Annotated in this window: 52 protein-coding genes and 3 pseudogenes (1 of these 55 running past the window's edge); 26 read left to right on the forward strand and 29 right to left on the reverse strand. The window is 58.8% G+C overall.

The annotated features are described in order from the left end of the window. The first annotated feature begins 499 nt into the window (after window positions 1-499). Window positions 500-1528 (forward strand): AbrB family transcriptional regulator, encoded by a 1029-nt coding sequence (locus H7698_RS28510; RefSeq protein ID WP_194693638.1) that lies wholly within the window; start codon window positions 500-502, stop codon window positions 1526-1528. Window positions 1529-1698: 170 nt separating this feature from the next. Beyond that, on the forward strand, window positions 1699-2166 hold the full coding sequence (locus H7698_RS28515; protein WP_162441179.1) for a cupin domain-containing protein: 468 nt from the start codon (window positions 1699-1701) through the stop codon (window positions 2164-2166). A gap of 81 nt (window positions 2167-2247) precedes the next feature. Here the strand turns inward: H7698_RS28515 and H7698_RS28520 are convergent, their stop codons facing one another. Next, complete coding sequence (locus H7698_RS28520; protein WP_194693639.1) at window positions 2248-3030, reverse strand: alpha/beta hydrolase; 783 nt, start codon at window positions 3028-3030, stop codon at window positions 2248-2250. 104 nt (window positions 3031-3134) lie between these two features. On the opposite strand from H7698_RS28520, the gene H7698_RS28525 reads away from it, so the two are divergent. From H7698_RS28525 to H7698_RS28545, 5 genes and pseudogenes are all read left to right on the forward strand, one after another. After that, a complete protein-coding gene (locus H7698_RS28525; protein ID WP_194693640.1) occupies window positions 3135-4421 on the forward strand; it encodes an NTP/NDP exchange transporter in 1287 nt (428 codons plus the stop codon). Beyond that, window positions 4408-5352, forward strand: coding sequence for an aldo/keto reductase (locus H7698_RS28530; RefSeq protein WP_194693641.1), 945 nt, complete (start codon window positions 4408-4410; stop codon window positions 5350-5352). Before H7698_RS28525 ends, H7698_RS28530 begins: the two co-directional genes overlap by 14 nt. Window positions 5353-5641: 289 nt before the next feature. Then, window positions 5642-5848, forward strand: a pseudogene (locus H7698_RS31980) (ABC transporter substrate-binding protein); the annotation flags it as partial. Window positions 5849-5989: 141 nt separating this feature from the next. Then, window positions 5990-6889: a polysaccharide deacetylase family protein gene (locus H7698_RS28540; RefSeq protein ID WP_194693642.1), complete on the forward strand. Its 900-nt coding sequence runs from the start codon at window positions 5990-5992 to the stop codon at window positions 6887-6889. A gap of 110 nt (window positions 6890-6999) precedes the next feature. Continuing rightward, the gene (locus H7698_RS28545; RefSeq protein WP_162440551.1) at window positions 7000-7239 is read left to right on the forward strand and encodes a DUF1652 domain-containing protein; all 240 of its coding nucleotides are present in this window, start codon (window positions 7000-7002) and stop codon (window positions 7237-7239) included. A gap of 28 nt (window positions 7240-7267) precedes the next feature. On the opposite strand, the gene H7698_RS28550 is transcribed toward H7698_RS28545, so the two are convergent. Beyond that, window positions 7268-8155 (reverse strand): LysR family transcriptional regulator, encoded by an 888-nt coding sequence (locus H7698_RS28550; protein ID WP_194693643.1) that lies wholly within the window; start codon window positions 8153-8155, stop codon window positions 7268-7270. Between the two features lie 127 nt (window positions 8156-8282). Here H7698_RS28550 and H7698_RS28555 point away from each other — a divergent pair, with 127 nt between their 5' ends. The 8 genes from H7698_RS28555 to H7698_RS28590 all read left to right on the forward strand — a co-directional run bounded on the left by H7698_RS28555 (window position 8283) and on the right by H7698_RS28590 (window position 16464). Next, complete coding sequence (locus tag H7698_RS28555) at window positions 8283-9431, forward strand: muconate cycloisomerase family protein (protein WP_194693644.1); 1149 nt, start codon at window positions 8283-8285, stop codon at window positions 9429-9431. Window positions 9432-9441: 10 nt separating this feature from the next. After that, entirely contained in the window at window positions 9442-9732 is a 291-nt protein-coding gene (catC, locus tag H7698_RS28560; protein WP_162440554.1) for a muconolactone Delta-isomerase, read from the forward strand. Between the two features lie 51 nt (window positions 9733-9783). Beyond that, window positions 9784-10713, forward strand: coding sequence for a catechol 1,2-dioxygenase (gene catA, locus H7698_RS28565; protein WP_162440555.1), 930 nt, complete (start codon window positions 9784-9786; stop codon window positions 10711-10713). A 186-nt stretch (window positions 10714-10899) separates the two neighbouring features. Beyond that, window positions 10900-11859, forward strand: a complete 960-nt coding sequence (locus H7698_RS28570; protein ID WP_328803780.1) for an AraC family transcriptional regulator — start codon at window positions 10900-10902, stop codon at window positions 11857-11859. A gap of 351 nt (window positions 11860-12210) precedes the next feature. Continuing rightward, a complete protein-coding gene (gene benA, locus H7698_RS28575) occupies window positions 12211-13572 on the forward strand; it encodes a benzoate 1,2-dioxygenase large subunit (RefSeq protein WP_194693645.1) in 1362 nt (453 codons plus the stop codon). Then, complete coding sequence (gene benB, locus H7698_RS28580) at window positions 13572-14060, forward strand: benzoate 1,2-dioxygenase small subunit (RefSeq protein ID WP_194693646.1); 489 nt, start codon at window positions 13572-13574, stop codon at window positions 14058-14060. Before benA ends, benB begins: the two co-directional genes overlap by 1 nt. A gap of 10 nt (window positions 14061-14070) precedes the next feature. Continuing rightward, entirely contained in the window at window positions 14071-15084 is a 1014-nt protein-coding gene (benC, locus tag H7698_RS28585) for a benzoate 1,2-dioxygenase electron transfer component BenC (protein WP_194693647.1), read from the forward strand. A 612-nt stretch (window positions 15085-15696) separates the two neighbouring features. Beyond that, window positions 15697-16464: a 1,6-dihydroxycyclohexa-2,4-diene-1-carboxylate dehydrogenase gene (locus H7698_RS28590; RefSeq protein ID WP_194693648.1), complete on the forward strand. Its 768-nt coding sequence runs from the start codon at window positions 15697-15699 to the stop codon at window positions 16462-16464. Between the two features lie 18 nt (window positions 16465-16482). On the opposite strand, the gene H7698_RS28595 is transcribed toward H7698_RS28590, so the two are convergent. Continuing rightward, complete coding sequence (locus tag H7698_RS28595) at window positions 16483-16845, reverse strand: NUDIX hydrolase (protein WP_162440561.1); 363 nt, start codon at window positions 16843-16845, stop codon at window positions 16483-16485. Between the two features lie 208 nt (window positions 16846-17053). On the opposite strand from H7698_RS28595, the gene H7698_RS28600 reads away from it, so the two are divergent. Beyond that, window positions 17054-17245, forward strand: a complete 192-nt coding sequence (locus H7698_RS28600; protein WP_194693649.1) for a DUF2188 domain-containing protein — start codon at window positions 17054-17056, stop codon at window positions 17243-17245. Window positions 17246-17351: 106 nt separating this feature from the next. Here H7698_RS28600 and H7698_RS28605 read toward each other — a convergent pair whose 3' ends face one another. Next, window positions 17352-17591 (reverse strand): hypothetical protein, encoded by a 240-nt coding sequence (locus tag H7698_RS28605; protein WP_162440563.1) that lies wholly within the window; start codon window positions 17589-17591, stop codon window positions 17352-17354. Between the two features lie 174 nt (window positions 17592-17765). Between H7698_RS28605 and H7698_RS28610 the strand changes: the two genes are divergently transcribed. Together H7698_RS28610 and H7698_RS28615 are read left to right on the forward strand one after the other, a co-directional pair. Continuing rightward, the gene (locus H7698_RS28610) at window positions 17766-17993 is read left to right on the forward strand and encodes a hypothetical protein (protein WP_162440577.1); all 228 of its coding nucleotides are present in this window, start codon (window positions 17766-17768) and stop codon (window positions 17991-17993) included. 69 nt (window positions 17994-18062) lie between these two features. Then, complete coding sequence (locus H7698_RS28615) at window positions 18063-18398, forward strand: hypothetical protein (RefSeq protein ID WP_162440564.1); 336 nt, start codon at window positions 18063-18065, stop codon at window positions 18396-18398. A 3-nt stretch (window positions 18399-18401) separates the two neighbouring features. Here H7698_RS28615 and H7698_RS28620 read toward each other — a convergent pair. Continuing rightward, window positions 18402-18662 (reverse strand): annotated as a pseudogene (locus H7698_RS28620) (RrF2 family transcriptional regulator); the annotation flags it as partial. On the opposite strand from H7698_RS28620, the pseudogene H7698_RS28625 reads away from it, so the two are divergent. The 4 genes and pseudogenes from H7698_RS28625 to H7698_RS28640 all read left to right on the forward strand — a co-directional run. After that, window positions 18659-19751 (forward strand): annotated as a pseudogene (locus H7698_RS28625) (NAD(P)/FAD-dependent oxidoreductase); the annotation flags it as partial. The pseudogenes H7698_RS28620 and H7698_RS28625 overlap by 4 nt on opposite strands. A 332-nt stretch (window positions 19752-20083) precedes the next feature. Beyond that, window positions 20084-21373 (forward strand): NAD(P)/FAD-dependent oxidoreductase, encoded by a 1290-nt coding sequence (locus H7698_RS28630; RefSeq protein ID WP_194693651.1) that lies wholly within the window; start codon window positions 20084-20086, stop codon window positions 21371-21373. A gap of 27 nt (window positions 21374-21400) precedes the next feature. Next, the gene (locus H7698_RS28635) at window positions 21401-21955 is read left to right on the forward strand and encodes a helix-turn-helix domain-containing protein (RefSeq protein WP_162440568.1); all 555 of its coding nucleotides are present in this window, start codon (window positions 21401-21403) and stop codon (window positions 21953-21955) included. 20 nt (window positions 21956-21975) lie between these two features. Then, a complete protein-coding gene (locus H7698_RS28640) occupies window positions 21976-23322 on the forward strand; it encodes a glutamine synthetase family protein (RefSeq protein WP_194693652.1) in 1347 nt (448 codons plus the stop codon). Between the two features lie 126 nt (window positions 23323-23448). Here the strand turns inward: H7698_RS28640 and H7698_RS28645 are convergent, their stop codons facing one another. From H7698_RS28645 to H7698_RS28760, 24 genes are all read right to left on the reverse strand, one after another. After that, on the reverse strand, window positions 23449-23586 hold the full coding sequence (locus H7698_RS28645) for a hypothetical protein (RefSeq protein WP_194693653.1): 138 nt from the start codon (window positions 23584-23586) through the stop codon (window positions 23449-23451). Further along, window positions 23583-23810: a DUF6555 family protein gene (locus H7698_RS28650; RefSeq protein WP_162440571.1), complete on the reverse strand. Its 228-nt coding sequence runs from the start codon at window positions 23808-23810 to the stop codon at window positions 23583-23585. Before H7698_RS28650 ends, H7698_RS28645 begins: the two co-directional genes overlap by 4 nt. Window positions 23811-23914: 104 nt before the next feature. Further along, window positions 23915-25012: a type VI secretion system protein TssA gene (gene tssA / locus H7698_RS28655; protein ID WP_194693654.1), complete on the reverse strand. Its 1098-nt coding sequence runs from the start codon at window positions 25010-25012 to the stop codon at window positions 23915-23917. Between the two features lie 93 nt (window positions 25013-25105). Beyond that, complete coding sequence (locus H7698_RS28660; RefSeq protein WP_162439829.1) at window positions 25106-25624, reverse strand: Hcp family type VI secretion system effector; 519 nt, start codon at window positions 25622-25624, stop codon at window positions 25106-25108. Window positions 25625-25787: 163 nt separating this feature from the next. Beyond that, window positions 25788-28283: a type VI secretion system membrane subunit TssM gene (gene tssM, locus H7698_RS28665; RefSeq protein ID WP_194693655.1), complete on the reverse strand. Its 2496-nt coding sequence runs from the start codon at window positions 28281-28283 to the stop codon at window positions 25788-25790. After that, entirely contained in the window at window positions 28280-29206 is a 927-nt protein-coding gene (gene tagF / locus H7698_RS28670; protein WP_194693656.1) for a type VI secretion system-associated protein TagF, read from the reverse strand. The genes tssM and tagF overlap by 4 nt, the downstream gene beginning before the upstream one ends. 31 nt (window positions 29207-29237) lie before the next feature. Then, window positions 29238-33116, reverse strand: coding sequence for a type VI secretion protein IcmF/TssM N-terminal domain-containing protein (locus tag H7698_RS28675; protein ID WP_194693657.1), 3879 nt, complete (start codon window positions 33114-33116; stop codon window positions 29238-29240). A 30-nt stretch (window positions 33117-33146) separates the two neighbouring features. Continuing rightward, window positions 33147-33860, reverse strand: a complete 714-nt coding sequence (gene icmH, locus H7698_RS28680) for a type IVB secretion system protein IcmH/DotU (RefSeq protein ID WP_194693658.1) — start codon at window positions 33858-33860, stop codon at window positions 33147-33149. Continuing rightward, window positions 33857-35200, reverse strand: a complete 1344-nt coding sequence (gene tssK / locus H7698_RS28685; RefSeq protein WP_194693659.1) for a type VI secretion system baseplate subunit TssK — start codon at window positions 35198-35200, stop codon at window positions 33857-33859. Before tssK ends, icmH begins: the two co-directional genes overlap by 4 nt. Continuing rightward, window positions 35193-35942 (reverse strand): type VI secretion system lipoprotein TssJ, encoded by a 750-nt coding sequence (gene tssJ / locus H7698_RS28690; protein ID WP_194693660.1) that lies wholly within the window; start codon window positions 35940-35942, stop codon window positions 35193-35195. The genes tssK and tssJ overlap by 8 nt, the downstream gene beginning before the upstream one ends. Before the next feature lie 23 nt (window positions 35943-35965). Beyond that, the gene (gene tssH, locus H7698_RS28695) at window positions 35966-38569 is read right to left on the reverse strand and encodes a type VI secretion system ATPase TssH (protein WP_194693661.1); all 2604 of its coding nucleotides are present in this window, start codon (window positions 38567-38569) and stop codon (window positions 35966-35968) included. Next, the gene (gene tssG, locus H7698_RS28700; RefSeq protein WP_162439821.1) at window positions 38566-39636 is read right to left on the reverse strand and encodes a type VI secretion system baseplate subunit TssG; all 1071 of its coding nucleotides are present in this window, start codon (window positions 39634-39636) and stop codon (window positions 38566-38568) included. The genes tssH and tssG overlap by 4 nt, the downstream gene beginning before the upstream one ends. Further along, the gene (gene tssF, locus H7698_RS28705; RefSeq protein WP_194693662.1) at window positions 39600-41432 is read right to left on the reverse strand and encodes a type VI secretion system baseplate subunit TssF; all 1833 of its coding nucleotides are present in this window, start codon (window positions 41430-41432) and stop codon (window positions 39600-39602) included. Before tssF ends, tssG begins: the two co-directional genes overlap by 37 nt. Further along, a complete protein-coding gene (gene tssE / locus H7698_RS28710; RefSeq protein WP_162439819.1) occupies window positions 41432-41914 on the reverse strand; it encodes a type VI secretion system baseplate subunit TssE in 483 nt (160 codons plus the stop codon). The genes tssF and tssE overlap by 1 nt, the downstream gene beginning before the upstream one ends. A gap of 25 nt (window positions 41915-41939) precedes the next feature. Next, entirely contained in the window at window positions 41940-43442 is a 1503-nt protein-coding gene (gene tssC / locus H7698_RS28715; RefSeq protein WP_162439818.1) for a type VI secretion system contractile sheath large subunit, read from the reverse strand. Window positions 43443-43452: 10 nt separating this feature from the next. After that, a complete protein-coding gene (gene tssB, locus H7698_RS28720; protein WP_194693663.1) occupies window positions 43453-43986 on the reverse strand; it encodes a type VI secretion system contractile sheath small subunit in 534 nt (177 codons plus the stop codon). Window positions 43987-44056: 70 nt separating this feature from the next. Beyond that, window positions 44057-44806, reverse strand: coding sequence for a hypothetical protein (locus tag H7698_RS28725; RefSeq protein WP_194693664.1), 750 nt, complete (start codon window positions 44804-44806; stop codon window positions 44057-44059). Between the two features lie 559 nt (window positions 44807-45365). Beyond that, window positions 45366-45716, reverse strand: a complete 351-nt coding sequence (locus H7698_RS28730) for a hypothetical protein (protein ID WP_235992977.1) — start codon at window positions 45714-45716, stop codon at window positions 45366-45368. A 38-nt stretch (window positions 45717-45754) separates the two neighbouring features. After that, window positions 45755-46657: an immunity protein Tsi6 family protein gene (locus H7698_RS31515; protein ID WP_235992978.1), complete on the reverse strand. Its 903-nt coding sequence runs from the start codon at window positions 46655-46657 to the stop codon at window positions 45755-45757. Window positions 46658-46716: 59 nt separating this feature from the next. Further along, window positions 46717-46980, reverse strand: coding sequence for a hypothetical protein (locus H7698_RS28740; protein ID WP_194693665.1), 264 nt, complete (start codon window positions 46978-46980; stop codon window positions 46717-46719). Then, window positions 46977-48098 carry an ADP-ribosylarginine hydrolase Tri1 gene (tri1, locus tag H7698_RS28745; protein ID WP_194693666.1) on the reverse strand — a complete coding sequence of 374 codons (1122 nt, stop codon included), beginning with the start codon at window positions 48096-48098 and terminating at the stop codon, window positions 46977-46979. The genes H7698_RS28740 and tri1 overlap by 4 nt, the downstream gene beginning before the upstream one ends. Window positions 48099-48286: 188 nt before the next feature. Next, complete coding sequence (locus H7698_RS28750) at window positions 48287-48691, reverse strand: hypothetical protein (protein WP_235992979.1); 405 nt, start codon at window positions 48689-48691, stop codon at window positions 48287-48289. Between the two features lie 90 nt (window positions 48692-48781). Continuing rightward, window positions 48782-49111 (reverse strand): hypothetical protein, encoded by a 330-nt coding sequence (locus tag H7698_RS28755; protein WP_194693667.1) that lies wholly within the window; start codon window positions 49109-49111, stop codon window positions 48782-48784. Window positions 49112-49119: 8 nt separating this feature from the next. Next, window positions 49120-50580, reverse strand: coding sequence for a DUF6861 domain-containing protein (locus tag H7698_RS28760; protein ID WP_194693668.1), 1461 nt, complete (start codon window positions 50578-50580; stop codon window positions 49120-49122). Between the two features lie 694 nt (window positions 50581-51274). Between H7698_RS28760 and H7698_RS28765 the strand changes: the two genes are divergently transcribed. The 4 genes in view from H7698_RS28765 to H7698_RS28780 are tightly spaced (at most 35 nt apart) and all read left to right on the forward strand, a layout consistent with a single transcriptional unit that may run on beyond the window. Continuing rightward, window positions 51275-53128, forward strand: coding sequence for a type VI secretion system Vgr family protein (locus H7698_RS28765; RefSeq protein ID WP_194693669.1), 1854 nt, complete (start codon window positions 51275-51277; stop codon window positions 53126-53128). Window positions 53129-53140: 12 nt separating this feature from the next. Further along, complete coding sequence (locus H7698_RS28770; RefSeq protein ID WP_162439810.1) at window positions 53141-53722, forward strand: hypothetical protein; 582 nt, start codon at window positions 53141-53143, stop codon at window positions 53720-53722. A 35-nt stretch (window positions 53723-53757) separates the two neighbouring features. Further along, the gene (locus tag H7698_RS28775; protein ID WP_194693670.1) at window positions 53758-54225 is read left to right on the forward strand and encodes a DcrB-related protein; all 468 of its coding nucleotides are present in this window, start codon (window positions 53758-53760) and stop codon (window positions 54223-54225) included. A gap of 5 nt (window positions 54226-54230) precedes the next feature. Next, window positions 54231-57671, forward strand: partial view of an RHS repeat-associated core domain-containing protein gene (locus H7698_RS28780; protein ID WP_194693671.1) — the 5' portion only. It continues 807 nt past the right edge of the window; only the first 3441 of its 4248 coding nucleotides appear in the window; the start codon lies at window positions 54231-54233; its stop codon lies off the right edge, out of view.

Consider the following 57671-nt stretch of genomic DNA (forward strand, 5'->3'; position numbering starts at 1 on the left):
GGCTCTCTGCCGTAGATTTATAGAGAGCGATAGTCTAGTAGGCATTACTTCCTGACATCATCGCTAGATTAGGTGTCACCCGATTCTGAATCCCGTTAATTCCCCTGTAGCAGCTGCCGAGGCACGAGGCTGCGTTGCGTGTCCGCAGGACCGCCCTCGGGGGCCGCTGCGCAGCCCGACGCAGCCTCGTGCCTCGGCAGCTGCTACAAAGAGCGCGATTACGTCGTCTGCAAAATGTGGGCTCATGACGGCGATTGAAGGTGTCACCCGATTCTGAATCCTGTTAATTCCCCTGTAGCAGCTGCCGAGGCACGAGGCTGCGTTGCGTGTCCGCAGGACCGCCCTTGGGGGCCGCTGCGCAGCCCGACGCAGCCTCGTGCCTCGGCAGCTGCTACATGTGTTTTTGCTTGACGCTGCCAGTTGTTCAGTGGGAAAAAGTGCGGGCAGGACTATCGATTGGATCCAAATTGCAGGCCAACGCTGGAATTAAGGACGATTCATGAAAACGCTTTTGTGTTTGCTGTTGGCCATCGCGGTCGGCACCGCGCTGCAGTCTGTGGGTGTGCCCCATGGGCTCTTGCTGGGCTCGATACTCTCAACCGCGATCATCGTCAGCCAGTCGGGTTTTTCTCCCACGCTGCGCTTCAGCCTTGGCTTCGTGCAAATCGTCCTGGGGATTGCGACCGGGTTGATGTTTCAGGCGTGGGACAACCAGGCCGCCGCGTCGCTGTTGCCCAGCCTTGGCCTGTTACTCCTGTGCCTGGCCGTTCAGGTCGGCATCGCCGGGTTGTGGTTGTACAAAGTCACTGGCTGGAACGTCAAAGACTCGCTGCTGGCGGTCTATCCGGGGGCGCTGGCTGCGGTGTTTGATTTGCTGGAGTCCGAGCGGGCGTCCAGCAAGGTAATCGTGGTGCATCTGGTCCGGCTGTTGTCCATCACGGTGCTGGTGAGCTTCTGCATTCCCGGCACACCTGGCCTGGCCGCTGCCGAAAGCAGCCCTTGGGTCTTGAGCACCGTACTGACACTGGTGTCACTGATCGTGCTGTGCCTTTTGTTGGGTCGCCTGTTGTTGCGATTTGGCGTCCCGGCACCGTTCATGCTGACGGCCATCGTCCTCACCGGTGTGTTCATCAAGGTGGGTTATCTGCAGACGTTCCACATGCCGCAATGGAGTGTCGATTTCGCGTCGGTCCTGCTCGGCGTGTTGATCGGCTCGAAGTTCCAGGACATCAGCTTCAAGGATCTCGTGCGGCACGGCAGGGCTGGACTGATCGGCGTGGTCTTGATGTTGCTGGTGGCTGCGGCATTCGCCGCTTTGGCCGGGAAAATCCTCGGCAGCGACCCGCTTACGGCATGGCTGGCGTACATGCCAGGCGCCATCGAGACCATCACCATCGTCGCGTTCAGTGGCGGGCTGAATGTGGTGTTCATTCTCTCTCATCACCTGGTGCGCATGGTGTTGCTGCATTTTGCGCCGGCCTTGCTTATCCAGGCGCGACGCTGGCGGGAAATGTCCGAGCGATCCTGATTCGCCATGGCTGCGTGTATCAGCACGTATCAATCCCCCATGCAGCCAACTTCGTATACAACTCCGTAGCGCTCCTGACACGTGCGCGATACATGCCGGCCTTTGAATGAGGTCACCGCAACCGCGGCATTTATCGTGCACTGACTGGCTGCACTGACTGGAGAACCGCAATGTTCCGTTTCGACTTCCCTAAAACCGCTGGCTCGCTTGGCCTGGCCGTTGCCGCTGCAACATTTGTCGCTTTCACCGGTTTTGCCCAGGCTCAAGAAGCTCCAATCGGCGTTGACCAGAGCGTGCCGGCGGCGAAAAGCTGGCAGACCGGCCTGCACCGCACGGACCTGCTGCACCGTGACCTCGACGTTCCAGAACGTGAAGTGATTCAGGTACGGGTGGATTTTGAACCGGGCGTGGTATCGCCCAAACACGCCCATCCGGGTGTTGAAGTGGCCTACGTTCTGGACGGTACTTTCGAGTATCAACTGGAAGGGCAGCCACCGGTGACGCTAAAGACCGGTGATTCGCTGTACATCCCGGCAGGGGTCGCGCATGTGGCGAAGAATGTGGGGGCGAATACGGGATCGGAACTGGCGACTTACATCGTCAAGAAAGGCCCGGCGCTGGTAGAGATCGTGAAGTAAGACGGCTACATCCGGATCAATTTCGGTGAGGGGCGGGGGCGCGTCGAGCCAGGCAAAGGCCGTCGAATCAGGCCATTGGCTTTACAGCCCCTCGCCCAGCAACCTGAGGTACCCAGGGCTGTCGGAAATCGAATTGTGTCCCACCTCCGGAATCACCTCCAACACTGCCACACCCTTGGCGAAATGCTCGTATAAACGCTGCGTGCTCGAACCCGGTATGACCTCGTCCTGCCCGGCTGCGATCAACAACGTCGGTATGTTGATGCGCGCGGCGTAGCGCCAGGATTCAAACCGGTCCCGCAACAGCCACTTCACCGGGAATATCGGAAACTGGCGCGCGGCAATTTCTTCCAGACTGTTATAGGGCGTAATCAGCACCAGGCGTGCCGCCGGGCGCTGGCTCGCAAGGCGTATGGCCACGCCCGAACCCAGGCTGCGGCCCACCAGCGCAATGTGCGGGTGCTCGGCGTACACCTTGTCGAACAAGGCCTCGGCATCACGCGCAATGGCGTCTTCCGACGGCGAACCGGCGCTGCCGCCGTAGCCTCTGTAATTGAGAAAATAAAGGGCGTGATCAGGAAAGGCCTGGGCAAACGAGGGCATGTTGCGAGACACGTCCTCGGCATTTCCGCCGAAATAGATCAATGCATTGGGCCCGTCGTGCTCTCGCAGGGAAACCAGCACCTGCATGCCCGCGTCCGAGAGCGTTAACAGCGGCGTCTCGACGGACCGAGGTTGCGGAAAGTAGATCAGCGCGCGCTGAAATACCCACAACCCGACACACAGCGCCAGGTACAACGCGACAACGATAACGGCAATGAACATCAGGACTCGCGGCATTCGGCTAACGTTAGGTGGCGGCATTGAGGGCTCTGGGATTAAGGGTGGCGATCGCATGATCGCCGTCAGAGTGTAGTTGACCGGTTGTGAGGCGCGCCGATCCTGGCAGTGCAAAGAGGAGGGGATCGATGCCCGTCACCCTTAAATGGCTCACTGTTCAGCCCGCTGAAAAAACCGCGCTAATGTTGGGTTTTGCCTTTCACTTTTGCGTGCTCGCCAGTTATTACCTGGTACGGCCGCTGCGCGATGCGTTGGGGCTGGAGGGGGGCGCCGACCAGTTGCAGTGGCTGTTCACCGCTACTTTTGTGGTCATGTTGCTGATGGTTCCGCTCTACGGCGCACTGGTTTCGCGGCTGCCGGCCACACGATTCGTGCCGCTGATCTACCGGCTGATTGCGCTGTCGATGCTGGTGTTCGGTGTGCTGATCGCCAATCGCGTCGCGCCGGTGACCGTCGGACGTGTGTTCTTCGTGTGGATCAGTATCTACAACCTGTTCATCGTGACGATTTTCTGGAGTGTGTTGGTCGACCGCTTCTCCAACGAACAAGGGCGCAGGCTGTTCGGTTTCATTGCCGCCGGTGGCACGCTCGGAACCTTCATCGGGCCGTTGCTGGCCGCGACCATGGCCACCCGTCTCGGACCGGTGGCCCTCACGCTCGCGGCGGCCTTGCTGCTGGAAATCGCGGTGCGTTGCTACCGGGCTTTGCTGGCCCGCACCGCTTCACAGTCAGGCAAACAGTCGCTGGATGATCGGCGCCTGGGCGGTGGCATGCTGGCGGGCGTCACCCTGATCCTGCGTTCGCGATACCTGATGGGGCTGGTGCTGTTCATGTTGCTGCACACCAGTGCGGCGACGTTGTTGTATTTCGAACAGGGCCGGATCGTCGCAGGCAGCTACGCTGATGTAGCGAGCCGGACGCAATTTTTCGCTATCGTTGATCTGATCGTCTCGGCATTGACCTTGCTGTTCCAGCTCGTGTTGACGGCGCCCCTGATACGGTTGATCGGCGTGGGCGGCGCACTGGCGGCACTGCCGCTGGCCACGATTGTGGCGTTCGCCGCCATGGCCCTGGCGCCGGTGCCCGCGACTGTTGCACTGGCTCAAGGGCTGCGTCGGGCGGTGGAATTTGCCGTGGTGCGGCCGGCGCGAGAAGTGTTGTGGACGGTGGTCAGCCGCGAAGAAAAGTACAAGGCCAAGAATGTGATCGAAACCCTGGTCTATCGCGGCGGTGATGCTGCCAGCGGCTGGCTGTCCGCCGGGTTGAGCGCATTGGGCGCCGGATTTGGTCTGGTGGCGGTGGTGATCGTGCCGTTTGCCGGATTGTGGGGCGGTTTATGTTTCTGGCTGGCCAGGCGGCAGGAGCAGCGGGCGGCTGGCACACAGGTGGAAGGGCATTACGATGAACCACACTGATGGCATTACGCGTCGCCGATTACTCACGCTGGCTGCCGGTGTCTCGGCGGTCCTCACGTTCGATCACGCCACGGCGCAACCCTCGCCGCCGACCGCAACAGGAGGCAAGAACATGCAGACCCGAGCCATTCCTTCCAGCGCCGAGCCGCTGCCCATTGTCGGGCTGGGCACTTATCGCGGTTTCGATGTTGCCCCTGCAGACCCCGCCTACAAACAGTTGCCCGCCGTGCTCAATGCATTGTTCGAAAAGGGCGGAACGCTGATCGACAGCTCACCGATGTATGGCCGTGCCGAGCAGACCACCGGCGAATTGCTGTCGATCCATGAACCGCGCTCGCCGGCATTTCTGGCCACCAAAGTCTGGACGCGCGGGCGTGAAGAAGGCATCGCGCAGATGGAGCAGTCGTTCCGGTTGCTGCAAACCGACCGGATCGATTTGATGCAGATTCATAATCTGCTGGACTGGAAAACCCACCTGACGACGTTGCGGCAATGGAAGGAAGAAGGGCGCATTCGCTACATCGGTATCACCCATTACACGGCGTCGGCGTATGACGAAGTGGAGGCGGTGCTCAAGGCTGAAGCGCTGGATTTCCTGCAAATCAATTACGCGCTGGATGATCGCGGGGTCGAGAAGCGCATTCTGCCGCTGTGCCGCGAACGGGGTGTGGCGGTGATGTGCAATCGACCGTTTGGCGGCGGAGGCTTGATCGCGCGACTCAAAGGAAAACCGCTGCCGGGGTGGGCAGCACAGGTGCAGGTAAATAGCTGGCCGCAGCTGGCGCTCAAGTTCTTGCTCTCGCACTCGGCGGTGACCTGCGTCATACCGGGCACCGGGAACCCGCGTTACATGGCCGATAATGCCGGGGCGGGATTCGGGCCGATGCTGACGGGGGCGCAGCGTGAGCAGTTGATTGATCTGGTGGGGTAGGGGGAGAAGGTTGAAGATCAAAAGATCGCAGCCTCGTTTCACTCGACAGCTCACACTCCGATTAACCTGTCCCGTTTCGTGCGCTGCCTGCTGGCCAGCGCATTGTTTGCCGCACCGATCGCCTACGCGGCTGAGCCCGTCGTCCTGCACGTCGGTGATCAGAATTACTACAACGTCCGCGCCTCGGTCGAAGCCTCAGGCGTTCCATGCCGATTTTCTGGTGGGCCTGAACAAGGTCGGTGCCTGGGTCTGATGCTGTTCACTTAGCGATCGTCAGACGAGCAGGATCCTGTGGGCAAAGAAGGCCAACCTGGACCAGAACGTTTCGCGTCATTGGTTGCGTCAGGCACACATGACCGTCGGCCCGGTGGATACGCAGGCGGCTGCGGATTTGCAGAGCACGGCGGACTTTCTGTTCAAGGTCAAGGCACTGCCGACAGCCTTGGCCACCGCGCCGATTATCGACCGTTCGTTTGATCGATCCTTTGCCCAATAACTGACGGCCAGGCAGCGCTGGAACCAAACACTGTGTACCTTATCCAACCTCGGCCAGCAGCGAACTGCGGGCCGATAATGGATAAACGGGCGAAGGGTTTTTGCCATCAAACGTGACCGCAAGGGTCTGCCAAGGCAAAACATGAAACAGCTGTTCAAGGTTCTCGCTGCAATCGCCATCGTCACCGGACTGGCCGGTTGCATCGCCGCTCCGATCGAAATGACTCCGCAGACCGAACAACGTCTGCCCGGGCAAGCACCGATTCGTTTTCTGCTGACCTTTGACGACGGGCCCAGTGCCTCGAGTTTCTGGAACCCGAGCATGACCGTGCTTGATAGCCTCGCTAGCAATCCGGTGCAGCCGAACATCAAAGCAGTGTTTTTCGTCCAGACTCGGGCCTCTCGGGCGGGCGGCAGTGAGATCGGGCATCAGGTCATGCGCCGCGAGCAGGCCGAAGGTCATATCCTGGGATTCCATACGGCCACGCCTGGGCATAGCAATCATCGCTCGCTCGATGACGTCGAGTTGGAGCAATCGCTCAGCAACGGCACCGCCGACATCGCGGCGATCACCGGCACGCCACCGACGCTGGTGCGCCCGCCGTTCTGGAATTACGACAAGCGCACGTTCGCGGCCTATCAACGCCATGGCTTGCAGGTGCTGCTGACGGACCTGAGTGCCAATGACGGCAAAATCTGGGGCTTCAACGCCAGTCCACGGCGGCGGGCCAACATGCTTCGGCAGCTGTCAGTCGTGCGCGAACGCATCGCACTCGGCGAACTGCCGACGGTGGATGGGGTGATTCCGGTCGTCGTGACCTTCCACGACCTGAACCGCTACACCGCCCGGCACGCCCGCGAGTACCTGCAAATCCTCATCGACAGCGCCAACACCACCGGGCTGAAACTGGCGCAGAAACCCTTTTACGACGATAAGGACGAGCTGCAACGGGCGGCGATGGCGCGCACCGTGACCGACAGCTCCCAGGCGGTGCAGCTACCGGGGCTCTGGAACTGGATATGGGACGGGGATCGCCACTGATCAATGCCTGGAAATGAGAGGCAGGTATCACTTTTTACTGGCGCAGGATTGGCCAAGGGCATCTATTCTCATTAAGTTCATCCGTCCCACTGCCGCCCGAGACGCCAGCCATGGTTCCCATTTCAGTTCTTTGCAACATTGTGGAGTGTGGTTTTACCCCGTTGTCCTGCGAATGCACGGAGAGCGGCGGATTGCTGCGTATTGAAGTGTTTGAACCCGACACCGGGCAGGTTGAACTGTTGATTTGCGGTGTGTCGACAGAGCAACTGACCAGCGTTCGCGCAATCTCCGAGCTGGTGGGCGAGTTACGCTCGGAGATGAACGCCGGACGCCGGGCGTTTGCCGGGTGACCCGATTGGGTCTGTAGGCCTGCAGGTCCTACAGTTCAGCAGGCGACAACTCCTCAATCATCCGTAAGCAATGCCTCAACCCCGGTGATACATCCCCGACCCGTTGGCTGAGGATGATCGGCGACGTCGCGTTGTCCTCCAGCAGCGGGGTGAAGCCGATGTCATCGCGGTGCAGCAATTGCACCGACGCCGGCACCAGCGTCACGCCAATTCCAGCCCCCACCAGACCAATCGCCGTTTGCAGCTCGTTGGTCCATTGCGCCACATGAATGCTCACCCCATAGGATTCGAACAGGGCGATGACATGGTCGGCGTAACTGGGCCGTGGGTTGACCGGGTACAGCACGAAGGGTTCTTTGGCCAGTTCGCGAAGGCTGATCGGCGCGCCCAGTAAAGGATGGCCGGCGGGCAGGGCGGCGACGAGGCGGTCTTCGGTCAGCACGGTCTGGAGGATGGCCGGATCATCAATGCGGATGCGTCCGAAGCCGATGTCGATCCGTCCGGCCTTGAGCGCTTGCACCTGTTGCAGCGTGGTCATTTCCGACAACCCCAGTTCCAGCTCCAGCGGCTCGCCACTGCGCAAGCGGCGAATCAGATCCGGCAGCACGCCATACAGGGTCGAAGGCGCGAAACCGATACCCAGCCAGGTCTTTTCGCCCAGGCCGATCCGCCGGGTGTTGTCGCACACGTTGCCCAGTTGCTCGAGCAGGGCGCTGGAATGTTCATGGAAAAACCGCCCGGCATCGGTCAGTTTCAGCGGTCGGCCACGCTCCAGCAACAGCACACCGAGTTCGTCTTCCAGCTGCTGGATCTGCCGGCTCAGGGGCGGTTGCGCGATGTGCAGCAGTTCTGCAGCACGGGTGAAATTAAGGGTGTGAGCCAGCACCTGAAAATAGCGCAGGTGACGCAGTTCCATGGGGCCTCCATAAGTCTGTCGTTTGCATACCTTAAAGGTATCAAGTCAGACCAATTCTATATTGGCTTCCCGAAAAAAGCCGTACGAGAATCGGTTCCAGAACTTTAAGAACCTGACGGGTATTGAAATGCTTGCGACAGCCATTGAATCGATCGAGACGATCATCGTCGATCTGCCGACCATCCGCCCGCACAAGCTGGCGATGCACACCATGCAGAACCAGACGCTGGTGATCATTCGTGTTCGCTGTGCCGATGGCATCGAAGGCATCGGTGAATCCACCACCATCGGTGGGCTGGCCTACGGCAATGAAAGCCCCGACAGCATCAAGACCAACATCGATCGCCACTTCGCGCCGCTGTTGCTCGGCCAGGACAGCGCCAACGTGAACGCCGCGATGTTGCGGCTGGAGCGCAGCATTCGTGGCAACACCTTCGCCAAGTCAGGCATCGAAACCGCCTTGCTCGACGCCCAGGGCAAACGCCTCGGCCTGCCGGTGAGCGAGCTGTTGGGCGGTCGTGTGCGGGATGCGCTGCCAGTGGCCTGGACCCTGGCCAGCGGTGATACCGACAAGGACATCGCCGAAGCGGAAAAGATGCTCGACCTGCGCCGCCATCGGATCTTCAAGCTGAAAATCGGTGCCGGCGAAGTCAATCGCGACCTCGCTCACGTCATCGCCATCAAGAAAGCCCTGGGTGACCGCGCAAGCGTCAGGGTCGATGTCAATCAGGCCTGGGACGAAGCTGTTGCTGTGCGCGCCTGCCGGATTCTGGGCACGAATGGTATCGATCTGATCGAGCAACCGATCTCGCGCAATAACCGCTCCGGCATGGTGCGGCTGAATGCCATGAGCCCGGCGCCGATCATGGCCGATGAGTCCATCGAATGCGTGGAGGATGCTTTCAATCTGGCCCGCGAAGGCGCGGCGTCGATTTTCGCCTTGAAGATCGCAAAGAACGGCGGCCCTCGCGCGGTGCTGAAGACCGCCGCCATCGCCGAAGCGGCGGGTATCGGCCTGTACGGCGGGACCATGCTCGAAGGTGGTGTCGGCACTATGGCGTCTGCCCATGCCTTCATCACGTTGAACAAGCTGGCCTGGGACACCGAGTTGTTCGGGCCGTTGCTGCTGACCGAGGACATCCTCAGCGAGCCGCTGGTCTACCGCGATTTCGAGCTGCACGTGCCTAAAACACCGGGCCTGGGCCTGAGTCTGGATGAAGAGCGCCTGGCGTTTTACCGTCGCGACAAGTCATCCACCGTTCTTCATCACGTCTGAGGAGTGCATCATGCTGTTCCACGTAAAAATGACCGTGAACCTGCCGGTCGACATGAACCCTGAAGTGGCCGCCCGGCTGAAGGCTGACGAAAAGGCTTTCTCCCAGCGCCTGCAAGAGCAGGGCAAGTGGCGTCACCTGTGGCGCATTGCCGGGCTCTATGCCAATTACAGCGTGTTCGACGTCGACAGCGTTCAGGAGCTGCATGACCTGCTGATGCAATTGCCGCTTTACCCGTACATGGCGATCGAAGTCACCGCGATGTGCCGGCATCCTTCGTCGATTCGCGAGGATGACCGCTGAGCCCAGCCTGCTCAGTTCGCTACGCTAATAATTACAAGATGAGGAACCACCATGAACGTCAAGATTTCCCACACTGCCGCTGCCCAGAAATTTCTCGAAGAAGCCAGTGGCCTGCAAAACGACGCCGGCAGCCCGCGTGTCAAAGCCCTGGTTTATCGCATCCTGCGTGACTCGGTGAACATCATCGAAGACCTGGCCGTGACGCCGGAAGAGTTCTGGAAAGCCGTCAACTACCTCAACGTGTTGGGCGCGCGCCAAGAGGCCGGACTGGTAGTGGCAGGGCTTGGGCTGGAGCATTACCTCGACCTGCTGATGGACGCCGAAGACGAGGCGGCCGGCAAGGCTGGCGGCACGCCACGGACCATCGAAGGGCCGTTGTATGTGGCCGGTGCACCGCTCTCGGACTTCGAAGCGCGACTGGATGATGGCGTGGATCCGGGTGTGACGCTGTTCATGCAGGGCCAGGTGCTCAACACCGCGGGCGAACCGCTGGCCGGTGCGGTCGTGGACGTCTGGCACGCCAATACCGGCGGCACCTACTCTTACTTCGATACCACCCAATCGGAATTCAACCTGCGCCGGCGCATCGTCACTGACGCCGAGGGTCGTTATCGCTTTCGCAGCATCGTGCCGTCGGGCTATGGCTGCCCGCCGGATGGTCCGACCCAACAACTGCTCGATCAGCTGGGGCGTCATGGTCAGCGGCCGGCGCACATTCACTTCTTCATTTCCGCGCCGGATCATCGCCACCTGACCACCCAGATCAACCTGGATGGCGATGAGTACCTGCACGACGATTTCGCCTATGCCACCCGTGATGAGCTGATCGCAAAAATCACCTTCAGTGAAGATCAGGCCCGTGCAGCGGCGCATGGCGTGAGCGGTCGGTTTGCCGAAATCGAATTCGACTTCACCCTGCAGTCGTCCGCCCAACCGGACGAGCAACAGCGCCCTGAGCGGGTCCGCGCACTGGAGGATTGAATCGCGATTTGAACCGACCTGCAGGAGCTGAGCTTGCTCGCGATGGCGGTGTGTCAGTTGAAGAGATTCAAACTGATACAGCGCCATCGCGAGCAAGCTCGGCTCCTACAGGGGAGGCGGTGACCTGTCGTGGACACTGTTCTAGAATGACCCGACGCAACCTAAAACAACAACGAGAGTGCCCCGATGATGCACGCGCAGCTGTTGAGTCAGCGCAGCAGAGTATTCGACCACGCCGATCCTTATGCGGTGTCGGGTTACGTCAATCAGCATGTCGGTAATCACCACATTCTGATGCCTCGCGCGGGGCGTCCGCTGGCCAGTCTCGATCATCGTAAATTCGCCAGCCTCGACCTCTGCCGCATCAGCTATGGCGCCCCTGTGCGGGTGACGTCGGGTGCGCTGGACAGCATCTATCACTTGCAGGTGTTACTCGGTGGTCATTGCCTCTGGCGGGGACATGGCGAGGAGCATTATTTCGCGCCGGGTGAACTGTTGTTGATCAACCCCGACGATCCGGTGGACCTGACCTATTCCGACGATTGCGAAAAATTCATTCTCAAAGTTCCGGCATTGCTGCTCGAATCCGTGTGCAACGAACAGCGTTGGCATTACCCGGACCAGGGCGTGCGGTTTCTGGAGAATCGCTATCAGCTCAACGAGCTGGAAGGTTTTGTGGGGCTGCTGGCGATGATTTGCCAGGAGGCCGAGGCCACTGAGCAAATCCCCAAGGTGCAGGAGCATTACGCGCAGATCATAGTCAGCAAGATGCTGAGTTTGATGAAAACCAATGTCAGCCGCGTCAACCCGGGTTCGCCGTCGGCAACGTTCGAGGCGATTGCCGACTACATTGCGCGCAATCTCAAGCACGACATCGACAGCGAAGAACTGGCACGCCAGGCGCACATCAGCCTGCGTTCGTTGTACGGATTGTTCGAGCGCAACGCCGGCACCACGCCGAAAAGCTACATCCGCCAGAAACGTCTGGAACGTATCAACGCCTGCCTGAGCGACCCCACCTGCAACGTGCGCAACGTCACGGAAGTGGCGATGGATTACGGTTTCCTGCACTTGGGCAGGTTCTCCAGCAGTTACCGCCAACAGTTCGGCGAACTGCCTTCCGATACCCTCAAGCGTCGGCATTGATGTAACTACACAACAAAACCTGTAGCAGCTGCCGAGCCTGCGAGGCTGCGTTCGAGTGCGCAGCGCTCGCAAGATGGCAGGCGAATGCTGCGCATCCGAACGCAGCTACAACGCAAAACCTGTAGCAGCTGCCGAGCCTGCGAGGCTGCGTTCGAGTGCGCAGCGCTCGCAAAATGGCATGCGAATGCTGCGCATCCGAACGCAGCCTCGCGGGCTCGGCAGCTGCTACAGGGGGCGGCGCCGGTTTCTGTATTGCACAAAACGGATACAGGTCTGCACCCTTCGGATAGTCCGCCTCAACCCCCCGACCTAGCATGGCCCTGCCTGATAAAAACAATGGAGGCGGCGGCCATGACCCTGCGACCCGAATACCTTCACTCCTTGCTTGAAGACAATCCAGAGCAAGGCATCTATCGCTGCAAGCGCGAGATGTTTACCGACCCGCGCTTGTTCGACCTGGAGATGGAACACATCTTCGAAGGCAACTGGCTGTACCTCGCCCACGAAAGCCAGATCCCCAACAAGAACGATTTCTACACCACCACCATGGGGCGCCAGTCGATCTTTATCGCGCGCAACAAGGACGGTGAACTCAACGCGTTCATCAATGCCTGCAGCCACCGTGGTGCGACGCTTTGCCGGCACAAGTCCGGCAACAAGAGCTCCTACACCTGCCCGTTCCACGGCTGGACCTTCAACACCTCCGGCAAGCTGCTCAAGGTCAAAGACCCGGCAGCGGCAGGCTACCCGGCGAGTTTCAACTGCGAAGGCTCCCACGACCTGACCAAAGTCGCCCGTTTCGAGTCCTATCGCGGCTTCCTGTTCGGCAGCCTCAAGGCAGACGTGGTGCCGCTGGTGGAGCACCTGGGCGAGTCAGCGAAAATCATCGACATGATCGTCGACCAGTCCGCCGACGGCCTTGAAGTGCTGCGCGGTTCCTCCAGCTACATCTACGAAGGCAACTGGAAACTCACCGCCGAAAACGGCGCCGATGGCTATCACGTCAGCTCCGTGCACTGGAACTACGCGGCCACGCAGAACCAGCGCAAGCAGCGCGAGGCCGGTGACAGCAACCCGACCATGAGCGCCGGCACCTGGGCCAAACAGGGCGGCGGTTTCTATTCGTTCGACAAGGGGCACATGCTGCTCTGGACCCGCTGGTCCAATCCCGAGGACCGCCCGCTGTACGAGCGCCGCGACGAGTTGGCCAATGATTTTGGTAAAGCCCGTGCCGACTGGATGATCGAGAACTCGCGCAACCTGTGCCTGTACCCGAACGTGTACCTGATGGACCAGTTCAGCTCGCAGATTCGCATCGCCCGGCCGATTTCGGTCAACCGCACGGAAATCACCATCTATTGCATCGCCCCCAAAGGCGAAAGCGATCACGCGCGGTCGAGCCGAATTCGTCAGTACGAAGATTTCTTCAACGTCAGTGGCATGGCCACGCCGGACGATCTGGAAGAGTTCCGGTCCTGCCAGACCAGCTACCAAGGCAGCGTCACCACCTGGAACGACATGTCCCGGGGGGCTGAGCACTGGATTGAAGGGGCCGACGAGGCCGCGAAGGAAATCGACCTGCATCCGCTGCTCAGCGGCGTGCGCACCGAAGACGAAGGGCTGTTCGTGCTGCAGCACAAATACTGGCAGCAGACCATGCTCAAGGCCCTGGCCGTCGAGCAGTCCGCGCTGATTGCCGTGGAGGAAGTGTGATGATCGCCACCTACGACGCCGTGCGGGATTTTCTCTACCGCGAAGCGCGCTACCTCGACGACCGCCAGTGGGATCAATGGCTGGAGCTGTACGCACCGGACGCGACATTCTGGATGCCTTCGTGGGACGACAACGATGAGCTGACCGAAGACCCGCAGCGGGAAATCTCACTGATCTGGTACGGCAACCGCACCGGGCTTGAAGACCGTGTATTCCGCATCAAGACCGAGCGTTCCAGTGCGAGCATTCCGGACACTCGCACTTCCCACAACATCAGCAACATCGAGCTGCTTGAACAGGCTGACGGGGTCTGCAAGGTGCGCTTCAACTGGCACACCCTGAGTTTTCGCTACAAGACCGTCGACAGCTATTTCGGCAGCAGTTTCTACACCCTCGACGTGCGCGGTGAAAACCCGCTGATCAAGGCCAAGAAAGTGATCCTGAAGAACGACTACGTTCGCCAGGTCATCGATGTTTACCACCTGTGAGGCAGCCGTCATGACGCATTCCATTGCATTGAATTTCGAAGACGGCGTCACTCGTTTCATCGACGCCAGTCCCCATGAAACCGTGGCGGATGCAGCCTACCGCCAAGGCATCAACATTCCGCTGGACTGCCGCGACGGCGCTTGCGGCACCTGCAAGTGTTTTGCCGAAGCCGGGCGCTATGACCTCGGCGAGGAATACATCGAAGACGCCCTCAGTGCCGATGAGGCCGAGCAAGGGTTTGTGCTGACCTGCCAGATGCGTGCGCAGAGCGATTGCGTGGTACGCGTGCCAACGTCTTCGGATGTCTGCCGTACGCGCCAGGCCCGTTACGACGGCACCATCAGCGCGGTGCGCCAGTTGTCCGACAGCACCATCGCGCTGTCGATCAAGGGCGAGGCGCTGAGCAAGCTGGCGTTCCTGCCAGGGCAGTATGTGAACCTCGCGATTCCCGGCAGCGAGCAGACGCGGGCCTATTCCTTCAGCTCGTTGCAGCGCGACGGTGAAGTCAGTTTCCTGATTCGCAACGTGCCTGGCGGCTTGATGAGCAGCTTCCTCACCGGCATGGCCAAGGCCGGCGACAGCATGAGCCTGGCCGGGCCGTTGGGCAGTTTTTACCTGCGCGAAATCCGCCATCCGTTGTTACTGTTGGCCGGTGGCACCGGCTTGGCGCCCTTTACCGCCATGCTGGAAAAAATTGCCGAGCAGGGCAGTGAGCATCCGCTGCACCTGATCTATGGGGTGACGCATGATTTCGATCTGGTGGAACTCGATCGCCTGGAAGCCTTCGCCGCACGCATCCCGAATTTCAGCTTCAGTGCCTGCGTCGCCAGCCCTGACAGTCAGCACCCGTTGAAGGGTTACGTGACCCAGCACATCGAACCGCGGCATTTGAACGACGGTGACGTGGACGTCTACCTGTGCGGCCCGCCGCCGATGGTCGAAGCGGTCAGCCAGTTCATCCGCGATCAAGGCATTGCCCCGGCGAATTTCTACTACGAGAAATTCGCCGCCAGCGCGGCCTGAACATTGACGTAACCGAACACGCACCACCTGTAGCAGCTGGCGAAGCCTGTGGTGAGGGAGTTCCTGTGGAGAGGGGATTCCTGTGGTGAATGGATTCCTGTGGTGAGGGAGTTCCTGTGGAGAGGGGATTCCTGTGGTGAATGGATTCCTGTGGTGAGGGAGTTCCTGTGGAGAGGGGATTCCTGTGGTGAGGGAGTTCCTGTGGTGAATGGATTCCTGTGGTGGGGGAGTTCCTGTGGTGAGGGAGTTCCTGTGGTGAGGGAGTTCCTGTGGTGAGGGAGTTCCTGTGGCGAGGGGATTTATCCCCGTTCGGCTGCGAAGCAGTCGTAGAACCTGAATGCAAGGTTTCCCTGATACACCGCGTTGGCTGATTTCACGACTGCTTCGCAGCCGGACGGGGATAAATCCCCTCACCACAAAGATCCCCTCACCACAGGAACTCCCTCACCACAGGAACTCCCTCACCACAGGAACTCCCTCACCACAGGAATCCATTCACCACAGGAATCACCTCACCACAAGAATCACCTCACCACAGAAATCCCCTCACCGCAGGCTTCGCCAGCTGCTACATGGCGTGTGCTCCTGATAGCGATTTGCAAAGAGGTAGGTATGAACAGATTTCACGAAAAAGTCGCGCTGATCACCGGTGCGGCCCAAGGCATCGGCCGACGCGTCGCTGAGCGCATGGCGGAGCAAGGGGCACGCTTGATCCTGGTTGACCGCTCCGAATTGGTGTTCGAGTTGCAACAGCAATTAGGCCAGGACAGCCTCGCGCTGACCGCCGACCTCGAGCAATACACCGAATGCAGCCGTGTCATCCAGGCGGCGGTCGAGCGGTTTGGTCGACTCGACATCCTCATCAACAACGTCGGCGGCACGATATGGGCCAAGCCTTTCGAGCACTACGAGCCGTCGCAGATCGAGGCCGAAGTCCGCCGCTCGCTGTTTCCGACGCTGTGGTGCTGCCATGCCGCGCTGCCGTTCATGCTGGAGCAAGGCAGTGGTGCGATCGTCAACGTATCCTCCATCGCTACGCGCAGCGTCAACCGTGTGCCCTACGGCGCGGCGAAGGGCGGGGTGAATGCACTGACTGCCTGTCTGGCGTTTGAAACGGCTGGCCGCGGTGTGCGAGTCAACGCCACGGCTCCCGGTGGCACCGAAGCGCCGCCACGGGTAATACCGCGCAATAGCGCTGAACAAAGCGCAGAAGAGAAGGTGTGGTATCAGCAGATTGTCGATCAAACCCTCGACAGCAGCCTGATGAAGCGCTACGGAACACTGGATGAGCAGGCCAGCGCCATTCTGTTTCTGGCCAGCGACGAAGCGTCTTACATCACCGGCATGGTCATGCCAGTGGGCGGCGGCGATCAAGGCTGATCCGGATCGAATCGGTGCCTACAAGCGGCGCCTGAACGCGTTGACGATTCGTAGCGTGGCGTCGTTTGTATTGAGGTTGTTGACCGCGTCCAGCGGATGCCAGACGCAGTCGACGATCTCATTCAAAGGGCGTGCGGCGTCGTAATTCACCACCGATGCTTCGTAGACGTGGTGAAGGGTGTCGCCGGATTCCAGTTCCATCAGGTAGAGCATGTCGTCCACCCCAAGCCCGGTTTCCTCCTGAAGCTCGCGAACGGCGGCGGCCGCAACGGTTTCGTTGCGCTCGACTTTTCCGCCGGGCAAGGTCCAGCGACATCGGGATTTACGCACCAGCAGGACGTGCCGGTCCTGCTCGCAGATGACCGTCGCGCGTACTTTCATGTGTAGTTTCCATAGGCCGGCAGTCACAAGACAGTCATAAAACTGCAACAAACGCGCCTGATCTAAACCGGCGGTCTGATCTTTGGAGTGGGCGATTGTGCCGAAAGTGCAATCTTATTTGCCGCGACGTCTGGTCGGCACCTTGGCGGCAGTCAGGTGTAAGGTAGGCACGTCAACCCTGGATATTCCTGTCTGAATGGAGGTGTACATGAGCGTTCCGATGTTGAACAAAATGCACATGAATGGTTACGACGTACTCAGCGTTAACAACGGCCCGTGGCGCGTATGCACCAAAAGTGACCGGCTTGGCGCGTTTCCCAGCCGAGAAGAAGCGTTGGCGTTTGCGGCAGCGTTGCCTGCGTATCGCGCGCGATCGTCGCGGACCGCAAACAATCAGTAGATAAGAGAAGCAAACGCGCGTTTGGATGTGGTGAGGGCGTAACTGTGGCGAGGGAGCAAACTCCCTCGCCACAAAAGCTTTTCTTTACATAAAGCCTGTTCGGCGTCTAAGCAGCCTTGTTGCGAGTGATGGTTTTGGCCTTCACCTCTTCGGCATACCCCGCCAGTCGTGCTTCGTCCCCCTGAAACAACTCGCACAGTCGCTTGGCCGCCTCCGCGTCCACGTCATTGCCGGCCATGCGCAGTTGTTCTGCAATACGCAGCAACTCGACCGCCGACCATCGCAGATCCGAAGCGACGCCCTGCAGATCCCGCCGAAGTTGCTGTTCCGATTCGTTGAGCCACATGCTGACCTCCTGCAATAAATTCTCCGTTACGAAAGACTAGACCCAAATCAGAGGTGGGGCAGGGCGATGCCGTTATCCCTTGAGGCGCTGCCGTTGGTCGGGAACATTAATGCGAACGAAAAGGCTGGATGTCGTATTGGAATAGCGACTATTCGCAAGGGCGAGGCCACTTCAATGACGACCACCGATGATTTCAGGTTCCACGCCCATGAGCTGATCGTCGAGCTGGACGCGGCCACTACGGAAATGATGATGCTGATTTCGGCTCATCAGCTCAACGGCCCGGAATGGGAAAGGGTCACGCAGCGGCAACATGACGCCTATGAGCGTTGGATGAAGTACCTCAACGAGAGGTCCTATCCGAATGCCACGGAACCTTCCGATAACAAACCAGCTGATTAAGATTGTCTGAGCGAATGGATGTCTGCACCACGACACGCTACATTTTCCTTTTCAGGAAAAGGAAGTGTCATGCGGATGCTTATTGCGGGAGTCATGCTGGTGTCGCTGGCGGGTTGCTCGTTGCCTGCTTCCGTGGTGCCAGGGGAGCCGAATGTCAGCAAGTACAGTGAGAAGCCGCCCAAGGAATACGCGGCGTGCGTGCTGCCGTTGTGGCAGAAAGAAGTCTCGAACACCAAACAGACTTCGATTTCCAATGGCTACAGAATCAATGCGCCGGGTATCATTACGGCTGACGAGATTCTGGACATCGTGAAGTCGAAGGACGGCAGCCGGGTTTCGTTGTACCAGGGGCCACCGTGGGCGAAATCGGGAGCACTGCGCCAGGCGGTGCGCGATTGTCTCTGAGGCTTAGTCAGTGATGTCGTTCACCGGGATGGCTTGCGGGTTCACGTTGCTTTTTTTCTCGCGACGTTCATTCATCCAGTGGTCCACCTGCTCACCAAATTCCGCTGGAGCCTTACGTCCGACCTTTCTGGCGAGATCAAGAATGGTCTGCTGAGACAACGCCTCTTCCATGCGTTTTTGCGCATTCATCATCGCGCCGTGAACCGAGCAGGGACCATCAAGGGCCCACTCGGGCGCAGTCCCTTCGAACAGGGCACAACGTCCTGGCCCCGCAGGCCGAGCTGCGTGCGTCCGCGATTCTATGAACCGAATGCACATCAACTGGCCGCGCCGCTTGGCGAGCTGTTCGATGCGGTTGGCGTGAAGTTCATCAAGGGCGCTGCCGAGACAATCGATGTGCAAGGCAAACAGGTGGGTTACCGCGATGATTCAGGCGCCCAGCAGGTATGCAGCTACGACAAACTCGTTCTGGCCACTGGCAGCCGTCTCGCTGTGCCAAACACGGCGGGTGCGATCGAGCATGCGTTTGATGTCGACCAGATCGAAGAAGCCGTCCGCCTCGAAAACCATCTCAAATCCTTGAAGCACCTGCCGCAGAGCAAAGCTCGCAATACCGTCGTGGTCGCCGGTGGTGGTTTTACCGGTATTGAAACCGCAACCGAAATGCCCGCTCGACTGCGTGCCATCCTCGGCGACGCTGCGGACATCGACGTGATCATCGTTGATCGTGGTGAAAAAATCGGCGCGTCGATGGGGGCCGAAATCAGTGTTTCGATCGCCGAGGCCAGCGCTGAAGTGGGCGTTGAATGGCGCTTGAAGTCGTCGGTGGTGTCTGTCGATGAAAACGGCGTGACCTTGGCCGACGGCCAGCGAATCGACGCTAAAACCGTGATCTGGACCACCGGCGTGCGCGCCAGCTCACTGACCGAACAAGTGCCCGGTGAGCGCGACGCGCTGGGTCGTCTGCATGTGGACAGCCATTTGAAAGTCATTGGCCAGGACGACATCTTCGCCACCGGTGACGTGGCCTATGCCGCCTCCGATGACATCGGCAACCATGCGATGATGACCTGCCAGCACGCGATCGTGTTGGGCCGTCATGCCGGTAACAACGTGGCCGCGCAGATCCTCGGCGTTGATCCGACCCCTTACCGCCAACCCAAGTACGTGACCTGCCTGGACCTGGGGGCCTGGGGCGCGGTGTACACCGAAGGCTGGGATCGCCAGGTGAAGTTGGTCAGGCAGGAAGGCAAGGCGCTGAAAACCCAGATCAACACCCAGTGGATCTACCCGCCGGCGGCAAATCGTGAAAGCGCTTGGGCGGCGGCGGATCCGTTGATTCCGATTGCTTGAGTTTTTGTCTGAGAGATGTAGGAACTCTGCTCAGTTAAGAGCTATGCGCACATCTGTGGCGAGGGGATTTATCCCCGTTCGGCTGCGCAGCAGTCGTAAACCCAACACACGCGGTGCACTTGATACACCTCGGTTGCAGGTTTTAGGTCTGCTTCGCAGCCCAACGGGGATAAATCCCCTCGCCACAGAGTATGCATGTCGCCTGAATGAGCATAATTACCTCTCTTCAAAGGGGCATCCAGAGTTAGAAATAATCAACATCGCCTTGCCGTTATGAAATATCCCGTGTATTTTTTCATGAAATTTAAATAATAAAATTTCATGAGGCCCGCATGTTTCAGCAATCCGATCAGCACGTCGACAGCTATTACGCCCACACCTGCGCTGATCGTGTGATTGATCGCACCCCTCTGGAAGGCGAGCACGACACCGAAGTATTGATCATCGGCGCTGGCTTCAGCGGTCTGCACACGGCGCTGCGCCTGGCGTTGGCCGGGAAGCGGGTGACGGTGCTGGAAGCCAGCCGGGTCGCCTGGGCGGCGTCTGGACGCAATGGCGGGCAGGCGATTCTCGGGTGGTCCTGTGACATGCCGCCGCTGGAAGCCGCGCTGGGTCTCGAACGCGCCCGGCGCTTGTGGGACGGTATGCGCTGGGCCGCCAGGGAATTGCGTGACTTGCCCGGTCGCCATTATTTCGATTGCGATTATCGCCCTGGCCACCTCTGGACATCAGTGATGCCGCGACGAGTCAGTCTGCTGACGGAGTGGCAACACGAGGCCAGCCACAAGTGGGGCCACGATGGATTGCAGTTCATTGCCAAGGAGCAGTTGCCGCAATGGGTGGCCAGTGATCGCTATCAGGCCGGGCTGTTCGATCCAGAAGGCGGGCACCTCAATCCGCTGAAACTCGCCCTCGGCCTGGCGGCTGCCATTGAACGTGCCGGTGGACGCATTCACGAACTGAGTAAAGCGACGAGCTATCGTGAAGAAAACGGACGCTATTCCGTCGACACCGAGCGCGGGTGCATTCGCGCGGATGTGCTGGTGCTGGCGTGCAATGCCTACCTCGATCAACTGGATCCCCAGCTGTCGAGTTGTGTGCTGCCAGTCGGTACGTATCAGGTGGCCACTGAACCGCTCTCGGAAGAGCTGGCCATCACGCTGCTACCGCGCAATGTGTGCGTAACCGACAACCAGTTCGTGCTCGATTATTTCCGCCGTACGCCGGATAACCGGCTGCTGTTCGGCGGTGGCTGCACCTACCTTGGCGGTATGCCCAAGGACATCGCCGCTGCGACCCGGCCGTATCTGGAACGCGTGTTTCCTCAACTTCAGGGTGTCGGTCTGGAATTCGCCTGGGGCGGGCACATCGACCTCACCCTCAAGCGCACGCCGGACATCGGTCGACGCGGCGATCTGTACTGGATGCAAGGTTACTCCGGGCACGGCGTACTCCCGACCCTGGCCGGGGCTCGCGCGGTGTCTGATGCGATCCTCGGTCAACCTGATGAACTCGCGTTGTATCAGGGGCTGGTCAACGACCGCTTCCCCGGCGGCAAGTACATGGCCGCTCCTCTGGAAGCCATTGGCAAAGCCTGGTATCGCCTGCGCGACAGCCTCTGAACCGCACTATTTCTGGAAGCTATCTAGATGGACATGCAAGAAGAAATATCGGCGCTGGCGATCCTGATCCAGGACCTGCGCAAACACAAAAAGTACACGCTCAAGGAGCTGGCGGACAAAATCGGCCGTTCGGTCGGCTTCCTTTCTCAGGTCGAGCGCGGCTTGTCCCGGCCCACGGTGGCCGACTTGACCGCCATCAGCGAAACCCTCGGCGTGCCGACCACCTATTTCTACAGCCTGCCCAAACCCATGGCCCTGCCGTGGGTGACCCGTCCGGACGAACGCCGCACGTTGTACTACGCAGACGGCATCACCGACATCCTCGTCTCGCCGAAAATGCGGGCGTCCTTCTCGATGCTCGAAAGCCGGCTCGAGGCGGGTGCCAGCAGTGGTGACCGGCACATGAACGACAGCTCGGAGCAGGGCGGTTATGTCCTCGAAGGCGAGCTGACGCTGTGGCTGGATGACGATCAACCGGTCACGTTGCGCACCGGCGACAGCTTCCAGCTGGCCAGTCATACCCACTGTCGTTACGGCAATCTCACCGACCAACTTACCCGCGTGCTCTGGGTTTACACCTGATAACAACAAGGAACATTACGATGGATGCTGTCTGCTCTGATCTGGTTGCTGAAGTGCGTGCGTTTCGCCAGCGCTTTCCGGATGTGCGATACGTTGACCTGATCGCCCTGGACATCCCCGGGCATTTTTACGGCAAGCGCTACCCGATCGAGATGCTCGAAAAAGTAGCCGCCGGCAGCGTGCTGAAACTGCCGCAGAACTGCGTGCTGCTGGGCACTCAGGGTGGACTGTTCAAAATCGGCGATTACTGCTTCAACGACGGTGACCCGGACGCCGCGCGTCGACTGGTGCCTGGAACACTGAAACTGGTGAGTTGGGAAAAGCAACCGCTGGGGCAGATGCTGATTACCTCGGACGGCACTGCCAATCCGATCGAGTTCGAACCCCGTGAAGTCCTGGCGCAGGTGCTGCAACGGCTGAACCGCAAAGGGATCTTCCCGGTGGTCGCGTTCGAGCTGGAGTTCTATCTGTTCGACCGTCAACTGCGTGACGGCCTGCCGCAGTTCCCCCGTGATCCGCTGACCGACGATGCCGATGATCAGCCGAACATGCACATCGAGCGGCTGTCGCGCTTTTCAACGGTACTGGACGACATGGTCGAGACCGCACGCGAGCAAGGCATCGAGACCACGGTGATCACGGCGGAGTTGGGGCCGGGGCAATTCGAGATTAACTTCGGTCACCTTGACGATGGCCTGCGTGCGGCGGACTGGGCGGCGTTGTTCTGCCGAAGCAGCCGAGGCGTGGCCCTCAAGCACCATTACCGCGCCAGTTTCATGGCCAAGCCCTACGTGCAGCACCCCGGCAGCGGCATGCATGTGCACGTGAGTCTTTACGACGAAGCCGGGAACAACCTGCTGGCGGCCAATGATCAGCAACCCCTGCGGCATGCTGTTGCCGGCTGTCTTGAGGTGTTGCCTCACTGCATGCCGATCTTCGCGCCTAATCACAACGCCATGCGTCGTTTGAGCGGTACGGTCAACACCGCCACTCGAGCCAGTTGGGGTTTTGAAGATCGGGATGCCTGTTTGCGGGTGCCTGATTCAGACCTGAAAAACCTGCGCATTGAGCACCGTTTGTCGGGAGCCGATGCCAACCCTTATCTGGTGTTGGCAGCCATTTTGGTCGGCTTGGAGCAAGGGCTGAAAGCCGGCCAGGAACCGATCACACCACTGAACGAAGATCGCAACAGCGGCATTGGTTTCCCGACCCAAATGCTCGAAGCGGTGCAAGCCATGCAAGGCTATGCGCCCGTTCGCGAAGGGTTGGGCGCGGAATTTGTGGACGTGTATTGCGAGAACAAACGCCAGGATCATTTGGCGTTCATGGAGGAAATCAGCGCGCGGGAATACCGTTGGTTCATGTAGTGGCATCCTTAAAAAATGTGTGGATATATAAGGACTTATAAACCTTAGTAACTTTATGGTTAATCAAAACATATTGTTACACGACGAAATATTCAGTAATATTCGCCCCGCGTTCACCACCACGGTTTATGCATTTTTAAGTCCCAGGCGTCCATCAGCTGCCTGGGATTTTTTTTGCCCGGAATTTGGCCCACCGCTTTTGTCGTGGATGCGCTCCCACAAGATGCTCGGGAAGAAACCTTGAATATCGAGCAAGTCACTCACGGCAATGCTTCCCATTTGACCTGGGTTACCCCGGACTTTTCGGCGTGCAGGCGCAGCGCCGCAAAATCCTCCTGCGCATCATCGTCCCCATACACAAGGCCCACACCCGCGTGCAGGCAGGCGTAATACCAGGCATCGGCATCGGTCATGTATGAGTCGGGCTGGACGAACACCTGTCGGGCGTCGTTCAAGCGGTAAGTGATTTGAAAATGCAGGGCGCGCATCCGATTCTCCAGGCGAAGCCACTACGACCTTGCTGGCCCATCGCCAGTTCCCTTTCTTTTCGGATGCGCGACTTGGATTACCGCGAGGCTTGCTCCAGTACAGGTCAGCCCTTCGATTCCTTGGTCCCGAGCACATCGCGGATGCTGTCCACCACGTTGCTGTCCTTGATCACGTCATTCAACCAACCTTCCAGCGGCATGTTGCCCCATTTGATCGCGCGTTCGATCAGGTAGGGGACAGGGCTTTGCGGTTCGGTTTGTTTGAAGAACTGGGCAATGCCCGCGAGCTGGGTGAACGCTTCGTCACGGGTCAGCGGGGTGGTGCGTAGCGGGGCGGTCGAGACGTCGTGTTGAATCTGGGTCATTGCAGCACCTGCAGGTTGGTCGGCAGCGCTGTGCGCGAGAGCCTGAGCGGGAGCGACAGGCGCGGGATGCAGTTCGATCCCCCGGTCCTTGAGCAGCTTCTCGGCCAGTTGGCCTGCGCGGGACAGAACGTCAGACAGCGAAGCAAAGCTCGGCGCGTCGGCACCGAAGAGTCGGTCAGCGGTGATCTGCAACTGTTGGCAAGCCTTCAGGCTGGCGCCAATCTCGCCGGCCTTCAGGCGCAGATGATCCGAATCGGTGAGCACCACCGAGCGCTGGAAGACTTCGGCGTTGATCTTGCCTTCATCAATGGCGGCACGCATGGCCTGGGGGTTTTGCAGTGCCAGGTTCTCGACATGCCTGGATTCGTCATACCGAAGCAAGCCGAACAGCTGGCCCTGGGTGATGGGCAATCCGCCGACGACGTCGGCCAGGGATGTTTTCATCCACGCCAGGCGAGCGGCGCGTTCATCGACTCCGTCTTCAAGGGACGGGTACAGGTCCGCCCAGAAGGCTTCAAGAATGCGTTCGGCCAGGGTGAGGCCGAAGGTGATACCCACGAAGTGGTATTTGTGCGCCAGGCCCTCGCTGAGCCAGGCAACGAGCATCAGGTCTTTGCTCTGTCGAGCCAGGCCTTGTGCAGCCAGCGCGATGGTCAGATCCCAATCCGAAGATTTGAGGTCGGTTTGCCAATCGCCCTGGGTGAGGTAGTCGGGGTCTGCTCGACGCGCTTCTTTCACCTGATCGAACAAGGTGGAAAAGCTCAAGTCTTCACCGCTCCCCTCATTGATGGGCGCTGTCAGTTCGGCCAGCGAAAGGTCGTTGAGAAATTCAGACATAGGGAACTCTGATCAAAATAAAAGAACACCGCGCCCAGGAACGGGCACGGTGCTAAACGCGGGCCGCGTGCGCGGCCCGCCATTACTGCAGACTTAAGCGAAAACCTTGTTGGCTGTGCGATCCCAGCCACCGGTGACGTTGCCGCCGCCCTGGCCATCGGCACGGCTCTGTTGGGTGTAGGTGGTTTTGATGCGCGCGAAGTTGAAGCTGATTTCTTCAATCGGCAGATCGCTTTCCGCTTCGTCTTTACCGCCCTGGCTACCGCCGGCAACGGTGTTGACCGAAGCCACGACCACTTCTTCCAGGTTGTAGGTCAGGTAGGTGACCTTGTCGCCACCGGCGCGGTTCACGTTCAGCTGGATCTTGGCGATGTGAGTGCCTTTGCAGCATGCTTCGAACAGCTTGGCAGTCGCTTTGTCGGCCGCTTTGCGAATGGTGAAGTTGCTCAGGACAACGCGTTCCGAAGAAGCACCGCCCGAAGAACTTGCTGTCGCAGAGGTAGCCTGGGTTGCGCCGAACTCGTAGCCCAGCACTTCGATCCAGTCCTTGTGCTTGTCGTCCAGTACTTCGCCAGGAATGCCGTCGATCTGGATGTATGCGTCAAATGCCATTTCTAATTTCTCCTTACCTACATTTAAACGGTGTGCCTGCGAGCAGTGCACAACCCTTCGTTTTAACCTCTTTGAAAACAATCAAGAGAGGTGTCTTGCCGTTGACCGGGCCTCAGATCGAGACAGCCCGGGCAGCGGTTTTTCTTCAGCAAGCGGGGCAGTGTCAGTTGACTGCCCGCACTTCGATTTCCACGCGCCGGTTAGGTTCCAGGCACTCGATAAGTTGGGCTCTTGATTGCTGCATATCGCACTTGACCAAGGGCTTGGTGCTGCCTTCACCGACCGCTTCGACCAACTCACCGGGAACGCCTTTGCCCACCAGGTACGTCTTGATGGTTTGCGCGCGTTGTTTGGAAACCTGCTGGTTGATTTGCGGGTCCCCCAGTTGATCGGCGTGGCCGGCGATGATGATCTTGCCAATGTCCGGCGTGCTCAACAGCTTGCCGGCGATGGCGCTCAGCTGGCTCTGGCCGGCGGTTTTCAGGCTTTGGAAGTCGGCACGGCCAAAGGCGAACAGCGTGTCCGACTCAAGCGTGATGGTTTCAATGGAACGCAACGACTGGGTCAGCAGACTGTTGATGTAGTTGCGCGAGCTGGACGTCAGGAAGGCGTTATCGAGAATCCGCGGCACGTCTTCTTCGTGGATCTGATCGCTGTAGAAATTGATCTGCCGACTGGCAAATTCGTAATCCTGAGTGGCGCTTTCAGTGCCGTTGGAAGCACCGATGGTCTTGCCGGTCTGGCGGGCGATCGCCGGGTACCAGTAGTCCGGGATTTTCGCCTTCAGGAACGCCGGGTCAGCCTTCTCGCGCTGGGCCCGGGAGAGCATGACGTAGGTGTCCAGCGTGGTCTTGCCGAAAGCCGCGATGGATTGCGCCCGGTTGTCGTCAGGCAGGGCCTTGGGCTCTACGCTGTCGATGCCGGTCACGGGCAGCAGTTGATTGGTGTTGCGCTGGTACACCTTCAGGGTGGTCAGCAGGTACAGCGAGCGGGTCAGGTTGTCGGCCGTGGGCTTGAGCATCACGCTTTCAAGGCGATCGAAATACTGACTGCGCACCAGTGGCTCGACTTTGTAACCCTGGTACAGCCCAAGGCGCATGCGCAGTGGCACGCCTTCGCTGTGGTGTTGCGCGTAGTAATGAGCGGTCCAGAAACGCATGCGATCCAGGGTTTGCCACGCGGTGTATTGCCCGGTTGTCGCGGCGTCGGCAGTCGCCGCCTGGGCCAGCTCCGTGGAGATGCTCTGCACGGTGTTGCGGTTGTTCACATAGGACCAGCCCAACAGGCCGCACAGCAACGTCGCGACCAGGCCGGCGCCACCAATCCAGGCGGCCTTGCGCCGACGTTCGCGATGGTTCGTGGTGTACAGCGCCACCAGATGCTGATCGGGGATGATGACTTTTCTGAACAGGCTGTTGATGAACAGCGGACGCGGTTGCGCATCGCCGCTGACAGTCTCCAGATCACTTTCCAGCGAGAAGCGCTCGGTGACCTGGCGTGCATGCCCACCCAGTTCAGGCTGGTCGGCGTCCAGCGCACTGGTGAAATAGAAGCCGCGCAGCAGTTCTGCTTTTTGATACGGGTTGGCGCGCAACAGCGCGTCGACAAACAACTGCAGCCTTGGCTTCAGGGCTGCCAGCTCCAGAGGGAAGCGATAGACCGCTGAATCCTGACGGGTGATCTGGATGTCCTGCGTCACCAATTGCTGGCTCGCCACCTGCTGCCAATAGGCAACCAGCTCATCCATGGCCACGCCGAATTGCTGGCCCCAATCGGCCTGCTCATAACCTTTATGGGCAAACGTCTTGCCCATGACTTCGCCACGGGCGACGTCATCCAGTTGGCGGTAGAAGGGGGCAAAACCCGGTACCAGGTCGCACTTGGTGAACACCAGGTACACCGGCAGCCGCACTTCCAGCAGCGCATGGGTCTCCTGGATGCGTTCACGCAGGCGTTTGGCAATGCGTTCCTGATCGTCAAGGGACGCTTGCAGGATGTCGTGGATGCTGACGGTGACGATCAGGCCATTGAGCGGGCGACGTTGGCGGTGTTGCCGCAGCAGCTGGAGGAATGCCCGCCATTTGCCGGCTTCTTCCTGGTTGTTCATGTAGCGCCCGGCGGTGTCCAGCAGGACGGCTTCGGAACTGAAAAACCAGTCGCAATTGCGTGTCCCACCCAACCCGGCCACGCGAGCGCCTTCGCGTTCTGCATAAGGGAAGTTCAGGCCCGACTGATAGAGCATCGTACTTTTGCCAGCAGCCGGCTGGCCGATCACCAGGTACCAGGGCAGGGCGTACAACGCGTCCTTGGGATTGCTGCCACGCGGCTTGTTGCTGTGCAGGCGCTCGATGCTTTGCAGCAGACGCTCGCGCAGCAGGCTGACTTCCTCGCGGTCCGCCGGGCTGGCGTTGAGCACAGCCTGGTCGGCGTCATCGCGCAGCAGGCCTTCGAGGTTGTGGTGTCGGGACACCCCGCGATACATCAACAGCACGTAGCCCGACGAGAGCGCCAGGAACACACCGATGCCCGTCAGCAGGCTGTTCAGCGAGCTGAAGTCAAAGGCCCGGCCGATGCCCCACACCACAAAGATCGTGAGGAAAAAGGCGACCCCCAGAATGTAGGGTTGATAACGCAAGAAGTAATACTTGATCTTGTTCATACAGACTTCGAATCCAGGGCATCGACAAAACGGTCGATGACGTCATCAAGGGGGCGGTCGATTTCGGGAAAAGCGTGTACCGGGTGGTGCTCGTCAAACGCGTCGAAAGACGCCAGTACGTCGTAGCTTTGCGAGCGCTCACCGATACCGGTCAGCACGCGATAGGCGTCGCTGGTCGTGCGTGATGCAAAGCAGATCAATCTGGGGCGCATGAAGTCGTCGGCCAGCAGACTGATCTGCGGCACCGCGTTGCCGGGTGTCATGCGCGTCAGCCAGGTCACCCACAAATCCGCCGTGGGGTTTTTCAAACCTCTTTCCGCCGGCAACGGCAGGGCCATGCCGATTGGTGAGCCGTTTTGCAGAGGTCGTTTCAAGGCTTGCAAACGAGTGAGCACGGCATTGGTGACGAACTCCGGGTACGAGCTTTCAAGCGCGGTTGCGATGTCGCGAAGGTTGAAGTTCACGAGGAATTTTGCGTGCACGCGCCGGAACAATTCGAAGTCCTGGAGTTGCAACGGGCGCAAGGCCTTGATGCGTTCGAACAGGACCGAGGTGCTTTCCCCTTGGGCGGCCATGTGCAGCAACGGCTTGATCTGCCCGCTGAACAGTTCGCCCAGGGTGAAGGGATTGACGAACGGCTCGGCATCGCTGGCTTTTACCGTCTGGAAAATGAAAAACGGATAGCGCCGCTGGCTGGAGTCCCTGGAACTGATCAACCCGCCCAGCAACCAGTTGCCACTGCGTGCGCGGTAGCAGAAAAAACACAGCGGCAAACCGTCGAACAGCGCTCGCCAATCCTCGTGACGCTGCAGGGACGCCAAGGCACCTTGCAGCCACGCATCGAACTCGCAGACGTCGTCAGATGCGCCGTGCAGGCTGACGAAGTCCGGGCTCGCGGGCACCTTGCCGAAGCAGCCAATCATTGGCCGCGTCCCTGATTCAAGGCGAGCATGCTCACTGGACCCGCCCGCCGGAAGCATTGAGTGAACTCAGCGCTTTGACGTTCGCCAGGTCGGTCAGCTTGACCCCGCCATAGTTGCGCACGGCGAGGCTGACCTGACCGCTGGCGGTGTTCCAGCTGAAGCGTTGCTGGATACCGTCCAGGTCACTGACGCGGGCACTGTCGTTCATGCGCAACAGGCCCCAGCGGCCCGGATAATCGAACACAGTGATGCGTTCGCCGGTCAGCGTGACCACGTCCATGCGGGCGCCGGGTGCGGTGGTGGTGCCCGGCCAGGAGAAGCGACTCCAGCTGGTCTTGCCGTTGCGGTAATGCTGCACCTGACCATCGAGGGTAAAGATGATGTCGGTGAAGTAAGCCGACGGTTCCAGCATGATCTCGAAGCCGTTTTCACGGTCCGACAAGCTGGCGATGACCTGACCCAGGGAGCTGGCCTTGTCGATGCTGTTGACCATGTTCGGGTTGACCAGCGGCGTCGATTTGCTCGCGCTGCTCATGCCCAGGCCTTCACCCCCGGAGAGATTGCCGATTTCGTTGCGCTTGAAGTTCGGCAGCAAGCCGGACTCCGGGTCGACGAAACGCTGCAGATCCTTGACCGAGGCTTCATTGCGGCTGCCTGCTGCAATCGGGAAACGGTGTGCCATGACCTGTTCCCAGGGCTTGGCGATCTGCTGCGCCCAGGCTTTGGCGATCTGCTCGCCGGCCGGGTCGCGCAGGGTTTCCCAGGTGAACTGGATCGGCAGACTGAACAGGCTTTGCAGCGAGGACGACAAGCCGCCCTGGCTGGTGTCGACGGTGGTCTCGACATAGTTGCGCACGCTGGTGACTTCGCTCGGCTGACCTTCCAGGGTCTCGCTGATCAACTGCTTGCTGCTTTTACCGACGTCCTGCGAGCGCTGGATGTTGTTCATCCGTACCTTGAGTTTGCGCAGCGCCGCGAGGTAGCGATCCATGATGGTGCTGTCCGCGCCCTCGGCGTTCTGCACGGCGAAGACCCGGGACACCGGCTCGAAACGCTTGGCCAGGCTGCCGTCATCCACCGCTGGCAGCGGCGAGATCAGCGCATTTGGCGAAGCGTCCGGGCCGTCGAAAATACCCGTGACCTTGCCCCAGAAACCGTCATCGCGCTTGATCCCGGTTTGTTGTGTTTCCCGCGGCGCCGGCACATCCCACTGAGTGTTGTCGTTGACGGCGGCCAGCAGGATTTTCACCGGCGAGTTCTGTACGTCGCTGAGCAGTGACAGTTGCTGGGTCGCGTTGGCCATGTCGGTGAAGTGACGCACGCCGACACTGTCGATCAAGGTGTACCAGGCTTGGGTGTAATCACGCTTGTAGCGCGTCATGAATTCGCGGATGAAGTTGGCTTTTTGCACCAGGCTGTCGCCACCTTCACCATCGAGTACCCAGTCCGATTCGTTGCGCAGGTTCCCGGACACCAGCTTGATCAGCTCCGGTTTCACGAACTGTTCCCAGCCCTGACGGGTGAAAATCGCCGGCACGGCTTCGGTGCCGTACAGCAGTTGGCGCCCTGGCAGGGGCACCAGGTCGCTGAGGCCAAGCGCCGGAAACTGGCGGCTGGATTCCAGTTGCAGGCGCAGGTATTCACGGTCCACCAGGGAGCTGGAGATCATGAACGACTTCAAGCTGTTACGGGTTTCGCTGATCAGTTGCTCGTTGCGTGGCAAAGTCGGCGCCTGACCATTCTTCAGCAGTTGCACGTAGACCGGCACGTTGTCCTGAATGACGTCAGCGCTGACAGGATTCTGCTCGCTGGCGGTATTGGCCCAGGCCGCCGGCAATGCGGCGCCGACGAACTCAGGTTCCGGGTGCGCATCGGGTTGGGTCAGCATCAGGTACAGCTTGAGGGCGTTGTAGGACTCGATGATCGATGCGACCTGACGCTCGTCCAGTCGGCCCAGCATTTCCTCGGACAACGACAGCCCGCCCGTGGTCGCCGACAGATCGGCCGCGTCACTGGCGGTGGCCGGGTTGCGCAGCGCGGTCATTGCATCGCCGCGCGCTTTGTTCGCCGCACCTTTGGCCGCACCGCTCAAACGGCTGGCGACTTCACCGGTGCTGCGTGGAACGCTGCTCAAACGGGTCGGCAGTTTCAGGCCCTGGACACGCGCTTTGGCGGACGGCCTGCCCGTCTTGGCCGGCGCTGTTGCAAAGCTGTTCTGCGGGTCCATGGTTTTTGCGAACTCGTTGAAGGCACGCATCTGCAATTGAAGTTGCAGCGTGACGGGCTCCAGTGCCTGGGTGCGCAGTTGCTGCAAATAAGCGTTCTGAGCGACGAGGTAGATGTCGTCACCCCGATAAAGACCTGCACTCAGTTGCAGCGGCACGCCTTTGGCGCGGTGCTTCTCGATGACGGCAAGTTGATCACGGAGCAATTCCAGCCCTTGGCCCGAGGCGAGCAATTGCGCTCGGTCCGGGGATTGCTGCAATTCGTTCAACTGATCGCGCAACGAGGCCAGCCATTGACGGTTGTTCTGGAACGACAGGGCTTGCCAGCCGATGAACGCCAGGCCCGCCAGCAGCGCTACACCCAACACGACAGGGCTGAGGGACTTGTTTCGGCCGAAGCGTGACTGGTACAGCGTCAGGTCGCGGTCCGGAAAAATCACCCGGCGGAACGTATCGGTAATGAAGTAGCTGCGGTCGCTGATCTTCTTGCCGCTGCTGTCGTTATCCAGGGCGGTTTCCGGCTGCAGGGCAAACGACTCGGCGAGGTCGTCTTCATAGACCTGGCTCAGTTGCTGATCGGTTTGCAGTGCGCTGGTGAAATACAGGCCGCGCAACAGCAGGGGCGAGCCGGCATGCCGGGTGTCGGCGAAGTGCTGGAGGAATTGCTCCAGCACCACAGACAGTTCGGAGAAATAGTTCGGGAAGTTCAGCAGTGCACTGTTGGCATCCGCGCCCAACGCAATCATCTGCGCGTCGACGTGACGGCGGATATGGCTGTGCAGGTTGGCCAGCTTGGCATCCAGCACCGGGCGCAGGCCCTGGTTGCGGATCTCCGACAAGCCGAACGTCATGCCCAGCGGTTGCTGGCGCTCATTCAGGTCCAGGCCTTCAAAGGCCTGGCTGAAGCCCGGCAACTGGTCGGTCTTACTCAACATCAGGTAGATCGGTGGATTGGCGTCCAGGCAATCGGTGTATTCCTCGATGCGCGACACCAGCTGTGCCGCCAGCGCGTTACGCTCGTCAGCGCTGGCCGCGAGCAATTCCGGCAGGCTCACTACCAGCACCAGACCGTTGACCGCCGCTTTGCTGCGTTGCTTTTTCAGCATCTTCAGGAAGGCGGCGAACTCGCTGGCGGACTGGTCGTCGCGCAGATACCGACCGGCCGTATCGATCATCACGGCCTCGGGGCTGAAGTACCAGTCGCAATGCTGCGTGCCGCTCTGGGTGTCGTTGGCGCTGTTGGCGATGCTCGCGGACAGGCCGGAACGGGTCAGCAGCGAGGTCTTGCCGGCACCGGACATGCCGATGACCAGGTACCACGGCAGATCGGACAGGGCGGAAGCACCACCGCCACCGGCCGAGCGATCGGTACGCAGCATCGCGATGGCGTGCTTGAGGCGTTCGCGCAGCACTTGCTGATCGCGGAACTCGCCGGTGGACTTGAGCGAGCGATCGACCTCGATCTGCACCAGGTTCTCAAGGTTGTGTTCAGCCCGGATTCGCTTGTACTGACGCAGCACAATGATCAGCAGGTAGAACGCACTGATGATCGCCATCGCTTCCAGCGTATAGCCACGCAAACCGCTCACGTGCGGCGCCACGAACCAGCACACGGCCAGGCTCGCCAGCCACAGGACCGGGATCACGAACCAAAAACTTTTTAACAAGCGCAATAATGTCTTCATGTCTTCCTGACTCGATTACCTGACCTGGGATCAGGCACTGAACAGCTGGCTGATTTGTTCGGACAGTGCGGCTACGTCCTTGGCCAACAGCCAGTCCAGCGTCAGGTAAACACCCACGCAGACCAGCGCAATGAGCGCCAGGTAGAGCCAAACGGGTACTTCGTGTCGCAGCATCTGGGAGACCTGATCGGGCAAGGCCCAGTCAGGTGAAAGCGCTTTGGGCGTTTTTTTATAACGGGCGATGTCCTGACCCAGGGTATTGGCCAGATAGCGCAGCTGGTCTTTCTGACCGAGGCTGAATTTGCCTTCGAAACCCAGCGCCAGGCACAGGTGGTATACCTCGAGCACGTCGAGGTTCTTTTTGACGTCGCTGCGCAGTGAATCGATTTTCTCGAAGAAGCCTTCACCCGCCAGGTGCACGCCGAAGTAACGGAACTGCAACGGCTGCAGTTCGAAGTGGCGCCGCAGTTCGTTGTCGCCGGAACGCAACACGCTCTCGTCGAGGAACGCACACAAGGCGTATTGGGTGTCCTTGACCTGTTCAACGCTGTAGTTGGCGCTGCGGGCTTCGCGCTCCAGGTTCGAGAAGAAGTTGTCGACGCTCGCCTCGAAGGCCGTGACCGACGTCACCTGTCGGCCCTTGCGTACGATCAGCGCCATGCTGATGAAGTCTTGCACCAGGGCTTTCAAACCCGGTTTTTCGGTTGCGGCCGTCACGGCGCCTTGCATTACGGCTTCAGTCATTTGAGTACCGCCATCAGTTCAAGCTTGAGATTGGTAAAGGCGCTGGGTGCGTAAAAGGAGATGGCCTGGGCACTCATCATTCGTTCGTACACGCGGCCATGGGGCTCGATGGAGAAGTAGTGATTGTCCAGTCGCACCGGAATCGCATTGGGCAGGCGGGTCGAGTGATTGAGCGTGACCCCCGGCATGGCACTGTTGACCACGACTTCGATGTCTTCCGGCGAACCCACCTTGAACGCGCGCGGCACCAGTTCCAGCAGGCTGGAACCGGGCATGTCGGCGTGCACGGAAATATAGAAATCCGCCTCGGCCAGGCGCGGGTCGAGCAATTGGCCCTGCCAGTACGAAGGCTTGGTCTGGGTCAGGTTGATCACCACGCACTGGTTGGGCACGACGTTGTCGAGCAGCACCCGGATCATTTCATCGAGCTTGACCAGCGAGGCCGCCGGGTCGTGGTGGTCGTACTCGGGAATATCATTGAGTTGCGTGTCCAGCGAGAACGTCAGCAATCCACCGGCCAGTTCGGCCAGAAACAGGTACAGGCGCTCGGGGTGCAGGCGAGGGTGAGCGAGCAGGTGCGCGAGGCTCGGGTGAGCGCGGTTGACCGTGTTCAGCAGCCAGAACAATGTCACGTCGCTGGAGCCAAATTCGGCAATCTGATCCGCCCGTTCACGACGACGGCCCGACAGTGCCTTGCTTTTGGATTGCAGGGCGCCGAGCAGGCGTTTGCCCAGGCCGATCAGCGTTTCATGGGTACCGACGTGCAGCGTGGGGTGCACGAAGTGCGCATCGAGGTTGAAGCCGCCGATGTTGTTACGCGACAGGCGGGCGATCGGGCAGTAGCTGTAACCGTCCAGGTTGTCGCCGTCGATCAGCATCACGACGTTCAGGCGCAGGCTGGTGATTTCGTTTTCGAGGTCGCCTTCGTTCAAGTCCGGCAGGGTGTCGAACTGCTTGCGAAAACGGCGCGCGCTCTTTTGTTCCTGACCGTCTTCAACGTAGTTCATGCCGAAGGGCTCAGGCAGTTTCAGCGCGGCGTAGACCTTCAGGTCGTTGCTCTTGAGGAGGTCTTTCAAGTCACGGGCGGCCGGCAGCGGATCATGCTGCGGCGCGTCGAACAGGCTGCCGTCCGGGAACACCAGCTTCAGTCGTTTGAGTTGCAGGGAGCCGGTCGCGAGGGCTTCTTCGTCAACCTGAAGCATCTGCACGCCCCAATGAAACGGCGTGCTGCGCAGTGTCGACTCCGCCAACTGATGCTGGTGGAACTCATCCTGGTATTGGAAATGCTGCGGCAAAAGGAACATGCCCTCCGACCACATCACCCGGCTCTGCTTACTCATGAACGCCATCCAATAGAGAGTTTAATTTTGATTCGGTCGCTTTCTTCGCGGAGCTGGTCGCGGTGTCTTCCGCTTGCTGCAGGGCTGCGTCCTGAAGGCGTTGGGTCAAGGTGTTTTCTTCCGGCGAAGTGGCGGCCTGGGCGAGTTGTTCGGCGGTCTTGGGTTTGTTCAAGACGTCGACGCCAGCCACGGCCGTGACCGTGTTGTTGTCCACCAGCACCCGCAGGCCATCGGCGGAGAACCAGATGCCTTCTTTGCGCAGGGAATTGGCGTCAAACGCGACCTTCCAGCGACTGTCTTCATCCGAGCGGAAAAACGCGGCGACGCCGACATAGCTCGCGGCCTTGTTCAACGGCCAGCGATCGACTTGACCCATGCCGGGCAGCAGTGTGATTTCGCGGTTCTCGATCAAGGTATTGCCGAGGGCTTTTTGCGGGTCGTCCCACAGGGAGTCGGCGTCGGTGGACGAAAAGCGCTCCAGCGAACTGAGCTGGTACACGCGAATCACCACGGACAGCGGCTTGCCGGTTTCGTCGGGATTGAGCTGATTGCCGCCGTCGGACGTCAGGATGACCTTTTCGTTATCGTCGAACAGCATGTCGCCGGCCCACGTGTCGTCCACGCGCTTGCCGACACGGTCGGTGACGCCACAGGCCGTCAGCACCATCATCATGGCTGCGGCGATCAGGCATTTGGCAAATACGGGTTGCGCAGAGCGCTTCCTTGCTTGTTGGTTATCCATGAGGGTTACCTTTAAATGCTCGTTCAGCACAGGCTGTAGGCGAAATCGCCGTCGCTGCCCAACTCGATCTTCAGACTTTGAATCGGCTTGTCCTGCGCCATCCGTTCCAGGACCCGTTGGGCCAGTTCCGGCATCAGGGTCTTGGACAAAATGTTGTCGATGTTGCGGGCGCCGCTGTCGACTTCCGTGCAACGCGATGCGATGGCTTTGACCAGCGCCTCGTCGTAGCTCAGGACCGCTTGATGATTGCGCTCGAAACGCTTGCGAATGCGCTCCAGCTTGAGCGCAACGATGCGCTCCAGAATGGCGTCCTTGACCGGGTAGTAGGGGACGATGGTCAGGCGACCGAGAAACGCCGGCTTGAACACCTGGTTCAGCTCGTCGCGCAGGCCTTCGACGATGTCTTCCGGCGTCGGTTGCTGCTCGGCGTTCAGGCACCACTGCATGATGCGATCCGTGCCGGTGTTGGACGTGAGGATGATCACGGTGTTGCGGAAGTTGATCTCGCGACCTTCACCGTCATCCAGCACACCTTTGTCGAACACCTGGAAAAACAGCTCGAGCACGTCCGGGTGGGCTTTTTCCACTTCATCCAGCAGCACCACGCTGTAAGGCTTGCGCCGTACAGCTTCGGTCAACACGCCGCCTTCGCCATAGCCGACGTAACCCGGAGGCGATCCCTTGAGGCTCGAGACCGTGTGGGCTTCCTGGTACTCGGACATATTGATGGTGATGACGTTACGCTCGCCGCCGTACAGGGTGTCGGCCAAGGCCAGGGCGGTTTCGGTCTTGCCGACGCCGCTCGGGCCGAGCAACAGGAACACGCCGATGGGTTTGTTCGGGTCTTCCATGCGGGCCCGGGAGATCTTGATGCGCTTGCCGATTTCATGCAGCGCGTGATCCTGGCCGAGCACGCGTTCGCCCAGCAGGGCAGGCAGGCGCTGGACGGTTTCGATCTCGTCGCGCAGCATTTTGCCCAGCGGGATACCGGTCCAGCCGGAAATCACTTCGCCAATGGTTCCGCCGTCCACCAGCGCATGCACCAGCGGTTGTTCACCCTGGACGCTGGCCAGTTCGGCGCGCACCGCGGCAATCTCCCGGGCATCGGGTGTCTTGTGGTCCGGGTGGCTGAGGGCACCGAGTTTTTCCACCAGTTCCAACTCGCGCTGCCACTGTTGTTCCAGTGCGTCGCGGGTCTGCTGCTGTGCCTGCAACTCGGTGTGCAGGGTGGCCAGGCGGCGGGCATGGTCGCTGCCTTTGGCGGCTTCCTGTTCCAGTACGGTGATCTCGGCTTGCAGATTGTCGATCTGCCGCTTGCAGTCTTCGAGGGGGCCCGGTTGTGCAGACTGGCCCAGGGCGACTCGCGCGCAGGCCGTGTCCAGAACGCTCACGGCTTTGTCAGGCAGTTGACGGCCGGTGATGTAGCGATTGGACAACCGCACGGCTTGCACCAGTGCTTCGTCCATTACCGTGACCTTGTGGTGATCCTGCATCTTGGCCAGCAGGCCGCGCAGCATGTGGATCGCCTTGTCTTCGTCCGGCTCTTCGACCTTCACCACCTGGAAGCGGCGGGCGAGTGCAGCGTCTTTCTCGAAGTACTTTTTGTATTCGGCCCAGGTCGTCGCGGCGATGGTGCGCAGTTCGCCCCGAGCCAGGGCTGGCTTGAGCAGATTGGCGGCGTCGTTCTGTCCGGCCTGACCACCGGACCCGATCAAGGTGTGCGCCTCGTCGATGAACAGGATGATCGGATGCAGACTGCGTTTGGTTTCTTCGATGACGGATTTGAGACGATTCTCAAACTCGCCTTTCACACCGGCACCGGCCTGCAGCAAGCCGAGGTCCAGGGTATGAATGGCGACGTCTTTGAGTACCGACGGCACATCACCTTGAATGATGCGCAGCGCCAGGCCTTCCACCACGGCTGTTTTACCGACGCCGGCTTCACCGGTCAGGATCGGGTTGTTCTGGCGGCGGCGGGTCAGGATGTCGACCATCTGCCGGACCTCGAACTCACGGCCCAGCACCGGGTCAATCCGGCCTTCGCGAGCGCTTTGCGTCAGGTTGACGGTGTATTGATCGAGGGCCGGAGTCTTGCCGTTGCCTTTGACCGTGCTGCGGGTGCTGACGTCTGCACCGGCCAAGGGTTTGGCCTGTTGCGATTCGGCGCTGCCTTCGACCAGCGCGCCAAGGTTCACGCGCAGATCGTCGGCATTGATTTTTTCCAGCTCAGGGGCGGAGGCGATCACCACCCGGCGCAACTCGTCGTCATCGAGCAAAGCCTGCAACAGATAGCCGGTGCGAATCTGCCCCTGGCCGAATTCGATGGAGGCCAGTACCCAGGCCTGCTCGATCATGCGCGTGATGTGCGGCGACAGTGCAGGCGTGCGGGTATTGCCCTTTTTGAAGGTCCCCAGCGCCGTTACCAGCTGCGCCTGCAGGCGATCGGGCACCACGTCGTAATGACGCAGAATGACCGGCAGGTCGTTGTCGTTGCTGTCCAGCAACTGCAACAACAGGTGCTCGATTTCGACGTCGTAATGCTGTTCCGAGAGACACAGGGCCGCCGCACTTTCTGTCGCGGTGCGGCTGGTGTCGTTCAGTTTGGCAAACAGGGACTTCAGGTTCACAGGGAGACCCCATCAAAAGGAATGTGGAAGAGGGCGCAACGGGAGGGTTCCACGTCGACGCCAGGGCGTTTGAGCCAGCCGAGCCAGCCCAGTGACACGTTGCCCTGGCGACCGAGGCGGGCCGCGGGTACTGCTTCGGGTTTGAGCTTGGGTGCCAACTGGAAGTCCAGTTCGGCACCGACGTAGAACCGCACCAGTTCCACCAGTTTCTGGTAGTCCACGGTGCCGGGCTGGAAGCGTTGATAGTCGGCCAGGTCCAGCGGGGCCGTCTCGATGCGTACGCACGACTGGTAGTCCCAGACACGGTTCCCGGCGACAGCGCTTTGTCCGAGCACCGCGTTCTTGCGACCCAGTTGCGTGCATTGGCTGGCATCGAGTTTCAACCAGCGACCGGCAAACGGCTTGACCTTGAACGGCAACGAAAAATAGAAGCTCAGCATTGCTTCGAGGTTCATCGCATTGCGTGGCTTTTGCGCGAACAGACCGGAAAAATAGCTGAACAATTCGCGACGCAGGGGCGAGCCTTGCTTGTCGAATTTCTGCTTCTGCGCCTCGGGACCGAAGCCCACGAGATTGAGCAGGTAACGATCGAAGTCCGAGGTGCCGTTGCGTTCGTACTCGATGTAGAACTTGTATTTTTGCCACGCTTCGTAAAACAGCGTGGTCATGCGATGGGAAAAAATATCGAGGAACGCATGGGCCGCGTCGTCCCTGTACTGGACGTGTCTTTCAATCAGCAGCTCGGTGTACGGACGCGGCAGCACACCGGACGGCCCGACCAGTCCCATGAACGTGACTTGCACCTCGGACAGCGGCAGACCTGCCGCCGACACCTTGCCTTCGCGCTCGAACTGCAAGTCGCTGACTTCGCTGGCAGGGAAGTTCAGGGACAGCTGTGAACGAAAACGCAAAGGGTCTTCGTGCGGTCGTGTATCCAGGTCCATGCGCCCGGTTCTGCTGTAATGCAGGCGGAGCAATCGCACCAATTGGAAAAATTCGAATCGGTGCGGCTCAGCCCGTGCCTGGTCGATCAGACCAGGGGTTGATCGCCGGTTCGAGGTGGCCATTGGACGACTCTCTTTTCGCGCTGCAAGGTGCGAAGGGTTAATTGGGTAAAGCTGTTCATGCTGCAGTACTGGCCAAAGAAGTGGTCCAGCACCATGCCGAACAAAAACACACCGCTGCCGGTGTACTGGCTTTCATCGAAATTCAGGGTGATGCCGACACCGCGCACGAAGTTCGGGCGCGGGTGACCGATACGTGCGACCACCGGTTCGCTGGTGACCGAGACAATGCCGTTGATCTGTTTGCGGATCGCCGAAACGTTGCGGTAGTTGTAGAGCGACAGCAGCTCCAGCAGTACGTCGCGACCTCGGGACACCAGCGACATGTGGTTGAGCGACAAGTGCGAGATCAACCGCCAGATGACCCCGTTGCCCAGCGGCACGCGAGCGGTGGCGGTGGGTTTGCGCAAGCACCGGATGTCGCTGATGACCGAGTTGCCTGGAATACTGAAATCGCCGCGCTCGCCGCCGAACGGCAGCATCAGGGGCAAGTCACGATTGCTGCAGGTCAGGCGGATGCTCAGGGTGTCGTTGCTGGAATCCAGCAGTTCCAGCTCGCGATCGACGACGCGGATAAACATGTTCGAGCCATCGCGCTGCCGGGTCTGTACCGGGCGACGCCGGGCAATCCAGAAGCTTTGGCCGGGACCCTGGTCGCCTCGCGGTTCGAAGAACGGATGGCAGGTGGCGACCTGGTCGATACCGCCGACTTTGCGCACCCGACGCACGCGATCGATGGACACCACTTCCGCCGAGCTTTGCAGGCGCACGTCGGGCGTCACCGCGTACTCGTGCTGGGCGTGGGTCAGCTTGATCGGCTCGGCCTGCTGGCGGAACAGGTTGATGATCGGGGTGCAATTGAGCTTGAAGTTGTTGCGGCCGATGTTCTGCGTCAGACGCGCCAGGCGATCACTCAGGTCGTAATCGGAAAAGTAGAAGTTGATCTCGATTTTCTCGAGATTCTGGCCCGCCAGCAGCCGCGCAAACCCCGACAGGTCGAAGAACATGAACTTGTCGGGGAAGGTGAAATATTCGTGCAGCAGGCGGTAACCCAGAAACGAGCGCTCCGAGTAATCCACCAGACCTTCGTCCAGCCCGTAGCCTACGGCTTTCAAGGCGTTCGCCGGCAACGTGATCTCGCGGGTGCGACCCTGATCTTCGAAGCTCAACGTGGCTTTGGCCAGGTTGTTGAACAGCAACTCGTAGAGCTGCAGCATCAGTGTGCTTTCGCCGTCGAGGAAAAACCGCAGGCGGTCCAGCTCCATCTTGCCGAACATCACATCGGACGTGGCGGTCAGGCCGATACGCAGGCGTGCTACCAGGTCAGCGCTGTGGCCGTTGAAGGCCGAACGCTCCATCTCGATGAACGAGGCTTGATGCACCGCTACCGGCCACAGTTCCACCGGGTAGCAGGTGCGGAATTTGCACACCACGCCATCAATCGGGTTGGCGCTGAGTTCGGTGTGTCGGGCCACGCGGAAGGCTTCGGTGACTTTTTCCTGCTTGCCCAGGTTGAATTCGACAATCGACATCGACGGGGTAGGGCGCAGGTAATGCGGGTACAGCACTTCAAGGAACGACTCGACGATTTCAGGCAGCTCGTCATCGAGTTTTTTATGCACGCGTGCAGACAGGAACGAGAACGCTTCGATCAAGCGCTCGGTGTGCGGGTCTTCGCAGTTATCGCCCTCGATGAGCAACCGCGAAGCAATCTTCGGGTACTGACTCGCAAACTCCTGCCCTAAAAAGCGCAGGTGCGACAGTTCCTTTTCGTAGTAGGGGAGCAGATCGTCGAGCATCAGTTGAGGTTCTGCACTTTGTATTCCTGGGTGTTGACCTGCAGCACCGCGTCGAAGGAAACCTGGCGGGTGATGTCCTGCAGGCGCAGTACTGCGTCCACGCGGAAGGTCAGCATGCGTTGGCCGGTTTGTTGTGCGAGCAGTTGGACCTTGACGCTGCGAAAGCGTCGGTCGCCGACGGAGATCGCCTTCTCCAGCTGGCGTTGAATCAGCAGGCGATCCTGCGGATCCAGCACACTGCGACTGGTGAAATCCGGCATGCCGTAGTCAAGGATGGTTCCGTTCAGATTGACGAAACCCTCCAGCTCGTTGGCAACCAGGGACTGGCGAGTGTTCACCAGCACCTCCAGGTCACGAACGATGCTGGCCTTGTAATCGGCCAGCGAACACAAGCGTTGCGATGAGGCTTCCATGGACTGATGTGGATGATCGTCCAGCAATCGATCCAGCAACGATGGCAACAGCTTGTGTTGACTACTCATCTTGCCTCCTTGGCAATGATGTCGATCAGCCGCGAGTCGATTGCGGCAATTCGGCAACCAGACGCAACGAAGCGGTCAGCTCATCCAATTGATAATGCGGACGCAGGTAGGTCACGGCCTTGTACACGCCTGGCTTGCCCGGAACCTCGAACACTTCGGCCCGTGCTTCGCGCAACGGGAACTTGGCTTTCGCTTCCTGGCTGGCGGTGTCGTCCAGCAACACGTAGCTCGACAGCCACTTGTTGAGGAACATCTCCACGTCTTTGCGCGAAGCGAAGCTGCCGATCTTGTCGCGCATGATCGCCTTCATGTAGTGAGCGATACGCGAGGTGGCGAAGATGTACTGCAACTGCGCCGAGAGACGGGCGTTGGCGTTGGCGATGTCGGTGTTGTAATGCTTCTGCTTTTGCGTCGACTGGGTGCCGAAGAACGCGGCATAGTCGGTGCCTTTGCAGTGCACCAGCGGGATAAAGCCGAGGTCCGACAGCTCTTTTTCACGGCGGTCGGTGATGGCGATTTCGGTCGGGCACTTGAGGGCGATTTCGCCGTCGTCGGTCTTGAACGTGTGAGTCGGCAGGCCTTCAACCAGACCGCCACCCTCGACACCGCGAATCGCGACACACCAGCCATAACGGGAGAACGCGTCGGTGACCCGGGTGCCCAGGGCGTAGGCGGCGTTCATCCACAGGTATTTGTTGTGGTCGCGACCGTCGACGCTTTCAACGAAGTTGAATTCTTCGACCGGCGTGGTATCCGGGCCATACGGCAGGCGACCCAGCACGTGCGGCAAGGTCAAACCGACGTAACGGGAATCTTCGGACGCGCGGAACGACTTCCACTTGGCGTATTCGACGGTGTCGAAAATCTTTGCCAGGTCACGTGGGCCGGACATGTCGGTAAACGAATCCCAGCCGAACAGCTCAGGCGAGGCCGCCGAGATGAACGGTGCGTGGGCCGCTGCGGCAACATGGGAAATCTCTTCCAGCAGGTACATGTCTTCCGGGCTGCGATTGAACTCGTAGTCACCCAGCAGCATGCCGAACGGTGCACCACCGAAGGTGCCGTATTCTTCTTCGTAGATCTTCTTGAACAGGGCGCTCTGGTCGAATTCGGAGGCGGCCTTGAGGTCGCGCACCAGATCTTTCTTCGAGGCGTTGAGCAGTTGAATCTTCAGCGTGGTGCTGGTTTCAGTCTGGTCCACCTGATACTTCAGGCCGCGCCACGACGCTTCCAGTTGCTGGAATTCGCGGGCATGCATGATTTCGTTCATCTGCTCGGAGAGCATCGCGTCGATTTCGGCGATGCGCGCGTCAAGCACGGCAATCAGGTCCTTGCTCGGCGTCATTTCGCCTTCCAGCACCTGGCCGACCAGTTCACCGATCAAGTCACGGGTACGGGTGCGCTCGGTCTCGGAGCGGGCCACGCGGCTTTCCGAAATGATGCTGTCGAGCAGGGAGGATTGCGGGGCGAAGTTTTCCACTTCAACCAATTCGCTGTCCTGTTGAGTCACGGTTTGCTTGTCGTTCATCTTCAGGCTCCTACTGTTTGCCATCGGTGGCTGGAACCGCGGCTTCGCGGCCGAATTCCTTGCCCAGCGTTTTCAACTTCTCAGTGTTCTGCAGCACGTCCATGAGCAGCTCTTCGAGCTTGTCGTTGCCGCCCATCTTGTTGCGCAGGTCAGCCAGCTTGTTGCGCACTTCCAGCAGTTTGCGCAGCGGCTCGACCTGCTTGACCACGTTCTGCGGCTCGAAGTCTTCGAGGGCATTGAAGTTGAGCTCGACGCCAAGCTGCGTGCCGTTCTTGGCCAGGGTGTTGTCGACCCGGTAAGTCAGGCGCGGCTTGATGCCCTTGAGCACACCGTTGAAGTTATCGCGGTCGATGAAGATGAACTTGCGGTCCTTGAGCTTCGGCAGCGGCTCCAGCGGGTTGCCGGAGAAATCGCCCAGCACACCGACGACAAAGGGCAGCTCTTTCTTTTCCTGAGCATCACCGATGTCCACGTCGTAAGTGATATGGACCCGAGGCGCGCGAACGCGATCGAGTTTGTGCTGGGTACTTTCCTTCTTCGCCATCGTCATCTCCTGGTGCGAACAAATTCGCTGCAAGTCATTTGCGTCTAGGCTCAACAGTCGGCCTGGCGCGTTACATTCCTTCGATCGTCAGCAGAAGGCGCTGACGGATTTCATCGTTCATTTCCAAAATATTCTCGTGGCCTACCAACTCTTCGAAGCTGGTATTGCCGGCGATCTGGGTGCTGCTGCGGATCACCGCGTCATCAGGCAGCTGGGCCCGTACGGGCGAGCTGATCACGCAAAAGGGCAGGTCACCAAAGTCTTTCAACCGTTCGAAACTGACGGGAAAACGCAGGCCTTCCAGCAATCGGCTGAGCCCCGGTGACTTGCTCAGGCAGTAGAACAGCACCAGGTAGTGCACGACGAAACGGTACAGCTCGGCGCTGCTGCGATTGGGGTCTTTGATGACGGTGCGAAAACGGGCCAGGTCAAACGAACTGAACCCGACCACCCAGCGCACAGGGCTGGTGATGCGAATGGATTGACCGCTTTGCGACAGCACCTTGTCGTACTCCAGCTGGAATAATTCCGGCGTCGTACTGATCAGGTTGAGGGGGACTTCAAGCTCATTGACCAGCTGGAACGGCGAGGCCGAACCGATGCGGTCGTACAGTTCCTTGAGCTCTTTGAAATGGTGCTGGGTCTCACGTCCGCTGCTGCGTTGCGCGCCTTGCAGGTACTCACCGAAAAACGACTGCGGACGGATCAGCAATGCCAGGGTCGACAGGTAATCCGAAGCCTGCGTCTTGAGCGCGTCGGAAATAGCCCGGGTCTGGCCTCGCAATTTGATCAGTGCTTCAACGTCAAACGCTTGAGTCATCGGTATTTATCGTCCTTGAACCTTTCACGATTGCTACCCGGGTTATCCGGGAGCGTGAAGAGCCACTTATTTCTCGGTTGAACACCTGTTTACACAGTGCGAACCCTGATGCTTTTGACATCATTTATCGCACTGCCAGGAATAATTTCTTTGAATGCTGGCATATCAGTGTCGATTAGCCAGCAACGTGGTGTATGGCAACAATTGGCATACAAAAGTTCACGAGGGAGCGGATTTTTTCTCGTTTTTGATACATGCCGCAATGATGTCCGCTTGCCATTAGTCGGTGGTTCTGTCTTACAGACGGGTCTGAAACCCAGCAGCTTCAAGGGTTTGAGGAGGGGTGTGGATCCAATTTTTAATTGAAATTAATTTCGAAAAAGGTGAAGCGGTTCACCTAATTTGGATAATCCCGGTCGTTAGGTGGGATTTTTAGATTGAAGAATGGCCGTTGAAAATGATGGCTATATCGAGTAATTGCACTAAAAAACATTATTTCAAAATCTGTTACTGGCGATGACTACCTACGTAAATGAAGTAAAGCTCGGTCAGCCGCGCTTTATTTGTCAAAGGCAGCAACCCTGACGGTGCCGTTGAGCAGATTGATCGAGTAGCTAACGCCATTCCAGTTACCGGCGATTACTGTCCCGTTTTTGTCGCAGTAGAGATTCACGTACGGCTTATCGACTTGCGTGCCATGGGGGCTTTCTTCGATTTGCCAGAGCAGTTCGCCGTGTATCGACAGTGCGAAGACGTTTTTGTTGAAAATCACATTGGTTGCGGGATCAACCAGAATCAAGAGCCTGTCGTTGTGTTGAAGGGTCGCTTTGACGGGGTGAGGAAGGTGGATAGGTTGATCCGCTAGCCACAGGGTTCCGTTTTGAACACGATGCCGGGTCTCGTTGGTCATTTTTGCCTCTAGCGTTATCAATGAAGTCGCAAAAAATGCTATGGGCGAGGAAGACTTTCTGGTGGCATTCCATTCGGCAGCTGAATCTTCAAACCGTGGGCAATTTGATCGCCAATGTAGAAGGCAATTCCCAGTGCGCGGGCTAGTTCAGGATCGTTGGGTTCAAACTCTTTGCCCGCCCAGGCACCGAGAGTTAATTGATGCAGTCTTGCTTTGTCTTTTTCAATGCCCAGCAACACGTTTTTGATGAATTGCAATTGGATCAACGAGCTTGAGTAGAGGTGGTGTTGCGGGCACTTGTTGTATCCCCGGGCGGTGATTGCTATCGCGTTGTCGATGTAATCCAGGGCCGTTATTGGTGGTTTCGAGGAGTGCTCGCTTCCGGTTCCAGCGGTTTGATAGCTACGTGACGCCACGTAATCATCAAACATTTGAGCCTGTTTTCCTGCCTGGTCAGAGCTTCGAGCAACGTCTTTTCTATAGCCAAGGAACTGTTCCGATTGTGGCCCATGAGTCAGTAGGGAAACAATGGCTGCACATTGGATGAGCCAATAGATTTCAAACGAGGATTCGGTGCCTCGACAAAAACCAAGATTTTCTGCCTGCTTGTACAAGTCAGCGGCCAGTTGGTCGGCGTTTTCGTGGTTTATCGTGTTCTGTGGTGTCAAACCGCGCGACTCATTCGCTATGACGAATACCCTGTAGCGTTGTAGCAGAAGGGCATCCACAAGCTTCAAGTCCGGGCAAGCGGGGGGTAGTAACGGTACAAAAACCTCCGTTTCACGATTGATGGGTATCCAGGACAAGTTTCTTTCCACTTGCGAAGGTTCCTTGGCCATTTCGGTCAAGGGGACTTCATCAACAAGCTGCTCCGTGGGGGCGGGCGGAAGACCGGTTTTTTGCCTGAAAAGAGCTTTTAATTGATGCAGTAGCTTTAACATGGCAAAGCCCTCAGCGGTCCAGTCAACGTTAATTATCGATATCTGTTCCCATCCAAATATTAAATGGCCGATCCTCTGTTATTTCCAGGCTGCTCAATCAGCAACTCGTCCAGTTCTCTGCGACGGCATTTCATAACGAAATCCACCGCGGCATCACTGTTGTGTTGAAAAAACTCGAGGCTTGCGTGATCTATTTCGTAATACTCCTCGTAGTCAATCATGCCGCTGCTAACTGGAAATGAAACGTAAAACCTTCCTGAGGCTTCATCGATTCCCAAGGAAAATAGTTCTTCGCGGTTTACATAAATGTCTTTGCATTTCAAATGTGTTCTCCGCCAAAAATTACCGCGTCCATTTCGTCATGCAGTGGAGCCCTCTCGAATAATCTTTGGGCCAAGCTCTGGATATGCTCTGACCATGCGACTTGCGTGACCCATTCTTCCGGCATTCCCGATACCCCGTACAGCGCCCCGGCTATCTGGCCCGCGGTAGCTGCCACGCTGTCCGCATCATCTGCCAGATTGGCAGCCAGCAGGATTGCATCCTTGAAGTTATCCGTGTTCCACACCGCCCATAGTGCCGCTTCCAGCGTGTCGATGACGTAGCCGGAGGAACGGATTTGATCGCGGGTTTTTTGTTTGTACTCGCCTGCATTGATGATCAATGGGCGGGGGTACAGGGCTCTTGGCATTGGCGACAAGGCTTCTTCCTTGTCCGCACCGTTGAGAGCCAGGTGCAATTGTGCACCCAATAGTTCGCAGCCATTCACTGCCTCTACGGCCCGGTGGGTGCATCGGCTCTGTGCCGCGCTTTCCCGCCAGGTGCCAAACAAGGTGTGGCGCCGGAAAATAGCGGTGGGTGCCAACCGGATGATTGACCCATTGCCAGCTGTCGATGGATGGTCATTACCGTACCAATCAACACCCTGCGCCAGTGACCCTTCCAGTGCAGCACGAGTGGCATTGCCAATATCGAAACACTTTCCGTTATGACTGTTCTCGCCGTTTTTGTACCAACGACAAAGCCGTTGTGAAAAGTCACGGAAGTCGAAATTGTTGTTTGCTACGTAAGTGTCCGCCAAGGCCAATGCCATGCTGGTATCGTCGGTCCACTCGCCCTTTTTCAGATTGAAGGGCCCACCTCCCACCATGTCACTGACATGTTCGATATCACGGGGCAAGAACTCCAGCGTTGTACCTACCGCATCGCCAATCGCGAGCCCTAGCAGGCAACCCTTCGCACGGTCCAGCGCTTGTTCTTCAGTGAGGGTGCAAGGCCTGGAAGTCAGCCAGCCAGGTTTCTCGTTTGTTACCTTGGGGGCGTCCGGCTGCAACACGAAATCCATGCGCTGACGCAGCTGAGGAGAAGGGGGAGGGAGGAGATGATCGTAACGCTCAGTGTATTTGGAGAGCGCTTCGTCCGGGCTTCTCAAATCAATCATGGCTGCTCTCTAGTCTGGTGTGCTCTCAAAGATACGGCTTCCAGGCAGCTCGGGCGAGGTCATAAGGATTTTGGTTTTCGATAAAATGTGTCTCATAACTCCTTGGTCAACTCAGAAGTAACTTCCTGATTACCGATCATTTTGCATGGCCAGTTATCGTTGATGTGCGGGTGGGTTTAAAGCATGCGTTAACTTTTGCAATCGCCCGGTGCCAACGTGACTTCGGCGATGTTTTTTAGATCAGCGCTGTTGTATTGGTAAGTGATTTTGTTGCCTAAAGCCAGAACCAACAAATACGCGGTTTGGCTGCACAGGGATTTGTTTATTTGTTGGGCCAGATAGCTTTGATAATACGCTTGCTCACCGGGACGACCTTCGTACCCCGACAGCGTCAATTTATAATGGACGGTTCGATCTGCGTACGTGATGTTGTCGATGCGTGTGGCTAAGTCGAGCATGATCGGTAACTGTTGCTGCTGCTGATTAACAACCTCGGCGAGTACTTTTTCCGCATCCTCTGCGTACAGGGGCGTCGTGAAAATCATTGCAGCGATGAAGGCCAAAGGGCCATGGCGGAAACAGGACTGCTTCAAACTGATCTCTCCCTGATGTGTGGTTGCGGCTGCAAAATTGACAGCCGCACATGCTGACTGATCTTCCTTGGTGAAGCGTTCGCGCTGTTGTCAGTCAGGCTTCAAACCGCTGTTCTTCTTCTCTTCCATCTGCGCCTTGAGTCGACGCAGGGTCGGTGATTCTCCGCCAGTCAGTTCGATTTTGAACTCGGCGAAGGCATGCTCGAGATCGGCGTACTGCTGCAAGCCTTCTTCCGTGAACAGGTAACGTCCGGGGATGTCCCTCCACTCCATTGGCGCCCGAATCTGGCCACGTTCCGCCAGGATCAGCAGCGGTTCCAGCTCCACGGCCAGTTTTGCGGCGGCAGGGTCTTTTGCTTTCAGCGCGTCAATGGCTGCCCGTAGCTTCTGTGTCTTTTCTTTCAGTAGTTCAATATTCATACGGGGCTCTAGTTGGAGGTCGTGCCGATCAATTTTGGCACTCCCCACTCGGCACGGTTAGGTGTCAGGTATTGGAAGGCTTCGCCAGTTCGCTGGATCGCGCCGCTCAATTCTGTAGTAGGGGCGACTTTACTGACAAATACCTCGGTTGGCTTCAAAGGCGCCATCTCGAAGATGGAATAGCGGGGTGCCTCGCTCCCCAAAGGCAAGCCGAACGAGTCGGCCAGTGTGCGCCCCGAACTGGCGGCTGCCTGCAGTTCCTCGTGGGTTGTGAAGAAAGGCGAGTAGGGTGAAACGCCCTGGCCTTCAGGCACAATCTTGATCAAAGGCGAATTGATCAACCGGACTTCTGGAATCGTCGAGCCTGATGCCACCTGGTCAAACGCTCGGGAGTAAATGGTGGTGGCGTCGGCATCCGGCGCAGCGGCTTGCAGCTTGCCCAACAGTTTCTCCCCGTCCGTAGTGTTCAGGAAGCTTTCGATCTGCTCGTTCGACAAGCCCTTGGTCTTGAAGGTCTGGACCTTCTTGATCTGGTCTTCCACGGACACGAATTCGGGATCCTGCTTGGCGTAGTACTCACGCATCGTCTCCGGTTCAGCCTTCGCCAGTGGCGTCGGCTCCTTCACCTGCAACTCAGCCTGAGCCAGCAACTTCTGCTCATTGCGCGCCAGCCAGCCCGCCAATTGCTTGTTCGATATCTCGGCCTGCAGCTTCGCGCTGCGTGTTGCGATGCTTTCCATGCTGCCCACGACGCCTGCTTTCACCTGGCCGCGTGTCAGGTAGGTGACGATGGCGGTCAGCAGCAGCAACACCAGTTGCTCCTGGCCCCGGGCCAGTTGTCGCGCTGCGCGTTCGGTGCGTTCCTGGACCAACGACGCAGAGCCGCCGCTGGGGTCCAGGCCCGCGGGCTTCACGCCTTCTTCGGCGTGCCATGCAGTGGCAATGCCTTCCTGCAACGTGGAGAGGCAGGCGGGGAGGCCGTCGTAAAAATACTCAGCGATGGCCGACAAGCCCAGTCCCATAAGAATCAGGTTACCGACTTGCAAGCCGATACCGGCCCCGGCAGCAGCTCCGGGTGCTGCACCAATCCCGAACGCAAAGGCACCCGCCGCACCGCCGGCGATAGTGCCGACCGCAACGCTGCCACCCAGAATCATCGACACTTCTTTGACCAGTTGCAGCAGCACAGGAAGGATCTGCTCGATTTCGATCGAGGCCCATTTGCGCTTGAGGTCCATCTGGATAATCGGATAGGACAGGGCAAATGCCCGGTTCACCGCATCGATGCGGTGGCCGCCCATGTAGCCATAGGCCTGGCTCGCGCCGTTGCCGACGCGTCGGGTGAAACCGTTCCAGTTGTCGTGAGCGCTCTGCAAGCCCTCGTTGACGCCTTGGTTCAGTTCGCTGAATTTCTGATCGAGGTTGCGTTCGACGTCGGCCCAGCTGGGCACATTCGCTAAAAGATCCATTTACACATCACTGTCCTTGGGTGGGAGAAGCTTCCCTGTCGCCACGTTGAAGTGCCGGATATCGACTTTATGTCAGGGTCAAAGTGCTGGCCATTAGCCGCACTCTAGACTGCAATGCGCGTCATTAAATTCAATGTGGATCCCATTTTTATTATTCACGTTACTCTCGGCAATGATGTCAATGAGGCACCACTGCAGATTGTGTGTCGCGCAAATGTTCTTTGCGCCTTGATATACAGGCATTTCTTGCATGTCAGATGGCCGGGTAAATAATTTTCAAACTTTCCCGCTGGATGCGCAGGTGCCTGAAGAACACCGGCAATTTCCGTTTCCGGGTTGACACAATGCGGGGTGAAGGTGTTTCCTTTGCCGCTTTCGAAACACCCTATTACTGCTTGGATTGTGACCGTCTTCTCAATTTTTGCAGGGGTAGTGGCACTTTCGCACTGCATTGCGGTCGCAGTACCAGACTTGCAGCCGGTGGGTAAATAGCTCAAGTGTTTCAGATTTATGGCGGGAAAAGTTTGTAGGCAGTTTCATACAAAGTTTCACGTATTCAGGTCCGCAAGTTCATAGACAGCGGGTTGTTAACCCATCCGAGCAGTGCGATCGGGTTTCGTCCCTCTGTCAGATTCGTTATGCGCAGTGGCAGGCGAGGGCGGTAGCGTTCTTCACTGCTTTCAAGGAGATACACATGTTGATGGACCTTGCCGCAATGCTTTCCCCGCAAAATCGGCGCCTGTTCAAATTCAAGAATTTTGCCAATCCCGACCAGCAGTTACTGCTTGAGTCCTTCAAGGGGACCGAAGGTCTGTCGCGTGCCTACAACTTCGAATTGATGTTGGTGTGCGAGGATTCCGAGGTCGAGCTCAAGTCGATGATGGGCCAGCATGTGTTGCTGGAAATCGAGCTGGCTGAAGCCGGGCCGCGATACCTGGCAGGTTACCTGACACGCTTCGCCAGCATCGGCAGCGACGGCGGCATGGCTCGCTACACCGCGACGCTGAACCCCTGGTTCTCGATGCTGAAAAACCGTTTCGACACCCGCATCTTCCAGGGCTGCACCGTCGAAGAAGTCGTGACCCAGGTGTTCGCGTTATGCCCCGCGTTTTCCCTGCATGAATTCCGCCTGAGCAAGCCGCTCAAAAAGTACACCTACATCACCCAATACCGCGAAACCGACTTCAACTTCGTCCAGCGCCTGCTGGAAGAAGAGGGGATGTTCTACTACTTCGAGCACACTGCCGAAGGCCACACCATGATCATCTGCGACGACTCCAGTACGCTGGTGCCGTTGCCTGAACAACCCCAAATCCGCTTTCACACCGCCTCGGTGACCGAGACAGCTGATGCCATTACCCAATGGAGTGGCAATCGCCAGTTGCAGTCCGGCAAAATCGCCGTCCAGACCTTCGATTATCGCCAGCCGACCAACCGTCTGCCGGTCGCCATGAAGAGCCTGAACAAGCAGGGCGACGTCGACGATTTCGAGATCTATGACTTCCCCGGCCAGTACACTCACGGCACCTATGACGAAGGTGAAGCGCTGCTGCGGCTTCGCGTCGAAGCGCTGGAACTCAAGGGCAAGAGTTTTCATGGCGCCAGTAATTGCCGCGCCATGAAACCCGGCTACACCTTCGAACTGCAGCAGCATTACGACCACGATCAGGGCTCGCCCGACGATCGCCAGTTCCTGTTGATGAGCGTCGAAAGCGAAGGCCACAACAACTACCTCAACGGCCATCAGGCGAGCTACTACAACACCTTCTCCTGCGTGCGAAAAAAGATCGTCTTCCGCCCGCAACTCACCACCCCGCGCCCAACCATCTCCGGCCCGCAAACAGCCATTGTCGTCGGCCCGCCGGGTGAAGAAATCTTCACCGATGAACTCGGTCGCGTGAAGGTGCAGTTCCACTGGGACCGCAAGGGCGAGCACAACGACAAGAGTTCGTGCTGGGTCCGCGTCGCCCAATCCGGCGCCAGCGGTGGCTTCGGCAGCATCCTCATTCCCCGTGTTGGCGATGAAGTGGTGGTGGTCTTCCTCGACGGCAATCCTGATCGGCCGTTGATCATGGGTAGCCTGTACAACAGCAAGAACACACCACCCTGGTCGTTGCCGGCGAACAAGACGCAGAGCGGGTTTTTGACGCGGTCGATGAAGGGCGATGGCGGCACGGCGAACTTCTTTCGCTTTGAAGACAAGGCCGGCGCCGAGCAAGTCATCATGCATGCCGAGCGAAACATGGACACCGAGATCGAGGTCGATGAGACCCACAGTGTCGGAAGCAATCGCACGATCACGGTGGGTGGCACGCACACCGAAACGATCAAGAAAGACACGGTGATGAATGTCCAGGAAGGCTCGTTGACGATTCAGGTCGATAACCAGTTCATTCAGGTGAATGCCAAGCAGCATATAATTTTGCAGGTCGGAGAAAGCAGCATCACGCTGACTCCGGACGGCATTGAGATCAAAGGCAAGGCGATCACCACAACCAGCACGGGCACCACCCAAATCACCGGCTCCGAAGTTCGGGTCAATGACTAGGGAATCGTGCTAATGACCAGAACCAGCCTTTACGACAGAATTTCCGCCAAGCGCATTGCGCTGGAGGAAGCGGCTCGTCTTGAACAGCAGAATGCACCGATAGTTGAAGCAGAGGCCGAGGCAGAACCTGTAGCTGTGGTTGCCCTGCAAGACACGCCTAGCAGCTTCAACTTCGGCGGGTTCAATCTGGCATTTCCATCGGGTTTCAACTTCCGCGATATTCAGACAACCATCGAGCACGAAGGCGAGCCAATCATCCTGACGATCAATCGTCGCGATGTGGCGCAGGGCCAGAATCTTGAAAATCTTTTTGACGGCTCCGTGCAGTCCTTCCACACGATTTATCCGGGGCTGCGCATCATCCGTCAGCGCGAGTACAGCCTGGCAGGAAATGCCGCCAAGTGCGTGGATTTTCACTTCAAGACCGGTCACGCCGAACGCCATGGGCGTCTGGTGGGCGCCATCGTTCCTGTCGCCGGGCGTGACGAAGTGCAATGGCTGAATATTTCGTGCGTGATTGATCCGACCAAGCCTGCGCTGAGTCTATGGCTGGTTGATTTCGACAGCATGCTCGACGGCCTCACGGCCCGCTGATACCTAATTTTTTCGATTTCAGGAATTTACATCACATGGATTATGAATTGCAGGAAGGCAGCATCGCGTTGCCGCAGGGTTTTCAGGACCGCACGGTAAACATGTTTGTGCTGGGGGCGAGCATTCCTGCACCGCTGAGTATCACCATCTCCAGGGACATGCTCCTGCCGGCCGAGGTGCTCAAGGCCTACGTAGACCGCCAGGTAAAAATGCTCGCATCGAAACTGCGTGGCTACACCTTGCTGGGCAAAAAGGCGGTGGAGCTTTCCAGCATTGCGCCGATTGAAGGTATCCAGATCGATGCGTATTACATGACCGATGGTCGTCCGTTCTATCAGCGTCAGGCGGCATTCCTGATCGAGCCGGGCCGCGCAATCATCTTCTCCACCACGGCGCAGGCTGACTTCAGCAGTGAGCAGAATCAGAACTGGGCCGACCTGCTCGCCAGCTTCCAGCCTCGCCAGCCCGGCGCCAACAAGACCGACTCCAGCGAACAGGAGTAACGGTCATGTTCGAAGCCGCAAGGTTTGGCGATGAAATAAGCCACACCAGTGCCCTGGGCGGGTTCCTGATTGGGGCCGCGCTCGGGATTGCATTGATTGCCACGGTCGCTATCGCGACGTTCACCTGTGGTTTTGGTGTGGCGCTTTTGGCGGGTCTGGCCGCAGGCGTCGGAGGTAGCCTGCTGACCTCTTTGGGAGAGAAAATAGGCAGTAGTTTTTCCTCGCCCTCCGGGACCATCGTCATTGCGTCGGACAACGTATTTGTTAACAGTCGCAAGGCTGCCCATGTCGAAAAAAGCATTGGCGCCTGCGACAAGCATCCCGGTCCGGTGCAGGTCGCAGAAGGTTCGACCAACGTTTTCATCAATGGCACTGCAGCGGCCCGAAAGGGCGACAAGATTACCTGCGGCGCAACGATCTCCAGCGGTTCGGATAACGTGCTCATCGGCGGCGGCACCCACCGCTACCTGCCGGTAGATGACGAGATTCCCGGCTGGCTGCGCACTACCGTCGATATTCTGATGGCGGTCGCTGGCGCGGCGGGCGGTATCGCTCAATTGATCAAGGCAGGAACACAGGCGGGCATGAAGGCCGTCATGCCCTGCGTGTTGAAATTCACCGCCGGGTTCGTCGCCGGTGAAGTGGCCAGCCGTTACGTCGTGGGACCGGCGATCGAGCGTGCAGTCGGCGGTCTGGTCGGCAACCCTGTCGATGCCACCACCGGCCGCAAGGTCATCCCTGACGAAACCGATTTCAGCCTTCCAGGCCTGATGCCCATCGACTGGTCACGTTTCTATGCCAGTGACCTGAGCGTCGACAGTGTGCTCGGCAAGGGCTGGGTGTTGCCTTGGGAACAAAGTTTGCGCCGCAGTGGCAGCTTCGTTTACCTGACCGACAATCAAGGTCGCACGGTGCCCTTCGTAGACGTCAAGCCGGGCGAACGCATCTACAATCCGCACGAACAGGTGTATCTGGTCTGCACCGAAGGCGGTCACTACCTGCTGCAAACCCTCGACAACATCTTCTTCTACTTCGGCGAAGTGCCGGACGACAACAACCCTGTCCCGCTACAACGCATCGAAAATGCCCTCGGCCACTTCCTGCATTTCACCCGCACGGTCGACGGCACGCTGACCGACATCAGCGCCACCGGCGGCGTTCGTGTGCACCTGCATTACGACAACCCGCTGGGCCGCCTGACCGATGTCAAACGCGTCGTCGACAATCAGGCCGTCGAAACCCTGGTGCAATATCGCTACGACGACAATGGCCAACTCATCGAGGTGATCAATCGCAACAACGATTCGATCCGCCGCTTCAGTTACGCCGACGGCGTCATGGCCAGCCACAGCAATGCCTTGGGCCTGACTTGCAATTACCGCTGGGAAACCATCGCAGACCAACCTCGAGTGGTGGAACACTGGACCAGCGATGGCGAGCATTTCCATTTTCGCTACGACATAGCTGCCCGCACCACGTGGATCACCGATGTACTCGGGCGCGAAGCTGAACTTCATTACAACAGCGATAACCGCGTTACCTCGAGCCGCGACTTCGGTGGCGAACACTACGTTATAGAGATCGACGACACCGGCAACATGACCGGACTTACATTGCCCGATGGCAATACCGTCAAGCTCAAGTACGACGAGTACGCTCGGCTGGTCGAAGAAACCGATCCGCTCGGTCGCAAGATCAAATACCAGCACCACCACCTGACCACCCTGGTCACGCAGGTTGATTACCCTGACGGCAGCACCTGGAAAGCCCGCTACGACGCCAAGGGCAACCTCATCGCCGAAGTCGATGCGCTGGGCAACAAGACCGAATACCTCAACAGCGATGACGGCCTGCCGCACACCATCATCGACGCCACACACAAATCCAAATACCTGTGGTGGAACACCCTGGCCCAGGTCGAACGCTTCCAGGATTGCTCGGGCAAAAACACTCGGTACCGTTTCGACGAACGCCATCACCTCGTCGCCGTCACTGATGCCCTGAACCAGACCACCACCCTGGAACGCAAACCCGACGGCGAAGTGCTGCGCATCCAGCACCCGGACGGCAGCGCCGAGTCCTTCACCTACAACGCCCTCGGCCAGGTCCTGACGCACACCGACGGCAAAGGCCAGACCACGCGCTTGCTACGTACCGCCCGAGGCCTGCCAAGCAGCCGACAGGACACCAAAGGCCAGCGCATCCGCTACGAATACGACCAGGCCATTCGCCTGACTGCGCTGGTCAACGAAAACAACGCGGCGTACCAGTTCGCCTACGACGCGTCCGACCGGTTGGTTGAAGAGAAGCGCATCGACAACTTGACTCGCCAGTTCAGCTACAACCTCGGCGGGCACCTGACACGGGTCAACGAAATCGGCTACGGCGAACGCGCCGAACGACCACAACGTCAGACCGAATTCGAACGCGATTCCATCGGCCGACTGCTGGCCAAACTCAATGCCGATGCCCGTCAGGATTACACCTACGATGACGCAGACCGCTTGCTCACCATCGAGCGCCTGCCGACTGCCAACGGCAAGAAACTCGGGGTCGGCGAAGAAAAACTCGAATTCTCCTACGACTTGCTAGGTCGCTTAATTAAAGAGACCACACCCCAAGGCGCTCTGTCCTACGACTACGATCCACTGAGTAACCTGACCACCCTGACTTTGCCCACCGGCCAGCACCTGAACCACCTATATTACGGCAGCGGCCACCTGCACCAACTCAACCTCGACGGCCAACTCATCAGCGACATGGAGCGCGATGACCTGCACCGCGAGGTGCTGCGCACTCAAGGCAAACTCACCAGTTGTTTCGGCTACGACGCGATGGGCCGCAAAGCCTGGCAATTCGCCTCGACGTTGCCGGCAGAGAAACTCTCGCAGATTCTCAATCCAGGCATTCAGCCTGAGCTGTTGGTAGAACACGCCTACAACCCGATTCACCGCCGTCACCAATACGACCCGGCCGGCGAACTCATCCGCACCCTCGACAAACTGCGCGGCGAGATCAAGTACGAGTACGAAGCCAACGGCCAACTGCACAGCCGTGATACCGGCAAGTTGGTGGACAGTGAGGAGTTCCGATACGACGCGGCGGCGAATCGCCTGAACTTCAATACCAGCCAGTTTGATCACGTGAAGGACAACCGGATCAAGCAGTGGCGGGATCAGGAATATACCTACGATGCCTGGGGCAACCTGATTGAAAAGCGCAGCGGGATGAGCCGGCTGCAGACGTTCAGTTACGACTGTGAAAATCGGTTGGTTAAAGCTGAGACGTTGGTGGGCGGCAAGCTGGAAAGCACCGGAGCTTATCGTTATGACAGCTTGGGGCGTCGTGTCGCCAAGGTGTCGGAGGTCAACGGGGTCACTGAACAGAAGCATTTTCTGTGGCAGGGCTTGCGGATGTTGCGTGAGGAGACGCCGGGGCAGAGCAGC

This window comes from Pseudomonas sp. p50(2008) (genome assembly GCF_015351605.1).
Taxonomy (GTDB): Bacteria; Pseudomonadota; Gammaproteobacteria; order Pseudomonadales; family Pseudomonadaceae; genus Aquipseudomonas.

What these genes read in the sequence shown, in the direction of transcription:
- H7698_RS28635 (WP_162440568.1), top strand. Translation starts at nt 21,401, where the DNA reads ATGGACATGCAAGAAGAAATATCGGCGCTGGCGATCCTGATCCAGGAC.
- H7698_RS28540 (WP_194693642.1), top strand. Translation starts at nt 5,990, where the DNA reads ATGAAACAGCTGTTCAAGGTTCTCGCTGCAATCGCCATCGTCACCGGA.
- H7698_RS28760 (WP_194693668.1), bottom strand. Translation starts at nt 50,580, where the DNA reads ATGGATCTTTTAGCGAATGTGCCCAGCTGGGCCGACGTCGAACGCAAC.
- tssA (WP_194693654.1), bottom strand. Translation starts at nt 25,012, where the DNA reads ATGTCTGAATTTCTCAACGACCTTTCGCTGGCCGAACTGACAGCGCCC.
- H7698_RS28660 (WP_162439829.1), bottom strand. Translation starts at nt 25,624, where the DNA reads ATGGCATTTGACGCATACATCCAGATCGACGGCATTCCTGGCGAAGTA.
- benC (WP_194693647.1), top strand. Translation starts at nt 14,071, where the DNA reads ATGACGCATTCCATTGCATTGAATTTCGAAGACGGCGTCACTCGTTTC.
- H7698_RS28595 (WP_162440561.1), bottom strand. Translation starts at nt 16,845, where the DNA reads ATGAAAGTACGCGCGACGGTCATCTGCGAGCAGGACCGGCACGTCCTG.
- H7698_RS28515 (WP_162441179.1), top strand. Translation starts at nt 1,699, where the DNA reads ATGTTCCGTTTCGACTTCCCTAAAACCGCTGGCTCGCTTGGCCTGGCC.
- H7698_RS28555 (WP_194693644.1), top strand. Translation starts at nt 8,283, where the DNA reads ATGCTTGCGACAGCCATTGAATCGATCGAGACGATCATCGTCGATCTG.
- tssK (WP_194693659.1), bottom strand. Translation starts at nt 35,200, where the DNA reads ATGAGTAAGCAGAGCCGGGTGATGTGGTCGGAGGGCATGTTCCTTTTG.
- H7698_RS28770 (WP_162439810.1), top strand. Translation starts at nt 53,141, where the DNA reads ATGACCAGAACCAGCCTTTACGACAGAATTTCCGCCAAGCGCATTGCG.
- H7698_RS28615 (WP_162440564.1), top strand. Translation starts at nt 18,063, where the DNA reads ATGCGGATGCTTATTGCGGGAGTCATGCTGGTGTCGCTGGCGGGTTGC.
- H7698_RS28725 (WP_194693664.1), bottom strand. Translation starts at nt 44,806, where the DNA reads ATGACTCAAGCGTTTGACGTTGAAGCACTGATCAAATTGCGAGGCCAG.
- H7698_RS28550 (WP_194693643.1), bottom strand. Translation starts at nt 8,155, where the DNA reads ATGGAACTGCGTCACCTGCGCTATTTTCAGGTGCTGGCTCACACCCTT.
- H7698_RS28530 (WP_194693641.1), top strand. Translation starts at nt 4,408, where the DNA reads ATGAACCACACTGATGGCATTACGCGTCGCCGATTACTCACGCTGGCT.
- tssF (WP_194693662.1), bottom strand. Translation starts at nt 41,432, where the DNA reads ATGCTCGACGATCTGCTCCCCTACTACGAAAAGGAACTGTCGCACCTG.
- benB (WP_194693646.1), top strand. Translation starts at nt 13,572, where the DNA reads ATGATCGCCACCTACGACGCCGTGCGGGATTTTCTCTACCGCGAAGCG.
- tssE (WP_162439819.1), bottom strand. Translation starts at nt 41,914, where the DNA reads ATGAGTAGTCAACACAAGCTGTTGCCATCGTTGCTGGATCGATTGCTG.
- H7698_RS28590 (WP_194693648.1), top strand. Translation starts at nt 15,697, where the DNA reads ATGAACAGATTTCACGAAAAAGTCGCGCTGATCACCGGTGCGGCCCAA.
- tssJ (WP_194693660.1), bottom strand. Translation starts at nt 35,942, where the DNA reads ATGGATAACCAACAAGCAAGGAAGCGCTCTGCGCAACCCGTATTTGCC.
- H7698_RS31515 (WP_235992978.1), bottom strand. Translation starts at nt 46,657, where the DNA reads ATGTTAAAGCTACTGCATCAATTAAAAGCTCTTTTCAGGCAAAAAACC.
- tssB (WP_194693663.1), bottom strand. Translation starts at nt 43,986, where the DNA reads ATGGCGAAGAAGGAAAGTACCCAGCACAAACTCGATCGCGTTCGCGCG.
- H7698_RS28605 (WP_162440563.1), bottom strand. Translation starts at nt 17,591, where the DNA reads ATGTGGCTCAACGAATCGGAACAGCAACTTCGGCGGGATCTGCAGGGC.
- H7698_RS28510 (WP_194693638.1), top strand. Translation starts at nt 500, where the DNA reads ATGAAAACGCTTTTGTGTTTGCTGTTGGCCATCGCGGTCGGCACCGCG.
- tri1 (WP_194693666.1), bottom strand. Translation starts at nt 48,098, where the DNA reads ATGATTGATTTGAGAAGCCCGGACGAAGCGCTCTCCAAATACACTGAG.
- H7698_RS28600 (WP_194693649.1), top strand. Translation starts at nt 17,054, where the DNA reads ATGAGCGTTCCGATGTTGAACAAAATGCACATGAATGGTTACGACGTA.
- catA (WP_162440555.1), top strand. Translation starts at nt 9,784, where the DNA reads ATGAACGTCAAGATTTCCCACACTGCCGCTGCCCAGAAATTTCTCGAA.
- catC (WP_162440554.1), top strand. Translation starts at nt 9,442, where the DNA reads ATGCTGTTCCACGTAAAAATGACCGTGAACCTGCCGGTCGACATGAAC.
- H7698_RS28630 (WP_194693651.1), top strand. Translation starts at nt 20,084, where the DNA reads ATGTTTCAGCAATCCGATCAGCACGTCGACAGCTATTACGCCCACACC.
- H7698_RS28520 (WP_194693639.1), bottom strand. Translation starts at nt 3,030, where the DNA reads ATGCCGCCACCTAACGTTAGCCGAATGCCGCGAGTCCTGATGTTCATT.
- H7698_RS28730 (WP_235992977.1), bottom strand. Translation starts at nt 45,716, where the DNA reads ATGACCAACGAGACCCGGCATCGTGTTCAAAACGGAACCCTGTGGCTA.
- H7698_RS28755 (WP_194693667.1), bottom strand. Translation starts at nt 49,111, where the DNA reads ATGAATATTGAACTACTGAAAGAAAAGACACAGAAGCTACGGGCAGCC.
- H7698_RS28640 (WP_194693652.1), top strand. Translation starts at nt 21,976, where the DNA reads ATGGATGCTGTCTGCTCTGATCTGGTTGCTGAAGTGCGTGCGTTTCGC.
- H7698_RS28545 (WP_162440551.1), top strand. Translation starts at nt 7,000, where the DNA reads ATGGTTCCCATTTCAGTTCTTTGCAACATTGTGGAGTGTGGTTTTACC.
- H7698_RS28675 (WP_194693657.1), bottom strand. Translation starts at nt 33,116, where the DNA reads ATGAAGACATTATTGCGCTTGTTAAAAAGTTTTTGGTTCGTGATCCCG.
- benA (WP_194693645.1), top strand. Translation starts at nt 12,211, where the DNA reads ATGACCCTGCGACCCGAATACCTTCACTCCTTGCTTGAAGACAATCCA.
- H7698_RS28570 (WP_328803780.1), top strand. Translation starts at nt 10,900, where the DNA reads ATGATGCACGCGCAGCTGTTGAGTCAGCGCAGCAGAGTATTCGACCAC.
- tssG (WP_162439821.1), bottom strand. Translation starts at nt 39,636, where the DNA reads ATGGCCACCTCGAACCGGCGATCAACCCCTGGTCTGATCGACCAGGCA.
- H7698_RS28765 (WP_194693669.1), top strand. Translation starts at nt 51,275, where the DNA reads ATGTTGATGGACCTTGCCGCAATGCTTTCCCCGCAAAATCGGCGCCTG.
- H7698_RS28775 (WP_194693670.1), top strand. Translation starts at nt 53,758, where the DNA reads ATGGATTATGAATTGCAGGAAGGCAGCATCGCGTTGCCGCAGGGTTTT.
- tssC (WP_162439818.1), bottom strand. Translation starts at nt 43,442, where the DNA reads ATGAACGACAAGCAAACCGTGACTCAACAGGACAGCGAATTGGTTGAA.
- icmH (WP_194693658.1), bottom strand. Translation starts at nt 33,860, where the DNA reads ATGACTGAAGCCGTAATGCAAGGCGCCGTGACGGCCGCAACCGAAAAA.
- tssM (WP_194693655.1), bottom strand. Translation starts at nt 28,283, where the DNA reads ATGAACAAGATCAAGTATTACTTCTTGCGTTATCAACCCTACATTCTG.
- H7698_RS28610 (WP_162440577.1), top strand. Translation starts at nt 17,766, where the DNA reads ATGACGACCACCGATGATTTCAGGTTCCACGCCCATGAGCTGATCGTC.
- tagF (WP_194693656.1), bottom strand. Translation starts at nt 29,206, where the DNA reads ATGATTGGCTGCTTCGGCAAGGTGCCCGCGAGCCCGGACTTCGTCAGC.
- H7698_RS28650 (WP_162440571.1), bottom strand. Translation starts at nt 23,810, where the DNA reads ATGCGCGCCCTGCATTTTCAAATCACTTACCGCTTGAACGACGCCCGA.
- H7698_RS28525 (WP_194693640.1), top strand. Translation starts at nt 3,135, where the DNA reads ATGCCCGTCACCCTTAAATGGCTCACTGTTCAGCCCGCTGAAAAAACC.